Origin of the sequence: Pantoea sp. WEP, assembly GCF_041678305.1 — a bacterium.
GTDB classification, from domain to species: domain Bacteria; phylum Pseudomonadota; class Gammaproteobacteria; order Enterobacterales; family Enterobacteriaceae; genus Pantoea; species Pantoea dispersa.
The window spans coordinates 564074-621744 of record NZ_JBGNXB010000002.1; the positions used below are offsets into that span (position 1 = coordinate 564074).

The following is a 57671-nucleotide window of genomic DNA, read 5'->3' on the forward strand; positions in this document are numbered from 1 at the left end:
ATGGCTATGAGCAACGTCAGGTGAAAGGAATCAAACCGCTTATGGGGAAATATTCGCTGACGTTCATCGGATACGAAGATTCGAAATGTGCCGGGCAAAACGTGGCTAAAGCTGCTGATGCTTTTCTCAGGGCGCGCATGGCGGTTGAGTCGTTCTACTGGACGCCATCTGATACTGGCGTTCAGGGGCTGTATGTATGCCGGTCATGGTCAATGCAGAAAACCGGAAGCGTTTATCAGCTAACAGGGACGTTTGAGCAGGTGCCGCGATGAGAGACATACCAGCAGATCTAATCATCGAAAGCGTGGATGCCGGTGTTGGCGCGATGCTCGACCTGTTTGAAGTCGACCTGCAGTCGTTCGGCGGTGATGTTATTCGCTTCCACGCTGGCACTAACGGCTATTACAACGATGTCATCTGGCAGGGTCGTGCTTACTCGGCTTATCCGATAGCCGTAGAGGGCTTTGAAGTTAAATCTGAGGGGACGTACTCGCGCCCGACGATGAAGGTTGCAAACATTTCCGGTCTTATTACGGGCATCAACCATGACTTTGATGATGCGCTTGGTGCTGTGGTAACGCGCCGGCAGGTGCTGGTTAAGCATCTGGATGCGGTGAACTTCCCGAACGGTAACGCTGATGCAGATCCGACTATGGAGGCAGTATCGCGATACGTCATTGAGGAGATGGCGGAAGAGACGTTTGAGACGGTCACTTACAACCTTGCTACACCGGTAGACTGTGATAACGCCATCATCCCGGCGCGCACCATTCTCGCGGATGTTTGCCAGTGGGTATACCGCGGCGATGGCTGCGGATACTCAGGTGGTCCGGTCGCTGACGAGAAAGATAATCCAACATCAGACCTCTCGCGCGACAAGTGCTCAAAGCATCGCAGCGGTTGCCGCATGCGTTTTCCCAAGCCTAACGCGCTGCCATACGGCGGCTATCCAGGCTCAGCGAAGGTTTCCTGATGATTGAATCCGAATGCCTGATTTATGCCGAATCATCCAGTGATGAGGTGTGTGGGCTGATTATTGATGGCGATCGTTTGTGGCGATGTCGCAACGTGCATCCCGAGCCGGAGCGAAATTTCCGGATTGACGAAAGAGACTGGATTGAAGCTGAAGCGGCGGGAGAAATCACCGCCGTTTTTCATTCACACCCGCAGGCGAAGCTGGTGCTTTCAGCTGCTGACCGCACCGCCCAACTTGCAACCGGCATAGACTGGTGGCTTGCCAGCGCCGGACAGCTGCGAAAGTTTCGTCCGGCCCCACACCTGCTTGGACGCCGGTTTATTCACGGTGAGATGGATTGCTACACGCTCTTCCGCGACGCCTATCATCTCTGCGGCATCGACTTGCCCGACTTCGTGCGGACAAACGGCTGGTGGGTGCGTGGCGAAAACCTCTACCTGAAGAACATGACGGCTAACGGCTTTCATGAGGTAGGTTTCGATGACATCCAGCCGGGTGATGTGATTATCCGCCGCGCGTTTCCTGAGTGCGACCCGTGCCACGCGATGATCTGGCTGGGTGAAAATACAATCCTGCACCACGAAGTGCACGGCCGGCTTAGCCGCCGAGAACCACTTCGCCAGATTCACGTTCCACTCATTCACTCCATCTGGAGGCACGAACAATGCTCATCTTTGGATTTGCAGGGAATTTACGACGACATTTCCGCCAAATCTCTCTGAATGTCGATACACCCGCGCAGGGTTTAAGACTCCTGCTGGCTCAGTGCCCGGCATTCAAACGTGACTTCTACCAGACCCGGTTGCGTATGCGCATCGACGGAAGCGATGTATCTGCTGATAACCTCGAATTCCACATGAACAGGCACGTTAAAGACGGTGCCCGGGTGCTATTCGTTCCCATCGTTGAGGGCTCTATCTCTGCAGTGGCAGCCGTATGGATTATGGTCGCCGTCACGGTGGCCTCAGTAGCGTATTCGCTCTATATGACATCGCACATGAAAACGAAGTCATCAGCGGACCAGGATACCAATTCCATTACCAACAACTCATTCACCAGCGCAGAAAACCGCATCGGGCAGGGTAGGCCGGTGCCGTTATTGCTCGGTGAAATGGAGGTTGGTTCAAACGTAATCAGCCTGGGCATCGATACCACGAACAATCAGGACTGGAATATTTCTATCAGCTAAGGTGACAGCATGGGCTCAGGCGGCGGCGGTGGAAGCACCCCAAAACTTCTTGATGACAACCTCAAATCCAAGCAATTCCTCCGCGTTCTCGACCTTATCAGCGAGGGGCCAATCTACGGACCGGTAGACCAGAGCCACCTTTCTTCGTTCATGTTGAACAAGACGCCTGTTACCGACTCTTCAGGCAATGCGACCATCAACGGTGTCAGCGTGGCATGGCGCCCGGGAACGGCGACGCAAACGCCAATCAATGGCTTCAATACGATCGAAGCAACGACGGTCGTTAACACCGATGTCACGCAAGCTACCCCGCTGGTCCGCACTGTAACGGACACCGATGTTGATCGGATTCGAATGAACATTGGTGTTTCAGCGCTCGTACAGCAGGACAACAAAGCAAACCAGAAAGAAACCTCTGTGACGATGGTTATCGAAACACGGGTGGGTAATGGTGCATGGCAGGTTCAGAAGACGGTCACAATTACCGGAAAGCAGTCTGGTGAGTATCTGGAAGCCCACCTGTTTGACGCGCCTGAAACGAAGCCTTTCGATATTCGCCTGCGCCGCGTTACGCCTGACAGCAACAGCGATCTGCTTAATAACGGCACTGTCTGGAACAGCTTCACCGAAATCACTGACGACAACCTGTCGTATCCCTATGCGGCGGTTGCCGGCTGCGTGGTTGACCGAGACCAGTACACTGACACGCCCACGCGCACATATCATCTGCGCGGCCTGATTGTTGATGTGCCTGATAACTACGAACCGATTGCACGGACTTACTCCGGCATCTGGACCGGTGGATTTAAGTCAGCGTGGACCAATAACCCGGCCTGGCTGTTCCGTGCGCTGGTGAAGAATACCCGTTATGGGCTGGCGAAGCGGGCAGGCTATATCGATGTGGATGATGGCAGCCTGTACGTACTTTCGCAGTTTTGCGATCAGCTTGTCGATGATGGCTATGGCGGCAAAGAGCCACGCTTTACCCTGAATGCTTATATAACGGAACAGAAGAGCGCGCGCGACCTTCTGGACGATATTGCGGGCATGTTCCGCGGTATCGCGCTTTGGGACGGCATCCGCTTCTCTGTAATGCTGGATAACCCTCAGGATCCGGTTGCTTCAATCACTAACGCCAACGTGGTGGATGGTCTGTTTAGCTATAGCTCTATGAAGCGTTCTGAGCGCTTCAACGCTGTAATCGTTTCATGGACAGATCCGAATAATGGCTGGTCTCAGGTGAAGGAGTACGTATCTGACGACGAGATGATTGACCGCTACGGCTACAACGAAACGACACTTGAAGCATTTGGCTGCACATCACGTGGGCAGGCATTCAGAACCGGCAAATGGATGCTGGAGACCTGCAAGCGGGAAACGAAGAAAATCACGTTCAAAATGGCGCGCGAAGCTATCCGCTTCATGCCCGGGGACGTGGTTGAAGTCATGGACAACAACTATGCGGCTACTCGCCTTGGCGGACGCATCATGTCTCATGCCGGCCGGAGCATCACCGTTGACGCTGACGTATCTGAGCTGGTAGGTGGCGGCGACAGCATGTCGCTGATGGGCTCTAACGGGAAATTTGTTAAGTATGAAATAGCCAGCGTAGCCAGCCGCGTTATTACGCTTAAATCCACGCCCTCATGGGTTCGTGACGGCACCGTGTTCGTCATCACAACCGGTGAGGTTGCGCCGCGGCTGTTTCGTATCATGGGCATCTCGGAAGATGAGAACAACTCGGTTTACAGCATATCGGCAACGCTGCACGACCCAAATAAACAGGCAGTAGTGGACGATGGTGCTGTCTTTGAAACGCCAAACGATACGCTGAATGGCTATCGCGTTCCCAATATTGAAAACCTGCGCATCATCAACGTCAACAGCGAAACAGTGCAGGTCAGCGCGGCGTGGGAAACGGCGACGCTGACTAAAAAGATTGTTTTCGAGCTCTACGTATACAGCCTGGACGGCAAGGTTGTAGCGCAGTACGAAACAGATCAGTTCCGCTATGACTTTTACGGGCTGGATGCCGGTAGCTATACGCTTGGGGTTCGCGGACGCAATGAAAACGGCATGAAGGGGGCTGAGACGCAGGTTAGCCTGGTTATCGGCGCACCATCAGCTCCGACCTTCATTCAGTGGACACCTGGTATTTTCTCCGCTGACATCGTGCCGGTGATGAATGTCACCGCTACAACAGACACATCTTTCGAGTTCTGGTACACGGGCGAGGTGCCAGCCAGCAGCATTTCAGCAGTTGAGGATGAGGCTCAGTTTCTCGGCAGGGCATCACAGTGGACGCTGCATGGCCTGAAAGCTGATACGACTTACTACATGTATGTACGTACCAAAAACGCTTTCGGCGTGTCGCAGTTTGTGGAATCTTCGGGCAAAGCGTCGTTCGACATACCCGGCATGATTGACCTGATTGATGAGGCGATTCGGGATTCGGAAGCTTTTGAGAATCTGACAGGCAAAATCGACACCAATATCGAGGGCATCCTGCAGAACGCCCTGGATAACAACTCCACTGTAGATCACCAGTTCGCTATCAATGGTGAGGTTCGCGCTGACATCATCACCATCAAAACGACAGTGGCTACGGTGTCCGAAGCTATGGCTCAGCTGGAAACACAGGTGCAGGCCCAAATTGGTGACCTGAGTGCCGCGGTAAACGAGAAGCTCACCGCTACCGTAACTGACAACGGAACGGCCAAAGCTTCTTATACGCTCCGGGTTGGGATTAACCGCAATGATGTTTATTACGGTGCCGGCATGGCTATCGGCATTGAGCCATCTGGTAGCTCCTACAAATCCACTATCGCGTTCAATGCGGATCAGTTCGGTATCTACACCGGCAGCGATGCAGGAAACTATCAGCTCGCTTTCGCCGCCGTTAATGGTCAGGTGTTCATCAGATCTGCATTCATTCAGGACGGTTCAATCGACAACGCCAAGATTGGTAACTTCATCCAGTCCAGCAACTATGTCGCCGGAACGACAGGATGGAGGCTGGATAAAGGAGGGACATTTGAAAACAACGGTTATGAAGCGGGGAATGGGCGCATGGTGCAGACCAACAACCAGATTTCCGTTTATGACGGCAATGGAGTTCTGCGCGTGAGAATGGGGAAACTCAGCTAATGGCATACGGATTCGGAACATGGGATGCAAACGGTGTCGACAATAACACTGGATTAGTAAAGGTAAATTCTTTGGGTGTTATGTCGATAGATGCTGTGAGTAATTACAACCAGGCTTACTCCGTACCAAGCGGATATTCTCTTGATTATTTGTTCCAGGCAAGCGCAGATCGCTCAGGGAATGGGAGAAAGAGAATTTACATTAGTGGTGCAAGCGTTATCGTTGCGCAGGTAGATCCTTCGGATTATTCAGCGGGAACGTTTCCGAATGTACCCGGCAATATTCTAGTTTTCGCGAGGTAATTCAATTGTGTACGGCGCAATGTTAACTGACGGATCTGGCGTTCCATTTTACATAGCTGATACGATGCCATTAACCTTGATTGAAAAAAGGACTATCAACTCCTCATCAGGACTAATAGACCTTTTTACTGGCGATGGAACTCCGCGATATGTTTTTGTGAACAGCAATGGCGCACAAGGCGGCAGCTTGTCTACATGTGAGGCTCTTGAGATATCAGGAAATGTGTGGAGATTAAGGTATGCTGGAGCCTCTAGGCAGATCAACATATTTATCTTTGGATATCAATTCCAGCCCATTCCATCATGGGGTATACAGATAAATGATGCACAAGGACGGTGCATTCTGACCAATGAAACCAAAGTTCTTCGTGATGTGCAAAATCTTGGAGACTCAACGGTTGATACCTCCTCAGGTTACAAGTTCAGCACAACATTAAGTGGGCAGTGGGCTGTCGCTCCGGTTTACACAGGATACTTCTCTGGAACCATAAATCAAGGCGGCCAGCCAATGCCAGTAGTGGCGCAATTTGCATCAAGCTCCAGATTCAACGGAAACACTTCACAAATTGCAAGTGGGTATATAGGGAATTACGAAGGGGCATCGGCAAATGGTACTTTTTTGAATTACAGAAACCGTCTGACAGCTATAAATGTGGAAAGATATTAAATAATTCGATCTATAAGATCTAATTCATGATTTGAATGGTTAGGAAGTGAGGGTTTATAAATATTACAAACTTCTCTCTGGGCAAAATCATGAAGAAAATTATTTTAATTGCTGCGGTGTCTTTAATATCCGCATGTCAGACAGTGCCACCAACTAAGTGTAATGCCATCGCTAAAATTGGCGGTCAGGATACAACTGTTCCAATCTATGCCGTTCGAAAGCAAGCAAATCAAACCCAGTACTATGCAGGCAATCCCTTTGGCTGGAAATGGGTGTCAGCCAACAATTTTGTAAGCTCAACCTGCGAAAAATAGCCCTAAAAAAACATTATGAACCCGGCCTCCGCGCCGGGTTTTTTATTGCCCGGAGAGAAATATGCCAGCAGGAACTATTGCTTTAACAAACAACTCAGCAACCGTAACTGGAACCGGAACCAGCTTCACTACCGAGCTGAAGGTGAATGATTTTGTGGTATCAACGGTTGGCGGCGTCGCTTATACGCTCGGCGTGAAATCCATAGAATCCAACACCTCGCTGACCCTGATGGAAAACTACACCGGTCCATCAGCATCTGGACAGTCATGGACTCCTGTACCATATGGTACAATGGCGGCTATTACCGCTCAGCTAGCGGCTCAGGTGACATATGCGGTACGTGGTTTCAATCTGGATAAAGTGAACTGGCAGCAGATTTTTACTGGGTCTGGAACGGTCACTGTAATGTTACCAGATGGTACATCTTGGCAAGGGCCTGCGTGGAATGGTATTGGCTCTACCATAACAGGCAAGCTCGACAAATCGCAGAATCTTAATGATCTTTCCGATAAGGGAATAGCGCGAACAAACCTTGGCTTTATTGATGGTGCCCTCCCATTGAATCTTGGAGGAACCGGTAAAAAATTACCTTTTGGAACGGAGGCTAACACCTTCGCCCAGGGTAACGATTCTCGACTCAATACAATCGAAGGCAAGTCTGGCGGTACCTTAACAAAGAGTTCAACAATCAATTTTAATGCCGACCCTGTCGGAACCAGTAACGGCACAGTAAATGAAGTTGCAATGATTAGAGGGGTGCTTAATGGCCGACGTGGTGGAGAAGATAGCGGTGGTGCAGCAGCGCGATTATTCCTGAGAGAAACATCAGGCTCTGACATTCTTGCTCAACTTCGAGTTTCAGGGTTAAACCCTGGTGGCGCCTCAACTGTAGCTGGTTTCAATTTCCTATACACCGGAGTAGGTCAGGCAACTACATGGCAGAATCTTTCAGATGAGCGCTTGAAGGAAAACATTACCACTGTCGATAATGCTCTTGCAGCTGTCCTTTCATGGCGCGGCGTCACATTCGACTATCGTGTGAGTGATGAAGGCTATTCAGGCGGACCTAGCGTTGGCTTAATTGAACAGGATGTTGAAAAGTGGTGCCCGCACGCTGTTTCAGAAATTGGCACGACTTACACTTTTGATGGTGAAGCAGTAACTGATGCTAAAGCATTAAACACATCAGGTGTATCTGCCGCCTATCATACAGAGGCAATAAAGATGCTTTTCAGCCTTGTAGAGCTTGCCCTTTCAGACCCTGACGAAGCCTTGAAGAGCATTGATGCTATTAAAGCCTCAGTTACAACCAGAGATTAAGTTATGCCCCTGAAACGGGGTTAAACCCTGACACATAATTTCCATTTATCGCCTCTCCCATCCTTTGAGAACAAAAAAGCCCCGGCGACGGGGCAGGTGTGTACCGCGCCCATCTTCAGCGGGCTACGGGGTGGGTCCTTAGAGCCAGTGCTTATACCAAGCGAGGCCCACGATAAGCAGTATGATCACCACTATGTTGAGTAATGTCACTGACCTTGGAGAGAGGTTCATAAGCGCCATCTCGATGATTAGATGAGTTATAAAGTGTAGTCAGGTGGTAGATGCATGGCGAAAAAAAAGCCCGAACGGATATTCGGGCGGCATCAGTTCCGAGCCAGACCTCTCTGGTGTTGGCTTAGTCTCGTTGAGCTGCTTAATCCAGCCATACCTGGCTGAGGAATAAAGGGAATCTACTCTCGAACGCAGCAGCATTGCTGTGTTACACGTTCATCATAATCCATGCATGAAAACTTTCCGTTAAGATTGTGTAATTATAGGATTTAAGTATGGGTGAAAGGCGATAAAGCCGGCCGGCCGCCAGAGTCAGGCGAAAAAAGCCTGCGTTACACAGGCATCAATTCGCTCAAAGGGAAGGGTAATCCAGAATGCCAGTCAGGCTGGCTCATCCACACTACAGGGTTGGGGCAGAATAGATACAAATTAACGACGCGTGCGCAAAAATGAGCACGTTATGGGGCCGCAGCCAGTAAAAGCCGGCCGACGAAAGGCGTCAAAACGGTTTGCCGGATATCAGAAGTAAAAAAAGCCCCGGACCCAGCAGGTATCCGGGGGATAGCCAACATTGCCTTAATACGGGTATGACAGAGCATCTGCCTTCACAGATGGTCACAGGCCAATACTAAAACATCCTCAGCAAAATTCCAGGCGTTGAGGCTGCCATCCGCTGCTGGTCAGAGGTCTGACGAAAAAGTTTTCAGGTCAAGGAGGCTGTGGGAGGTGAGTGTCTGTACGGGAACAGGGCTGGCAGGCGCTGATATGTCGCTGAAACAAGGGGAAAGGGAAATCCTGAATGCCAGTCGTGCTGGCTTCGCCACCATGCAGTGTCTGGCGGGGATAGATACTAATGATTATCTTTTGCTCAGGATTAAGCACTTTATGGGTGGGAACAAAAAAACCGGCGCGGTGGCCGGGTTAGTCCTTGTCTTTCTTGCCGGCAGGGAACAAACCTCTGATTACGCCCAGAAATGCGGCGAAAATATTTAACGTGACAGCTGATGTTATGGCAATCATGACGTTATCAGGAAAGATGGTAAACCCAAAAATCTTTGAGAATCCGTAGCAAAACAGAAGAATTGCCCAGCCATACAGAGTCTTGCGAACAACTTTGTATGCTTTATCTCCAAACTTTTCTCGTAGTGCTCTATCAGCCTTTCGATCTTCTACTTCTTCATTAAGAAGCATCAGGTCTTTTTCGCTAGATTTTTCTTCGCGCTTTACTTCACCAGCATTTGTTACTGGTGGCTCTTCGACAGGGGAGTTCCGGGAGTAGTAAGCGCCGCATTTGCTGGCGGCGCTACCTGGCTGAGAATGTCTTGATTGGGAGTTTCTGACATTAAGACATCCAGTCACTAAGCCTGTTGAGCTGGATGAATGTTATTAGCCATCTCATCAAACGTGATGATTGAACCATCACCACCGTGCAGGCTCCATGCTGTACCCTGAGCATGAGTCATTGCGGATAACTGAGTACCCGAAAACTTGCCGTAGACTTCGGTGATTCGGTCAATCAACTCAACAGCTGTTTTGTCATTGGGGTCAACTTCTGGGGTTATCAAACGTAAACCATGCCCATCTGGAGATGGTACAGCTCTTGTCAGTTTGCTGGTTACAGTGTGATATCCATAATTTTTTAGCTCATGATAAAGCGATGTAATAACTGGCCCATGACGCCATCTTGCAAAGCTGTCATCAATGAGTGGTTTACCTCCATACAACTTCAGGAACCAAGACTGAGTGTAAAACAGCAGTTTTTGAACCTTCATAGGAGTTAAATCAGGGATTTTCCCCTGTTTCGCTCTTTCAATGAAGGCATTAGCAACCGCATTTGCAGAGTAAGCCATGACATGCCTCCTTTGGTAAATTTAAGATGAGACAGTACCTCCCCTAAGGTTTTGACCTTAAAAGTGTACTGTATGTGCATACAGTGTTGAGGATACACCATTTGCTCATTTATGAGTAATCATAATTTGTTTATCACCCAACGTCACGTCGAATTACTAACCATGGGATAGCATAAGCATCTAATGATTAAAAAATGACAGCACACTCGACTAATTTCTACCTCCTTTACGTGTTGAGTGTTACACGCCAAACTAAATATCCTTGCCCGCCAAAGGCTTTACAAAAACCCCAACCGCAGCGGCTTGATCAGTTCTATCGATCGATATTACTGTTTATCCATACAGTATTTATCACGGAGGTAAATGACCATGCCACGCGACTACGAAATCATGATTGCTTTCCGGCAGGCGGTGAAACGCGACGCTGCCGGCCGCTACACCATCAGCACGCTCGACTTCATCAGGGAACTTGACCGGCTGAACTGGCATTACACGCTGCGGGCGGCCAATAAGTGGATCGAGATGCACACCACAACGTTCCGCGACATCACCAAAACCGACGGTGAAGAGCGCCTGTTTCAGGTGTTCAATCCCAATGGCGGTGTGTGATGTTTGCCCTGGTCGATGTGAACTCGTTCTATGCGAGTTGCGAGACAGTATTCAGGCCCGATCTGCGGGGAAAGCCGGTAGTGGTGCTCAGCAACAATGACGGATGTGTTATTGCGCGATCGGCAGAGGCTAAGGCGCTGCAAATCCCCATGGGCGCGCCGTACTTCAAGCTGAAGGATGAATTCCACCGTCACAACGTGCAGGTGTTCAGCTCCAACTATGCGCTATACGCCGATATGAGCAACCGCGTGATGAGCACGCTTGAGAGCATGGCGCCGGCCGTGGAAATCTACTCCATCGACGAAGCGTTTATGTGCCTGGACGGCATGCAGCGCAATCACCCGCTTGAGGACTTTGGCCGCGCTGTCCGGGCGCGCATTAAGCAGGAAACGCACCTGACTGTAGGCGTAGGGATAGCGCAGACCAAAACGCTCGCCAAACTGGCTAACCATGCCGCCAAGAAGTGGACGAAGACCGGCGGCGTGCTGGACCTGTCGAATATCGACCGTCAGCGCAAGCTTATGGCGCTGGTACCGGTTGAGGATGTGTGGGGCGTCGGCCGGCGCATCAGCAAGAAGCTGAACGCCATGGGCATCATGACCGCGAAAGACCTGTCAGAGCAAAGCACCTACACCATCCGCAAACACTTCAACGTTGTGCTGGAACGAACCGTCAGAGAGCTGCGCGGTGAGCCATGCCTGCAGCTGGAAGAGTTCGCCCCCACCAAACAGCAGATTGTCTGCTCCCGCTCGTTCGGCAGCCGAATCACCAAATACGACGACATGCGCGAAGCCATATGCACCTTCGCCGCGCGAGCCGCGGGTAAGCTGCGTGGTGAGCGCCAGTATTGCACGCAGATAGCCGTGTTCGTCCGGACCAGCCCTCACGCCGTGGGTGAAGTTTTCTATGGCAACCAGTCGACCGGCAAAGTGCTTACGCCAACCAACGACACGCGCGACATCATCCGGGTAGCCATTGAAGCGCTCGATCGCATCTGGTTAGAGGGACACCGCTACATGAAGGCAGGCGTGATGCTGGGCGATTTCTACAGCGAAGGAGTGTCGCAGCTGAATCTGTTTGATGAAAACAAACCACAGGCCAACAGCGAAGCGCTGATGCGCGTGATGGATGGTCTCAACCTGAGCGGGAAGGGGAATCTATGGTTCGCAGGGCAGGGTATACAGAACACATGGGCGATGAAGCGCGAGATGCTTTCGCCGGCATATACCACAAAAGTTTCCGACCTGCCGGTGGTCCGGTGCTGATCACCTCGCGGCCGTCTGAAACGCTCCACGTTCCGACTTGCGATGGCGTGGCGATCATCGACAGGTCCGTGCGGCCAAAGGTGGGTGACACCATCTACTTTGTGGCTTTCGGCATCTGTCAGCTTGGCATGCTGGGGCGCGACTACATTACCTGCGAGGACGGGGAAACATTTGAGGGAGAGGCGCTGGAAGAGATTACGATCATCGGCGTGCAGACGTGGGGAGTGATATCGGCGCGGGAGGATAACCGGCCGACGATTTAAGTGGGGCATACGTGGGGCAAAAAATTACCGCAAATCGATGTTACTACGTGCTGAGTAGCGAATCGACTTGCGGTAAGACTTTGACAAAAACCGTGATACCAGATTACTTCACACAGCTACCTATTTGTTACCTTCTCTCGTCTGCAGAGCGAAGAGTGGCAGCGAACCGGCGATCTGCTGGGTTCGATTCTGCGCGACAGCGCATCTACGCCGCGTCAGCGCTTGCATCAGCTGACCTGGGCGTTCCTGCACTCGGAGTGTGAAGAGGCGGCGATGCGCACCGCACTGAATGATGCCGCGCCGCTTTACCGGGATGCGCCGGAAGTGCAGGCCGCGCGCGCCAATGGCGAGAATGTGATGTGCGAATTTCTGCAACAGCTGCTGCCGCAGCGGGACGCGGCTGAGGTGGCGCGGGCGGCGGATTTAATCAACAGTACGCTGGGGGACGTCGGCAAGCATTTTTCCGAATCGCCGCGCAGCGCAGCAGAAATTCAGGCTTACGCACGCGATATGGCAGACATGTTCTGTGCCTGGATCAGAGAAAAAGGGGCCGAATTGCAGTAAAAAATGGGCTGGAAATCTCTGAAAGCGGTTAACAAACTCATTATTCACATTCTCATTAATCCACACCGCGAGTAAGCTTGATAAAACCTTGGTAAAGCCGGATGGATTGACGGCACACAGAGACGGGAGAGCATGATGGCAGTAAAAATGATTGCGGTGGATATGGATGGGACATTTCTCGATGACAATAAGCAGTACAACGCGCAGCGTTTTGCGCGCCAGTACGCGCTGCTGAAGGAGAAAGGCATCCGTTTCGTGGTCGCCAGCGGCAATCAGTATTATCAGTTGCAGCACTATTTTCCCGCTATCAAAGATGAGATCGCCTTCGTGGCAGAAAACGGTGCCTGGGTGTCCGACAGCAACGAAGAAATTTTCTGCGGCGAACTGGCGCCGGAACGTGTTCATCAGGTGCTGGATATTCTCGCCAAAGAGCCGGAGATCAGCACCGTGGTGTGCGGTCGCAACGGGGCTTATGTGCACAAGTCAATGCCGGATGAGGTGGTCGCCATGCTGGCCAATCACTATCGCCGGCTGGAGAAGCGCGACAGTCTGTACGATATCGACGATACCATTTTCAAGTTTTCGCTGAATCTGGCACATGAAGGTGTCGAGGCGCTGCTGGCGCGTCTGCACAGCGAACTGAACGCGATTGAAAACATCATGCATCCGGTCTCCAGCGGATTTGGCTTTGTCGATTTAATCATTCCCGGCTGCCATAAGGCGCACGGCATCGCGCTGCTGCAGGAGAAGTGGGGCATTGATGATTGTGAAGTGCTGGCGATTGGCGACAGCGCTAACGACATCGAAATGCTGCGCCAGGCCTGTTACAGCTTTGCCATGGCCAACGCCGCTGCACCGGTGGCAGCCGTGGCGCGTTATCGGACGGAAAGTAATAACGACGAGGGCGCTCTCAACGTCATCGCCCGCCTGCTGGCACGCGAAACGCCGTTTGGTTAACGGGCACCGGATCGATCCACGAACCGCGGCGCTATTTTGTGTGTGATAAATCGCGCCGCGACGGACAGTATGCGACCCGCGCGTGGTTATTCACGGGCGGATGACGCTGCAGGGCGGGCTTTTTCCGCCGGCGTGCCGCCTGCCGCGCGAAGATTAGCTTCCATCTCATCCAGTGCCGCCTGGTTTTCTAATCCCCACTGATACATCTGCTCAATCGGCCGGGCGAAGGTCATGCCCAGCGCGGTCAGCCGGTAATCCACTTTCGGTGGAATCACTTCATAAACCTGACGCGCAATTAAGCCGCGCTGCTCCAGCTCTTTCAGTGTCTGAAACAGCATTTTTTTCGAAATCCCCTGCAGGCTACGCTGCAGTTCACCAGTACGGGCGCGCTGTCCCGGCCAGTGATATAGCGCGTGCAGCACCATTGTGCTCCACTTCACCGAAAACAGATCCATCAGACGGCGCGGTGGCGAATCCGCATAGAAAACCAGTTTGCCATCAACCCAGGCTGGCATCGCACTCTCCTTTATGGTCACCAAAAGGTGACTACTATCAATTCTGCACCGCGTTGATTATAGTCTGCCGCCTTCATTCAGCCCACATCAGAATTTGAGGAAGGCATCATGAAAATTAACGCACTGGTGGCGCAGGATGCAGCGCAACCGCTGGCTGCCGGCCAGATTACTTTGCGTCCGCTGCAGCAGCAGGACGTAAAAATTGAAATTCTTTACTGCGGCGTATGCCATTCTGATTTGCACATGGCACGCAATGAGTGGGCGGTCAGTCGTTATCCGCTGGTGCCGGGCCACGAGATCGTTGGACGCGTGCTGGAGACCGGAACTCAGGTTACGCGCTTCAAAGCCGGTGATATGGTCGGTGTGGGCGTGATGGTGGATTCCTGCCGTGCCTGCCACTTCTGCCAGCAGCAGGAAGAGCAGTACTGCGAAGCGGGCTTCACCGCCACTTACAACGGCATCGATAAATACACCGGCGACAGCACCTGGGGTGGCTACGCGCAGCATGTGGTGGTCGATCAGCATTTTGTCGTGTCGATCCCGCAAAATCTGGCGCTGGCGGGCGTGGCACCGCTGCTGTGTGCGGGCGTAACGGTGTGGTCTCCGCTGCGCCATTTCGGCGTCAAAGCCGGTGATAACGTCGGGGTAGTGGGGCTGGGTGGTTTGGGCCACATGGCGGTAAAACTGGCCAGCGCGCTGGGCGCTGAGGTTACCCTGTTTACTACCTCGCCGGAAAAAGGCGCTGACGCACGTCGTCTTGGTGCGACGCGCGTGGTGGTGTCGCGTGATGCCGCGCAGATGGCGGCATGCCAGACCTCGCTTGATTTCATCATTGACTGCGTGGCGGCACCGCACGATCTCGATCCTTACCTCGCGACGCTGAAGACCAATGGCCGTCTGGTGCTGGTCGGCATTCCTGACCAACCGCATCAGTCGCCGAACGTCACGCCGCTGGTGTTTCGCCGTCTGAGCATCAGCGGTTCATCCATCGGTAGCATCAAAGAGACCCAGGAGATGCTGGATTTCTGCGGCGAGCATAACATTACGGCAGATATTGAGCTGATCACCGGTGAAGAGATCGAAACGGCCTTCGCGCGTATGCTGAAGGGCGAGGTGAAGTACCGTTTCGTCATTGATATGCTGGCAACTCGCTGGTAATTGCCCGGCCATGGCTGGCGATTTCAGGCTGAAATCGCCGGCTTTGCTATCAACAGATTACTCAGGCAATCTGCATTCCGTATCCGCATAGACCTGACTGCCTTCGCGTTTACCCACACCTAATACCATGACAGTGATGGTTTCATCCTGCACAAGGTACACCAGGCGATAGCCTGAAGCTCGTAGCTTTATTTTGTACTGATCTTTTCGTCCGTGAAGTTGTGCTGAGGGGACACGGGGATTTTCCAGCCGTTGTGCCAGCTTTTTCTTAAACTGCTCACGCACCGGATGACCCAGTTTCTTCCACTCCTTTTCAGCGGAAGGAACGAACTTTAATTTATAAGTCATCCAGCGAAATCTCTTTCGCATCCGCTAATTCAGAAATGCGTTCATCAGCGATACGACCCAGTTCTGCATCTTCTGCTAATTCCATCAGATATTGGTAAACAGCCGGTGGAACGCAGTAAAAAGCGGGCTCGTTGCGGTTTAAGATAGCAATGGTTTCCCCTTCCGCTGAACGCACTGTTCCCATGGGATCACGCTTTAAATCGGTAATGCTGGCAGCGGTGTTTGACAGGATCTGAAATGGCATGGTGAGGTATCCGGACTTAGATAATGAAAACAGGTGAAGTATATTAACACTTTATGGTGCTGATATTAGCGCTTTAAGAAGTGCTTTAAAAGAGTATTTTGGCTAAATACTATACCGCTTTTATGACACAGCCCATTTTCGCCCCGCAACAGTAAATAATTCCCGGTACGGTCCGATAACTCCTTCTGCAGACTCAACAAAAACAACAATGACAGGAGCGAGACATGGGACTGGTCTCCCGATTACGGAATGTGCGCATTACGCGCAAGCTGGCGGCAGGCTTCGGCATCGTCCTGCTGCTGGTGGCACTGGCCACAGCGCTCAGCGTGCAACGATTCAATCAGATTCACGACATCTATCAGAAAACCAATCTGATTTATGACATCAACATTGAAGTCTTTCAGGCCAAAATCAATCGTCTTAAATATCTATACGGCGAGGACAAAGCGGGCGGCACCATGACGGATTACGTCACGCACGCTCAGCAACTGACGCAGCAGGCCCAGCAGCTGCCGTGGACGGCGGACGCCAGAGGGTTGCTCAACGATGTCGCCAGCCATCTTGCCCGTTTCCATCACAGCATCACCGCCATGACACAGGCAACCCAACAGCTCAACGATCTGCGCAGCCAGCTGGATGCGCTGAGCCAGCAGGACATGACGTCGCGCTATACCGGGCTAATCCGGACCCCCGTCAGCACACCCGAACTCACCAACCAGATTTATCAGCTGCTGTTTGCCATCAGTAATGTGCGCGAAGAGGCCTGGGCGCTGCGCTTCAACGTCAGCGAGGCACTGCGCAATAAACTGGAACATGATTTTCAGCGCGCCGGGCAGGACATGAACACGCTACTGACTCAGCTGCCAGCGGAGCAGCAGGGCGGATTTAACGCGCTATGGCAGGATACCGAACGTTTTAAAGATCTGAGCCTGCAGGCGGCAGCGATTTACGGCCAGCTGCGCGGCGCGGAAAACACCGTCAAAGTGGCGGGCGATAACAGCAGCGCGGCGATCAAACAGATCATCGCCCTGGTTAAGGCGCGTAACGATGAACTGGCTAACGGGTCAGCGGCGCTCTCGCTACTGATGGGCAGCCTGGCGATAGCGCTGGGTGTGCTGGTGGCCTGGACTATCATCCGGCAGATTACGCGCCCGGTGTTTCACAACCTCGCGCTGGCCGAACGCATTGCCAGCGGCGACCTCAGCTCGCAGTTTGTCACTCATCGCCAGGACGAGCTCGGCCAGCTCACCTCTGCCATGGGACGCATGAATGCGCGGCTGCGCGGCATGATTGGCGAGGTGCTGCACAGCGTCAGCAATGTGTCGCAGGCTGCCAGCACCATACACCAGGGTAACCTGGAGTTGTCGTCGCGCACCGCCCAGCAATCGGCTGCGGTGGTGGAAACCGCCGCCAGCATGGAGCAGCTCACCGCCACGGTAAAAAATAATGCCAGCAATGCGCGTCTCGCCAGCCAGATCGCGGCGGAAGCGACGCATAATGCCAGTCAGGGCGGTATCGCGGTGCACAACGTCGTCAGCACCATGGGCGAGATTTCTGATAGTTCTAAGAAAATTGCCGAGATTACTGCGGTGATCAACAGCATCGCCTTCCAGACCAATATCCTGGCGCTCAACGCGGCGGTTGAAGCCGCCCGCGCCGGCGAGCAGGGGCGCGGCTTTGCCGTGGTCGCCAGCGAAGTGCGTAATCTGGCCCAGCGCAGTGCCGGAGCGGCGAAAGATATTGAACGGCTGATTGGCGAATCGGTAGGGCGTATCAGCAACGGCCATCAGCAGGTGGCGCGCGCGGGTGAAACGATGGAGCAGATTGTCAGTAGCATCGCACGCGTGAATGAAATCATGGCGGAGATCTCGGCTGCTTCTGATGAGCAGAGCCGCGGCATCGAGCAAATCGCGCGCGCAGTAGGTGAGCTGGACGGTACTACCCAGCAAAATGCGTCGCTGGTCAGCGCGTCATCCCATTCCGCACAGGCGCTGGAAGAGCAGGCATTCATGCTGCAGCGGCTGGTCAGCCAGTTCCGTTTGCAAGGCGCTGTAAACTAAAAACACGCGCAGCGGCAGCGAACTGCACCTGCTGGCCGCTGCTGCTATTGGCGGCAAAGCGCTGTTATTTAAGTGTCCGCCAATGTGCAAGGCGAAAATTCTTAAAAAAAGTCGCCGCAGGGCGACTTTTTCCCGATACACTGCCATTTTTGTCGAACTGAATTTTCCCGTGAATGAATTACTACTCGCCTGATGAAAACCATTTGAAGCGCCGGTCAAAACGCTTCGTCCGTCGTATGTTCATCATGCGTCAGCTCGGCACGATCCTCTGTTTCTTTCCGATTCTTTCAGTGTTACTGGAAATGCAGCGCGGACTGGCATTCAGCGCGCTGCTGTTTGTGAACGCCTTTTTCTGGCCCTGGCTGGCGTATCAGCGTGCGCTTCGTGCCGAAGACTCAACCGGTACCGAACGCCAGAATCTGACGCTGGATGCCGCCTTTGGCGGGATCTGGGTGGCGCTGATGGCGCTAAGCCCCATGCCCTCTTTTGTTATCATGGCGGTGCTGGCATCGGATCGCTATGCCGCTGGCGGCGGCGCGCAGCTGATTGCCGCCATACAGGCATTTTTGTGCGGGTTTATTATGGTGTGGCTGCTGGATGGCACCAGCGTACATCTGGCGTTCAGCACGCAAACCGTCTGGCTGACGTTGCCGCTGGCCACCTGTTATATGCTGGTACTCAGCGTGGCTTCCTACAATCTCACCTGGCATTTACGCACCCGCAACCGTGAACTGGAGCGCATCGCGCTGATGGATCCCGGCCTGAAAATCCCTAACCGGCGCCTGTTTGAGCGGCGGCTGGAGAGTGAGTTTCTCAGCACGCGGCGCGGCGATAGCAGCGGCTATCTGCTGTTGCTGGATGTCGATCACTTCAAAGTGGTCAATGATAGCTGGGGCCATGAGGCGGGCGATTTTCTGCTGGCCGAGATCTCGGCGCTGCTGCGCAACTATGTCGGGCTGCAGGACATTCCGGCGCGCTTTGGCGGCGATGAGCTGGGCGTCATCGTGCATCAGGCCAGTGATGAATCGGTGGTTGAACTGGCCGAAAGGCTAAAAGAGAAGATTGCCCAGCTGCGCTTACCGGCCTCGGCAGAGTTTCGCTGCTCGGTCAGTATCGGTATTGCGCCTGCGGTCAGCGCCGAATCGTTAAGCGACTGGCTGCGCCATGCGGATGAAGCGCTGTATGAAGTGAAGCGCGCCGGGCGCAACGGCGTGCGGCTGTGGCAAACGCCGCTGGCCCGCGCATCATAATCAGAAAAATTCAGGATCGCAGTTTACCGGAAAATTCAGCGAGTTGGCGATGAAGCAGGCTTCGTGTGCCTGATGATGCAATGCCCGCGCGCGATCGGCATCCGCTGGGTCGCGCAGTTTGATGCGCGGCTTCAGCGTGATAGCGGTAAAGCGTCCACGCGCCCCCTCGACCATGTTCCCTTCGGCAGCATCTTCATACTCCTCCACCACAATGCCGGCATCGGCGCACAGGTGTAAATACCACAGCTTATGGCAGGCCGCCGCAGACGCCAGCAGCAATTCCTCAGGATTCCAGCGCGTTTTATCCCCACGAAATGCCGGATCGGCACTCAGCAAAATGGGCGGTTTACCGGGTGCCTGTAATTCGCTGTCACGATCGTAAGCGGTATAAGACGCTGTGCCATCGCCGCGATTGCCGCTCCAGCGAAGGTAAATCTGGTAATGGTGCTGCCGTGCTGCCATGGGAAATGTCCTGTTCAGTGAGGTCATCTCAGCGGTTGTTATTCACAACGCTCGCTGCGTTTTGGTGCAAATTAATCAGGTGCGCGTCGATGCGCATCTGAAACAACTTACAGTAAAACATCTACGTAATCAGCGTATCTCATTGACATACATAAAGTGTTCAGTGCTGAAACGGTGATGCGCAAGAATCACCGGCGTGGCGCTTTGATCAAAAGAGACCTCATCGATCACCATCACAGCGTGTGGCAGAGCAAGTTCCAGCAGGCTGGCATCTTCTTCTGTAGCGAGCGTGGCGCTGATCTGCTCGCGCACTGCCGCAACACGCACATCGTACTGCTCAAACAGGTAACGATACAGCAACTGCGGTAGCTGTTCCGCCGGCGGAAAGTCGGGCAGACGCGCGGCGGGGAGCACCAGCGTTTCATGCATGGCCGCAATGCCCTTCACCCGGCGCAGGCGTTTCAGGCGAATCACTGCGTCACCCGCTGCGATCTGCAGCTTATCGGCTTCGTCGGCGCTGGCGCGACTGTGCTGATACTCCAGCAGTCGCGTTTCCGACTGCAGCAAACCGCCCGATTTGTCATGCAGACGAAAATAGTGAAAGAAATGGCTGAGGTTATGCAGCGGCGCCCAGCCGGTCACCACCGTGCCGGTTTTGCGCCGGCGCATCAGCATCCCTTCCGTCGTGAGCGCCGCCAGCGCCTTGCGCACCGTACCGACCGAGACACCGAACTTCGCCGCCAGACTGTTTTCGCTGGGCAAAATGGTGCCCGCCGGCAGTTCGCCCTGCAGGATGGATTCACTGATATAGCGCTTCACTACTTCGTACAGCGGAGCGCCTTCGCCTTCGTTCAGGCGACTGAATTGAGGAACGTCGTGCGCGTCATAGTTTTTTTGCATGTTTCCGATTACCGATTGACCCCAGCTGTTCATTTGCATTATCTATAAACTATATAGAAATACAATAAGTGAACAGTTTATGCAGGAAAATTCATCACTACAGCGCGCTCTGACCCATATCGCCGACGATCAGGCGCAGATTCTTGACGATCTGCAACGCATGCTGGCGGTGGATACCTGCTTCCCGCCCGGACTGGGTTACGCAGCATTCGCCGACCTGCTGAGCACGATGCTGCAGCCAATGCATTTTGATCTGCAGCGCGTTTCGGTGCCCGACGCGCTGTGGCAGACGCCGGACGGCAGCGCGCAGGGCGAGCGGGTGAATCTGCTGGCCGCGCTGGATGCCGGCGCGGCTGAAAACTGCAATCTCTACTTTCACACCGATACGGTTCCGGCCGGCGATGGCTGGCGCTTTCCGCCGCTGGCGCTCAGCGTGGCGGAAAACAAGCTGTTCGGACGCGGCGCCGCGGATATGAAAGGCACCATCGTGGCCGCGCTGGCTGCGGTGCGGGCCGCGCAGCGCTATCAGCTCCACCTGCGCTATAACCCGGTGTTTTTACTCTGTACCGATGAAGAGGGTGGCCTTTATCCCGGTATTCGTTATCTGGCGGAGCAGCAGTTATTCCACGGTCACCTGCTCAGCTTCAACGGCGGCGCGGTGCCGCGTATCTGGGCCGGTTGCTTTGGCAGTATCGATATCAAAATTATCGTCAGCGGCCGCTCGGCGCACTCCGGCGATCCGCTGCAGGGTATCAATGCTATTGAGGCTGCGCTTCCGCTGATGAATGCGCTGTATCAGCTGAAAGGCGAGGTGGAACAGCGGGTTTCGGCAATGCCCGCGCCGCCGCATTATCAGGGCCAGCCGCTCACCGCCTTACTGACGCTGGCCGCCGCGCACGGCGGCAGTAAAGGCTCCACCATTCCGGAACGCTTTGAGCTGCTGGTTAATCGCCGTTATGCGCCGGAAGAGCCGTTTGCCGACGTGTGGCAGGAGCTGACGCAGTGCGTGGATAAGGCGATGCAGGGCAGCGCCGCCAGCGACGTCACGCTGCAGCTCATTGGCCATCTGGCGCCGGTCGCCGATCCCACCGGTCCGCACTGGCCGCGCTGGCAGGCGGCGCTCAGCCAGGGCTTCGGCTTCCCGCCAGCAGAATTCAAAGCCTGGGGATCCGCCACCAGCTCGGATATGGGCTGGGTACAGCAGGCCGGCATTCAGGAAATTCTGCTGGGCGGACTTGCCCGTCCCGATAACCGCATTCATGCCGCCGATGAATACACCACGATGGCAGATGTTATTGCACTTTCGCAGTCGATTCTGGCGTATCTCGCCAATGATTTTCAGCCAACCCAGGGTAATTAATAAACCAACGAGGAACAGAAGATGTGCGCCATGAAAGGGTTAAACCGCAGACAGTTTATCGCCAGTTCAACCGCCCTGACCGGAGCGGCGCTGCTGCCCTGGTCATTCAGTGCCTCGGCTGCCGCCGTTGCCAGCGCGACCCCGGGCGGCACGCCGCGTAAAGGTGGCGTATTGCGCATCAGCGTTGACCAGGCGGTCAGCGTGCTCAATCCCCATCAGGTGCGGGTTAATCCGGAATATCTGGTGGCAGAGCTGTTGTATAGCGGCTTAACCCGCCTGACGCAGGCGATGAAAGCGGAAGGCGATCTGGCGCAGTCCTGGCAGCCGAACGACGACTTAACCCAGTGGACCTTCACGCTGCGGCCCGATCTGCGCTTCAGCGACGGTTCGCCGCTCACCGCAGCGGATGTGGTCGCCAGTCTGCAGGCGCTGCTGGACCCGAAAAACGCCTCACCGGCGTTGCACAACATCGGCCCGATTAAAACGGTAAGCGCTAAAGACAATAACACCATCCTGATTGAGACCGAGGCGCCTTATGCCGATCTGCCGGTGATGCTGGCCTATCCGGATGCCAAAATCATCCCGGCGCATATCGCGCAGGGGCAGTACGACAAGCTGAGTAGCGCCTCGCTGGGGGCCGGGCCGTTCCAGCTGGTGTCTTACGATCCGGAACGCAAAATCGTGGTGAAACGCAACCCGCACTATTACGACGCCACGCGGCCGTATCTGGATGGCGTGGAAGTGGTGGTGTATCCCGACGCTATCGCTGAAAGCTCCGCGCTGATCGCCGGCGATACCGATCTGATGCTGAGTGCGCAGTCGAGCGAGTTTGCCCGCTTAGCCAAATCGGCGGGCGTGCTGCCGCTGCGCGTGGCGTCCGGCCAGTTTCTTAACGTCAACATGGGCTGCGATCAAAAGCCGTTTAATGATGTGCGCGTCCGCCAGGCGCTGGCGTTATGCGTAGACCGCCAGGCATCGGTGGATTTTGTCGCAGACGGTCTGGGATCGCCGGGTAACGACACGCCAATCAACGCCGCTTATCCGTATTACGCGCAGCTGACGCAAAAAGCGCTGGACTACAGCAAAGCCAAAGCGCTGCTGGCGGAGGCCGGTTATCCGAATGGGCTGGATTTAACGCTTATCGCCTCAGACAAGCCGTCAACCCGCACCCAGCTAGGGATTGCCCTGCGGGAGATGGCGAAACCGGGCGGTTTCCGTATCAATGTGCAGACCATGGCGCACAGCACCTATCTCGATCAGGTGTGGAAGAAGGGCAATTTCTACGTCGGCTTTTACAACATGCAGCCGACGCCGGATGCGGTGTTTTCTCTGCTCTATACCTCAACAGCGGCGTGGAACGAAACGCGCTGGAACAATGCGGCTTTCGACGGTGCGGTGATGGCGGCGCGCGAAACCAATGACGAAACGCTGCGCACCCAGCTGTACGGCAAAGCCCAGCAGCTGATGCACGACGAGGTGCCCTCGTTAATCCCGACCTTCTTTGATTTGCTTGCTGCCAGTCGTGAGCACGTGGCGGGCTATCATCTGCATCCGCGCGGGGCGGTATTCCGCCTCGATCATGTCTGGCTGACCGCTAACGCGCCAAAGCGCAGCCTGTAAGGAGCGACCGTGACAGCAAGTTACCTGCTTAAACGCCTGCTGCTGATGATTTACACGCTGCTGGTGGTGTCGCTGCTGGTGTTTGGCATCACTCAGCTGCTGCCCGCCGATGCCGCAGTCACGCTGCTGGGACAAAACGCCACGCCGGAAGCGCTGGCGGCGGTGCGGGCGCGGCTTGGGCTGGATGCGCCCGCTTGGCTGCAATACTGGCACTGGCTGACGCAGGCGTTGCAGGGCAACTTTGGCGTGTCGATGCGCAATGGCCTGGCGGTCGGGCCAACGCTGCTGACCGCGCTGTCGCGCTCGCTGCTGCTGGCGCTGTGCGCCCTGTTACTGATGCTGGTGATCGCCATTCCGCTCGGCATCTGGGCGGCCGTGCGGCGCGGTAAGACCGCCGATGTGCTGGTCAGCGTGATCTCGTATATGGGCATCTCGTTTCCGGAATTCGTCACCGCCACGCTGGTGCTGCTGCTGTTTGCCGATGTCTGGCAGATTCTGCCCGCCACCGGCTACGTGCCGCTCAGCGAAAATTTTATCAGCGGTATTCAGCACCTGATTCTGCCGTCGATCACCGTTGCGCTGATTCTGGTGGCACACGTTTCGCGCATGGTGCGCTCGGAAATGGTTGACGTGCTGCACACCGACTACGTTCGCGCCGCGTGGCTGAAAGGCCTGTCGCGCCGGCGCATCCTGTGGCGCCATGCGCTGCGCAATGGCCTGTTGCCCACCATCACCATTGTGGCGCTCGACGTCGGCTATCTGCTGGGCGGGATTGTGGTGGTGGAGGAGATTTTTGCCATTCCCGGTATTGGCCGGGAGCTGATTGTCGCGGTACAGGCGCGCGATCTGCCCACTATTCAGGCCGGCGTGATGATCCTCGCGGCAACCTATGCCGTGGTGAATTTCCTTGCGGATTTGGCCTACGTCATGCTCGATAAGCGGATTTCCTATGCCTGAAATACTGAAACGATTACTGCGCTCGCCGCAGGGTGCGGCGGGTGTGCTGATTCTGCTGCTGGCGCTGCTGATGGTAGCGGGCGGCGCGCACGTGGCACCGTTTGATCCGGAGTCGATTTCGATTCTGACGCGTTATCGCCCGCCCAGCGCGGAACACTGGTTCGGCACCGATCAGCTGGGGCGCGACATTTTCAGCCGGGTGCTGGTCGGCGCGCGGTCCACCATTTTGCTGTCGCTGCTGGCGACCGCGCTCGCGATGGTTATTGGCTCAGTACTGGGCACCGCCAGCGCCTACCTTGGCGGCAAAGTGGATGAATTCCTGATGCGCACCATGGATGCGGTGATGGCGATTCCCAGCCTGCTGTTTGCGCTGCTGATTGTCAGCACCCTGGGGCAGAGCAGCATGAACGCCGTGCTGGCTATCACTATCGCCTTCGTGCCGGGTATGGTGCGCATTGCGCGCAGCGTGGCGCTGGCGGCGCGTCAGCAGGACTACATCAGCGCCGCCATCGCGCGCGGCGAAGCGGGTTACTACATCATTCTGCGCGAAATGCTGCCGAACATTCTCGCGCCGATCATCGTGGAAGCCACCATTCGCGTGGCATTCGCCATCATGCTGTTTGCCACGCTGAGCTTTCTCGGCCTCGGCGCGCAGCCGCCCGAGCCGGAGTGGGGGCTGATGGTGTCCGAAGCGCGCAGTTATTTCTTTAAAGCACCGTGGATGATGATGATCCCCGGTCTGGCTATCGCGCTGGTGGCGATTGGCTTCAACCTGCTGGGCGATGGCCTGCGTGATGTGTTAAATCCAGGGAGCCACAAATGAAGAGTCCGCACAACCCGGTGCTGTCGGTGGACAATTACAGCCTCGATTATGCGTTAGCGCGCGGCCATTCACTGCCGGTACTGCGCGATATCACCCTGCAGGTGATGCCGGGCGAAGTGTTGGGGCTGGTAGGAGAGTCCGGCTCCGGCAAGACCACCCTCGGCTGGGCGATCATGCGCTGGCTGGCCAGTAACGCACGCGAGCAGGCGGGTGATATCCGGCTGAACGGCGAAAGCCTGCTGCAGCTGCCAGCGCACCAACTGATGGCGCTGCGCGGTAAAAAGCTTGGCATGATTTTTCAGGATCCCAGCGCGTCGCTGAACCCGACACTGACGCTGGGTGAACAGGTCACCGAAGTGCTGCGCCGTCATCGTGGGCTGTCAGCGCGCGAAGCGCAGCAGCTGGGGGAATCGCTGCTGCGCGATGTCGAGCTGAAGCACCCGGCACGCATGATGCAGCGCTATCCGCATCAGGTTTCCGGTGGTGAGAAGCAGCGCATCCTGATCGCTACCGCCTTCGCCTGCCAGCCGGACTGCCTGATTTTTGATGAGCCGACCACGGCGCTGGACGTCATCAGCTCAGCGCAAATCCTCGACCTTTACGAGCGACTGCGCGCCGAGACCGGCGTCGCGTCGCTGTATATCTCACACGATCTGGCGCTGGTGGCGAAAGTGGCCGACCGCGTGTGCGTGCTGGAGCAGGGCCGCATCGTCGAGCAGGCCGCGACGCGCACGCTGTTCAGCGCGCCCGCGCATCCGTATACGCGCAAACTGATTGCCGCGGTGCCGGATCCGCAGCATCGGCTGGTCGCGGATGCGGCCGGCCGTCAGCCGCTGCTCAGCCTGCAGGCGATGACGATTGATTATGGCCAGCACGGCGTGCTCGATCGGCTGTTGAAACGCGAAGCGAACACGACGCGGGCCGCCAATGCGGTTTCGCTGACGGTGCATCAGGGCGAAATTCTCGGCGTGGTCGGCGAGTCCGGTTCGGGTAAATCTTCACTCGGCAAGGCGATAACCGGCCTGGTGCCGTTCAGTGGCAGCATCGACTTCTGCGGCGCGACGTTATATGGCCGCGCGCAGATGGACCCGGCGTATCGCCGCCGCGTGCAGATGATTTTTCAGCATCCGGATGCGTCACTCAATCCGCGCATGACCGTCGGCGAAATTATCGCCCGTCCGCTGCGGCTGTATGGACTGCCACCGGGAGAAAGCGAGGCGCAGGCGGTGGCGCGTCTGCTGCAGGAAGTGCGGCTGCCTGCGGAATTTGCCAGCCGCTATCCGCACGCGCTGTCGGGCGGGCAAAAACAGCGCGTGGCGATTGCACGCGCCTTCGCTAACCCGCCGGACCTGGTGATTTGCGATGAAATCACGGCGGCGCTGGATGTGTCGGTGCAGGCCACCATTATCGAGCTGCTGCTGGAGCTGCGCCGTCGCTACGGCACGGCATATCTGTTCATCACCCACGATCTCAATCTCATCCGCCAGATCGCGCATCGCGTGGCGGTGATGTATCGCGGCGATGTGGTGGAAGTGCTGCCCGGCGAGAACATGCGGGCGCAGGCACAGCATCCTTACACCCGTGCACTGCTTGATGCCGTGCACATCCCTGATCTGACCCAATCCGTGGCATAACGAGAAGCGCATGAACCCTGAAGAGTTAATTCATCACATCGATCGTGAATACTGCCTCGCTTTCCTGGCAAAAATGGTGCAGCACAAAAGTTACAGTGCCACCGAGGGCGAACGCGAATTAGCCCGCTATATGGCAGAACAGATGGCGCAGCTGGGGCTGGAAACCGAGCTGCAGCCGGTGGCTGGCGATCGGCTGAACGCCATTGGGCGGCTGGCCGGTAGCGGGGGCGGCCACAGCCTGCTGTTCAACGGCCATCTTGATACTAACCCGGTCACCGAAGGCTGGACCGTCGATCCCTGGGCGGGAAAAATCGACGAGCAGTTTATTTACGGCATCGGCGTTTCTAACATGAAAGCGGGCGATGCCGCCTATTTCTGCGCGCTGAAGACGTTGATTGATGCCGGCGTGAAGCTCAGGGGCGACGTGATCCTCACTTACGTGGTCGGCGAGTTACAGGGCGGCATCGGTACGCTGGCGGCGATTGAGCAGGGCATACGCGCCGACTATTTCATCAATGCCGAACCAACAGATCTACAGGCGCTGACCATGCATGCCGGCTCGCTGATGTTCACCATTGAACTGACCGGCGATACGCGCCATCTGTCAAAGCGTGAGGAGGCGGTCGACGCGATTGCGGCGGCGGTTGAACTGATTCCACAGATCAATAACATCACCTTCAGCGGAGCGAAAAGCGCAGAACACCGCAAAATTAACCGTGGTCATATTGGCACCGTACACGGTGCGCTGGGGCGTGATTTGCAGGAGTGGCGGCCGCCGCAGGTCGCGGATTTTGTCCGCCTGAAAGGCTCCGCCCGCTTTGCGCCGGGGCAAACGGTAGACGGCGTGCTGGCCGACCTGCAGGCCCTGCTGGATGCACTGTGCCAGCGCTATCCGGGCCTGCAGGCGCAGCTGTTCGATGACGGCCTGCGCGATAAACCCACCATGCTGCCGTTTGAGGTGTCGCTGGAATCGCCAATCGTTAAAGCGGTCAATCGCGGCTGGCAGACTGTGCGCGGCACGCCGCAGCCCACCGGGGTGATCACGCCGCCCGCCTTCTACGGTACCGATGCGGCGCACCTGTATCAGCATGCGGGCATGGAGGGCATCGTGTGCGGGCCCGGCGGCAAGTACAACACCATGCCGGACGAGCGCGTCGAGATCAGTGAGTTTCTCGATATGGTGCGCATCTATTTGCTGGCCATCCTCGACATCTGCCAGCCGGTTGAACCGGCGTCATGATCGCCGACGCGCTGTCACGGCTGCGCAGCGCCATGCGCGCCGCCGATATCGAGGTGATGCTGATCGATCATGGCGAACTGCTGGCATGGTTAACCGGTTATACCGTGTCGGAAACGCGTTATCGTGCCTGTCTGGTGCCGTTGCAGGACGAACCATGGATGGTGCTGCGCCAGCTGGATGCCGCGCCGTGCCGCGCGCAGTCACCGCAGCTGGCGATTGACGCGTACCGTGATGAAGACGATCCGTGGCTGGCGGTGGCGCAAAGCCTGACGCGGCGCGGCTATCAGCGGGCGCGGCTGGGCGCGGATTATGCATCCTACGGCATGACGGTGCATAGCTGGCAGCAGCTGGCGCGCCATCTGCCCGGGGTGCGCTGGTGTGATGTCAGCGGTCTCAGCGACCGGTTGCGCAGCGTTAAATTTCAGGCTGAAATCGCCAGCTTACGCCAGGCCGCCGGCATTGCCGATGCCACGCTGGCCCAGCTGAGTGCGCAGGTGCAGGGCGGCTGGCGCGTGCGTGATGTCGCCGCGCTGGCGGCGGCACAATTTCTGTGGCTTGGCGCTGACAGCGGTGAAACCGGACCGATTGTTATCGCCAGCGGCGACAGCGGATTTTTACATGCCAGCGGCCATGAGCAGCGTCTGCAAGCGGGCGATGTGCTGCACGTTGAGCTGATCCCAAAAGTGCGGCACTACAGCGCGCGCCTGATGCGTCCGCTGATTGTCGGTGAAATCTCTGCGGCGCGCGCGGCGCTGGCACAACAGCTGATCGCCATTCAGGATCGCCAGCTACGGGCGATGAAGCCGGGCATTGCGGCTTGTACGGTGGATGCCGTCGCGCGTGAGGCGGTGCTCAGCGCCGGGCTGCGTGAGGATTACAGCAACATCACCGGTTATGCGCTGGGTCTGTATACGCGCACTCCGCGTCCGAGCGATTTCAGCTGCTGTTTTCATCCTCAGGCGCCGTGGTTACTGGAGGAAAACATGGTGTTTCACATGTATATTTCAGCGCAGGGCCTCGCCTTCAGTGAAACCGTGCGCGTCACGGCACAGGGCGCAGAGCGACTCACCACGCTGCCGCGCCAGCCGTTTACGCTGCCGGCTAACAATTAACAGGATGATGTACAGTGCAGGACGTTGAATTAATCGATTTGGCTGCCACCTTGCCGGGCCTGATATTTGATCTGAAATACGCCACCGCCGATAACATCGCCGGGTATGCCATTTATCGCGACGCGCAGGCGCTGCTGCATCCGGATGCCGCCGCCGCGCTGCGCCGCAGCAGTGACATCGCCCGGCTGGCGGGGTTCCGCCTGCTGGTGCTGGACGCGTATCGTCCGCAGCAGGCGCAGTGGCACTTGTGGGATGCCTGTCCCGACGCGGATTATGTGGTGCCACCGGCGCGGGGCTCGAATCACAGCCGTGGCGTGGCGATCGATGTGACGCTGGTGGATGAGGCGGGCAACATTCTGGAAATGGGGACCGGGTTTGACGACATGTCTGCTGAGTCGCACCCGTTCCATCCCAACGTGCCGCAGCAGGCGCAGCGCCATCGCCTGTTGCTGAACGCCATCATGCTCGGCGGCGGTTTTGTCGGCATGCCCACCGAATGGTGGCACTTTGAACTGCCGGATGCGCAAAACTATCCGCTGCTCAGCGATCGCTTTGCCTGCGTCAGCCGGGCTGATCGCGCTCCTGTGAGTGATATTGCGCGTTAATAATCGCGTTGCTGAAGCGAGGGGGTTCTGCGCCTTCCCGCCTTGACACGCCCCCCGTTCCAACCCCAGAATGCAGCTTGTTCCAAGGGGTGCCCTGTTAGAGGGCTGAGATTCTACCCGCGCGGCTGTCACGGCCGGCAACGTAGTGACCCTCTGAACCTGATCCGGCTAATACCGGCGTAGGGATGTGGAACCGGGGTCACTGCACGCCCTCATTCCCTCTTTGCGCCTTTCTGCGAATCCTGCGCATTTCTCAGGCCCTGGCAGGCCGTTATGCCGCAGTCCAAAGAGGGCACCTTCATGACCGAAGCGTCAATCATCGCCGCGCTGCTGGCGTTTATGCAGCGCCAGGAAACCACGGAAGCGGATTTCAACCAGCTGGCGCTGCAGCTGTTCGCGTGGCAATTCGAACACAATCTTCCCTACGCCCGTTTCGCCCGCCAGCGCGGCCGCACGCCGCTGACGGTCAAACAGTGGCGGCAGATTCCGGCGGTGCCGATTACGGCGTTTAAAGATCTGACGCTGAGCTGCCGTCCGGTGGCGGAGATTCCCCACATCTTTATGACCAGCGGCACCACGGGTACTGGGCGGGGGCGCAGCTATCACCCGACGCTGGTGGTTTACGATCGCTCGATGCTGATCAATTTCCGCCAGCGCTTTATGGCCGGACATCCGCGCCTGCCGATGGCGATCCTGTTTCCGCACAGCAGCGAGCTGCCGCACTCTTCGCTGGCCCATTATCTGACGCTGGCGATGCAAGAATGTGGCACGCCAGACAGCGAAGTGATGGTGGATGCGCAGGGGCTGAAACTGCCGCGTCTGATCGCCGCGCTGGAGCAGGCGCAGGCCAGCGGCCAACCCTATGCCCTGCTGGGTGCCAGCTACAGTTTTGTCCATCTGCTGGACGAACTGGCGCGTCAGCAGCGGCGTTTCAGGCTGCCACCGGGCAGCCGCATCCTCGACACCGGGGGCTTTAAGGGCCAGTCGCGTGAAGTTGCGGCGGAGGCGTTTTATAACGCGCTGCAGCAGACGTTCGGCGTGCCACGTTCGCACTGCATCAATATGTACGGCATGACTGAACTCAGCACCCAGTTTTACGATGCCGGCAATGAAATCTGCCCGCCGGTGAAATCCGGACCGCACTGGATCCGCACGCGCGTGGTCAATCCGCTGACCGGTGCGGACGTGCCGGAAGGGGAGACAGGCGTACTGGTGCATCACGATCTCGCCCATTTCAATTCTGTTTCCGCCATTCTGACCGAAGATGCCGGCGTGATGGTGCCCGGCGGGTTTCAGCTGCTGGGCCGCGTCGCGGGCGCCGATGCCAAAGGCTGCTCGCTGGCGATGGAATCGTTTCTCGCTGCTGCGCAGGCACGGGCATGAAAGTGTATGCCGGCCATCTGCCGGGCATCCGCCACAGCGAGGTGGCGTGGCACAGCCTGCACTTTGGCCAGCAAGGCAGCACGCTGGAAGTGTGCGTGCCGGTGCTGTCCGAGGCGCAGATTGCCACGCTGGCGGCCAGCGTACGCGATAACGCGCGCCGCTACCTGCACACCCTGAGCGTAGCGCGCATCACCGCGTTGATTGATGAAGCCATCGCGCGCCTGCTTGACCGTTCGCACCCGTTGCGCCAGCAGGCGGAGCGGTTGCTGCCGCTGGTTACCGGCTATGACGCCGGGATGCTGCGGCTCGGTTTAACCGGCTATCTCAAAACCTTCCGTGAACCGCAGCTGCGGCGTTTTCTGGCGGAGGATTTCGGCAACGTGCAGATGCTGGACGATTTTCAGCCGCGGCCAAAAGGCGGCTTTGCCCGCGCGTTTGGTCCACAGCTGTTGCTGCAGGTCTGGGCCGGCAATGTGCCGGGTTTGCCACTGTGGAGCCTGATTGCCGGCCTGCTGGTGAAGGCGGGAAGCGTGGGCAAAGTGGCGAGCGCTGAGCCGCTGATGGCGGGCTGGTTCGCCCAGCTGCTGGCGGAGATCGATCCGCAGCTGGGCGACTGTCTGGCCGTTGTATGGTGGCAGGGCGGTGATGAACGCACTGAGCAGCAGTGGTTCCGCGAGGCAGACGTGGTGATGGCTTATGGCGGAGAAGCCGCGCTGACGGCGATGCAGCGGCGTCTGCCGCCAGCCACGCGCTTTCTGCCGCACGGCCACAAAATCAGTTTTGGCATGGTGGCGCGCTCGGCGCTGGACGTGCGGCGCGGTACGGCGCTGGCGCGTCAGGTGGCTTACGATGTGATGCGCTATGACCAGGCTGGCTGTTACTCGCCGCAGGCGCTGTTTATTGAGCGCGGCGGCCGGGTGACGCCGCAGGAGTTTGCTGCTTACCTCGCCCATGAACTTGCCGCGCTGGCACAGCGCTATCCGCGCGCGACGCTGACGCTGGGTGAAAGTCAGGCTGTGGCCGCGTGGCGCAACGCGGAGGAAATGCGTGCGCTGAGCGGTGACCGCACGCTGTACGGTGATGAGCACGATGCCTGGGCGGTGGTGTACGTCGATAAGCCGGAGCCGTTACAACCGGGCGCGCTCGGACGCACGCTGAAGGTGATTGCCGTGGATACGCTGGAGGAGACGGTAAGCTGGGTAGCCGCGCAGCGCGCGTATCTGCAAAGCGTTGGCCTCGCGGCCGCGCCCGAGGTGCTGTTTCGGCTGGCGGCGCAGCTCGGTGCGGCGGGCGTCACGCGCATCACGGCGCTGGGTAACATGACTTCACCGGAGGCGGGCTGGCATCACGATGGCCGTTTTAGCCTGCTGGATCTGGTCACCCTGTGCGAAATCGAACAGGCGGCGGAAACCGCCGCTGAACACTATGCGCCCTATCTTGACTGAGCGGGCGTGGAGAAACGCAATGAAATTCAGCAATCACACCGTGCTGGTGACCGGCGCCAGCCGCGGTATTGGCGCCGCCATTGCCCAGGCCTTTGCCGCCGAAGGCGCGTTTGTCGTGGTGAACTATTTACGTAATCACGACGCCGCTGCGCAGGTGGTGGCGGCCTGTGAAGCACAGGGCGGGGGGGCACTGGCGATTGCCGCCGATGTGACCTGTGCCGCACAGGTAGCCGATATGATGCAGCAGATCGACGCCGCCACCGGCCGACTGGATGTGGTGGTGAACAATGCCTTCGCACCTTATCGCTTCGATCCGGACCAGCGCCAGCGCTTCTGGGAAACGTCCTGGTCCGCTTACCAGACGCAGTTTGATGGCGCAGTGAACGCCTGCTACAACGTGTGTCAGGCGGCCTTGCCGCTGATGCGCCGCCGCGCGCGCGGCAGTATCATCAATCTGGTGAGTGATTTGATCGCCCGGCCAGCGGTGGCTTACCACGACTATATCACCGCAAAAACCGCGCTGACGGGCTTTAGCCGGACGCTGGCGGCCGAACTGGGGGCGCTGGGTATTCGGGTGAACTGCGTGGCGCCGGGACTGGTGTATCCCACCGATGCCAGTCAGCATACGCCAGAAGCGGTCCGCCATACGCTGACGGCGCAAACGCCGCTCGGACGACTGGCGCGCGCTGCGGATATCACCGGGCCGGTGCTGTTTCTGGCATCAGCATGGAGCGAATTTGTCACCGGCCAGACGCTGTATGTCGATGGCGGGTTGGTGATGCAGGATCATTAAGCCAGGTCGCCAGTCACCGCACTGGCGACCTGCCACCGCCCTCCCGGTACCTCAATCCGTTATTCCGCCATGCCCACCGTCATGCAGCTATCTGCGCACTGCAGGCAAATTTCTGCACAGGTCTGACAGTGTGGATGCTGGTGCTTCTGGCACTCCCAACCGGCCAGCTGACAGGCCATCGACGTGATGGTACAGAGCTGCTCGCTCAGTTCACTCTGGGCAGCCAGCAGTTGGGCGGTTACGCGACACAGCGCCGCGCACTGCTGATTCAGGCTAATGCAGACGCTCATCTCACTGGCGTCAGCGTCCAGCAGACAAGCCGCTGCACAGTGGTCGCAGGCGGTCGCGCAGCGATAGCACAGCGCGATACAGTCATTGAGTTCAGCGTTCATGGGTTTCCTTAGCGTCAGGGTAAACGACGCGTGTGTGAGCCTGAAGGGAGAATTTAGCTAAAACAGAGGGGATATCAAGTGGATAGCGGCGGATTAACCCCGGTAAGGTGCATCGCAGATGCAATTATCCCTTTAATAATGCGGAGTTAGCTAATTGTAAGCTTGTGTATATATCAGCGCAGGTTATAAAAACCGCTTAAATAAAAGTGTACAAGTCTGTGTGGCTTGTACAAATATAGCCGCTGCGGATTTGTTAGTTAAATAAGCAATGGTTTAAATTCGTGGTAAATAAACGATGCAATTGAGGAATTATAAGCGAAGCGGTAAATGCTGCCGGATCGCTGAAGATTTGATCGATTAATTGTTTTCCAGCGAGAAAATTACTCTCCTGACAAGGTTTATCACGCATTTAAGCGAAGCGTAAACACAATGTCAGGAGAGTGTGGTGCCAAAGGTTATCGAGGTTAAATCAGTATTAAGAGGGGAAAGTCTTATTTACGACGACTGATCTTTCCTCCCTTCCTGCCGGCTTCAATGGCACGCTGTGGATCGTTCTTAAAGTTACCGCCACTGACCTGACCACCCTTGCGGCCTGCTTCAGCCGCGCGCTCCTTATCGGCTGCGAAGTTGCCTGAACCCCCACGACGTTGCGTCACTTTTTCTTCCTCTTCAGGTTTCTTCTTTGGATCCTTCATTTTTTTCCTCTCAGTTCATACCCGCATGAAGCAAAAATAAATGTAGCGATGTTTTTACCATAATCAAGCCAGGAATAATCTTAACTTTTAATTTACAGCACGTTGGTTGTTTAACTATGAGTCAATTCCAGCTGATTTATTCCGGCAAAACATCTGGGGTGGAATTGTTAACATTTTACTTTCATAAAGGGAAGCATTCTTTTAGCGCCGCTAATGTGATTCGATGAGGTTATGACAATTATCCGCTGTCGCAATTCTTAAAAACCTTTCTTGCACAGCTGCGCTTACTTGCTACGTTTAATTAAGTTGTTCGCCTGGACTTAATTAGCGCTTCGCTTATTTTCAGATAAACAGCCTGAAAGCGATGAGGTAAGAGCGTGCTGCCGGCTCAGTGACGAGCATCCAACGCGGCTGATGTGCCTGGCCGGTGTCACTTTACTTTGGAGCGAAACATGACGAAGGAATCTGTGTATCTGGACTGGCTGCGCGATGCGCATGCTATGGAAAAACACGCGGAAAGCTTGTTGAAAGCGGCGGTGTTACGCCTGACGGAGCATCCCGCATTGCAGACGCGCCTTGAGCAGTATCTTGAGCAAAGTCGTGAACAGCAGCAGCAGGTGAAAACGCTGCTGCGCCAGTATGACAGCAGCTGGTCGGTGCTGAAGGAGTCGTTAGGCCGGATGTCGGCGGTCGGTCAGGCCGCCAGCGACATGCTGCAGGATGAAGAGGGCATCCGTGTGGCCGTCAGCAGCTACGTGTTCTGTAACTATAAAATCGCCACCTACTCAACGTTGCTGGTGGCCGCAGAGCAGGCTGAAGAGGGGGAGGATGTCAGGATCGTGCGGCGCATCCTGCAGCAGGAAAGCCAGATGGCCAGCAGGCTGCTGCAGCTGTTGCCACAGGCGGCAGAAGAAGCCATTGTGCTGCGCACAGAACCTGAGCTTTCCGGCACGGATTAAGTCATTTTGCCGCGCGCCCTAGAGATCAATCACCAGTTCCGCCGATTTGCTGCGCGAGCAGCACAAGGCGATGTACTGCTCCGGGGCGCTTTTTTCGTTGTCAGACTGCACGGTATCGCGATGATCGATCTCTCCGGCGGTGACCCGCGTCAGGCAGGCGCCGCACATGCCCATCGCGCAGGAGAGCGGAACGTCGACGCCATGCTCCAGCAGCACCGTGGCAATGGTTTTGTCAGGTGGAATGGTGCATTGCTGCCCACTGCGTGCCAGCGTCACGGTAAAGCCCTCTTCCGCGCCAGCCGTGCGGACGGCAGGTTTGAACGCTTCAGCGTGAATATTGGCGCTGTCCCAGCCGCGCGCCAGCGCCTGCTGCTGCATGTGCGTCATAAACCCTTCCGGCCCGCACAGGTACAGATGCGTGTCGGCGGCAGCATCAAGCAGTTCCGCCGGTGGATAATCACGGGCGCTGCGGCCTTCGCTGCTGTACCAGATTTCACAAAATCCATGCTGAAAACGCTGCGCCAGTTCGGCGGCAAAAGCTTCATCACCGCGCTGGCGCAAAAAATAATGCAGCACAAAAGGCACGGCGGCGGCCTCCAGCGCCAGCGCCATGGCGTACAGCGGCGTAATGCCAATTCCGGCCGCCAGCAAAATGACTTTAGCGGCCGGTTGCAGAGGAAACAGGTTGCGCGGTGGCGAAATCGCAATCGTCTGGCCGGGGCGCAGCGTGTCGTGCACGTAGCGCGATCCCCCGCGTGATTGCCCGTCGCGGGCAATACAGATTTGATAGCCGCGCGCGTCATCGCAGCGTCCGGTCAGTGAGTACTGACGTATCAGGCCATCACGCAGGTGGACATCAATGTGCGCACCCGGTTGCCAGTCCGGCAGCGGCTGGCCATTTTCCGCCACCAGCGTGACGCTGAGATTGTGACGTCCCTGACGGTACAGGCCATCCACCACCACATTCAGCAGATCACTCATCGTTGCCTCCTTACACCAGGAAAAATTCGCCGAAGCCCATGCGCTTCAGGCCGCGGCGATAAGCAATGGAGCTGCGATCGGCCGGAATATGCGCTTCCAGAGCGAGGTCAAGCGGCAAACGCTCCGGCTGCTGGGTTTCCACCATCAGGCGATCTTCCTCGAACACGCGCTGATTGAAGGCGTGCACCTCTTCGACCGGGATGTGCAGGTCAAAATTACGCGCGATGGGCGCAAACATCCGCGTTTTGCGCGCCGACACCGGCGACGCGGCGTTCATGATCACCAGGCGCGATTCGCCGGGGAAATGAATGGTCAGCGTGGCGGTAAACGGCAGATGCATCTCGAAATGACGCAGCCAGCTAAATCCTTCCGGCGCCTGCTGCGGACTGTCCGCGGCAAAGTTACTCACTGAGCTCCAGTAATCCACGGCAAAGCCGGTCTCGGTTTCGACCGGGTTATAGGCAGGCACTACCTGGTTGTTGGGATCGGCGAAGGTTTCCGTGTGCACCCAGGCGAAGTGCGCCACATCCAGAAAACCTTCCACCTGACGTCCGGCAAAGCCGTTGACGTCAAAACCGGGGCAGTTGATCTGTTGAAAACCGGCATCATCCCAGTGCGGCATGGTGGGCAGCGGCGCGGGCTGGTCAGCATCCGGTGCGAGGCACACCCAAATCAGCCCAAAGCGCTCTTCCACCGCATAGCTGATCAGATTGAGTTTGGCCGGAATCGGCTGATCGGGGCTGGACGGGATGCGATTGCAGCGGCCACCGGCACCGAAGCGCAAGCCGTGATAAGGGCAGACGATACCCTCTTCATCATGAAAACCCAGCGTCAGCGGGACGCCACGATGCGGGCAAACGTCGCGTGCCGCTACCACCTGACCCTGCAGACGATACAGCACCAGCTGCTCGTCAAGCAGCATCGCTTTGGTCGGTGCGCCGGCGATATCACAGGAACGGGCAACCGGATGCCACTGACGCGCCAGACGCAGCCAGTCATCAGGTTCAAACGTGCAGTGTGCGGGAGGCGTAATGTTATTCATGCTGTTGTCCTGTCAGGTGCTCACACAAGGCGAAATAGAAGGCTTCATTTTTGTCAGGACATTGTTAATATGCTTGCCTGTGCAAATCCATCAGCAAGAATGCAGCCAGGTGTTGCAAAAAACCGTACAGGTGAGCAATGAGCCCGTTTTCCCGCTTTGCCGTCTATTTTGCCGAAGTGGCGCGCAGCGGCAGTTTGCGCAAAGCCGCTGAGCAGCTGCACGTTTCCGCTTCCGCCATTAACCGGCAGATTCTGCAGGCGGAAGAGAGTTTTGGTACGCCGCTGTTCGAACGTTTGCCGGAAGGGCTGCGCATGACCACCGCCGGAGAATTGCTGTATGACGATGTGATGCGCTGGCAGCGTGAGTTTCGCGTCACGCGGCAGCGTTTCGATGATATACAGGGACTCAAGCGCGGTAACGTCACGGCCGGGCTGGTGCAGTCGCTGACCAAAGGCAGCGTGGCAGACGCCATTGCCGATATCGCACGCCAGCATCAGTGGCTGCGGCTGGAGCTGACGGTGGACAACAGCCACCGCATCAGCCAGATGATTCGCCAGTCGGAAATCGATTTTGGCCTGATTCTCGATCCCGCCGGGCAGAGCGGACTGGAAGTGCTGGCGTTTGCCGAACTGGAGATGGGCGTGGTGATGGCCGCTGACCATCCGCTTAGCACGAGGCCGCTGCTGTCGCTCAGCGAACTCAGTCATGAGCGGCACATTGTGCCTGGCGCCGCGCTGGTGGTCCACGAACGTGTCGATGCGCTGTACCGCAAGCAGGGCCTGGCGCCGGAAAACATTATCGCCTGTAATGACATCCGCCTGATTCGCAGCCTGATCGCGCAGGGCACCGGCATCAGCGTGCTGAGCCTGCTGGACGTGATGACCGAGGTGCAGGAGAACCAGCTCTGCTTCGTACCGCTCAGGCACAGCGTGATGCGACCGCTGACCCTGGCGCTGTGTACTGCGCCGTCGCGCCAGCTATCGCGGGCGGCGCAGATGGTGATTCAGCGTATGACTGAGGTGATAGAGGCGATGGCCAGTGTCAGGCCCGCAGGCGGGCCGTAATCACGTTCAGTGCCCGGTTTCGGCATGCGGTGCGCGGGTTTTGCTGGCACCGGCACCGCCCGATGGACGGGCGATAATAATACCGAGAATACCGCCGGCAATCAGCGCCATCGCCACAATCAGCAATCCTGAGTGATAACTTTGCGTCGCATCTTTCATTTTTCCCAGCAGCGGCGGTAAACCCAGTCCGACAAAGTTTGCCACCGTATTGATAAAGGCAATCGATGCCGCAGCGGCTACGCCAGCTAATTTTTCTGTGGTCACGGCCCAGAATATTGGCGTCAGGGCAAAGTTAAGCCCGACGGTCAAGACCAGCAAAATATAGGCGAGCAGCAGGCTGCCCGAATAAATCGCGCCGGTTAATGCCAGGCCCGATAAAATTAATGGCAAACCCATATGCCAGGCGCGTTCACCGCTACGATCGGAATGGCGTCCGTTTAAATACATAAATACGCAGGCCATCACAAAGGGCAGGGCGGATAACAGGCTGATAATAAAATTGCTCTGCTCTGCGGCCATGCTTTTAATAATCAACGGCATGAACAGCGTAATGCCGATGGAACCGAACGCCTGTAAAAACCACACCAGACTAAGCAATAACACCGTACGATCTTTTAATGCCTGCAGCCAGGAGTGGTTCTTATTCAGGGTAACACCCAGATTGTCCTGTTCGAGGCGCTGACGCAGCCAGTGTTTTTGCGGTGTAGTTAACCAGACAGCATCGTCGGGCTTATCGGGTAAGCGCCACAGCACCAGACAACCAAGCACCACTGCGGGAATGCCTTCCAGCGCGAAAAGCCAGCGCCAGCCTGCGATATCGGCAATGCCATGCATATTGAGAATGGCACCGGAAATGGGCAGACCAATAATCGACGCGCCCACCGATCCCATATAAAAGAAAGACATTGCCCGTGCGCGGTTACTTTTAGGGAACCAGCAGGAAATATAATAGATAATACCCGGCGCAAAACCGGCTTCGGCCATACCGAGTAAAAAACGCATCACATATAACTGATTGGCGCTATGAACCAGCGCCATGCCGGTACTGACAATACCCCAGGTAATCATAATGCGCGCTATCCAGCGCCGGGCGCCGACTTTGGTCATAATGACATTGCTGGGAATTTCAAACAGAATGTAGGAAATATAGAACATGCCGACACCGAGGCCGTACATGCTGGTGGTAAGCCCGAGATCGGCATTCATTTGCAGCGCAGCGATAGAGATATTGGTTTTATCGAGATTAGCGACAAAATAAGAGATCACGATAAACGGGATGATGCGCTTATTTAATTGACTCAACGTAGAACCAGAAACATCGGAACTTATCATATCCACCTCGTCACGCAGCATTACGCCACTCCGCGCCGGCAGACGGGCGCAAGGGTAGCGATGTCATGAATGATCTGTTTCGCTTGCTAAGCAATAAATGAAGTGCAGCCGAAAAATAAAAATCATTTTATTTCGGTCACGCGGCAGCATTAACTATGCCGATAGTGATGTTGCACATGAGCGATATAAATCGTCATGAGTAAGCAGTGTAGTACAATCTATTTTGATTGTACTACAATAGAGATCACAGATTGGACGATTGGCAGATGTTAAACGATCGCGGCGTAATCACCGGTCCCCTCCGGCCAGGGTGTGAGCAGGTCGAAGCCGGTATCCGTGACGGCAACAGTGTGCTCCCACTGCGCGGACAGGGAGCGATCTTTGGTCACCACCGTCCAGCCATCGGACAGCACGCTGGTGCCCGCTTTACCGGCGTTAATCATGGGCTCAATGGTAAAAATCATGCCAGCCTGCAGCGCCAGCCCCTGGCCCGGCGTGCCGTAATGCAGGATTTGTGGATCGCCGTGGTAGATCTCGCCAACGCCGTGACCGCAATACTCGCGGACCACGGAAAACCCGGCCTTTTCAGCGACCTGCTGAATAGCCGCACCGATATCGCCCAGCGTGGCACCGGGTTTCACCACCCGAATGCCTGCCACCATTGATTCATACGTCACGTCAACCAGGCGCTTAGCGCGTACCGACGGCTGACCGACGAAATACATGCGGCTGGTGTCGCCGTACCAGCCGTCTTTGATGACCGCCACGTCGATATTGACGATGTCGCCGTCTTTGAGCTTTTTCTCGCCCGGAATCCCGTGGCACACCACGTGATTAACCGAGGTGCAAACGGTACGGGTGTAACCCTGATAGCCAATGTTAGCCGGAATGACCTTTAGCTCATTGACAATATAGTCATGACAGCGGCGATCCAGTTCATCGGTGGTAACGCCGGGTTTCACCCAGGGCGCGATCATCTCGAGAACTTTGGCGGCGGCGTGACCGGCGGCGCGCGCCCGTTCAATCTCTTCAGCGGTATGCAGTTTAATACTCATTGCGCGATTCCCTGCGGAATAAAGGAAGGTTGGTCAAGCAGCTGCGCCAGGTCAGCGCCGCCATCACGTTCGACCCGCATCAGCAGGCGCGTCAGTTCCTGATGGCTGAGCTGCGGATAAAGTTCGGCCAGCATGCCGATTTTCATCCAGTGCTCCGCCTGCGCGTTGATCGAACGACTGAGCGCCGTGCTGGCGATGCGCAGGTTCTCATGCATTAAATCCGAAATTTTGACGATACCCATGGCTGGCCTTTATATGAAACGTATATGCTATGTATATAGCATATCCACAACGGCATGATTTGCAAGTTCAGATTTTCGCCTGTCGGTAAATTTGCGAAATTTGTCAGAAAATCAAAAACATTGTTTAGACCACTACGTTCTCGTCTCCACGCGGACCGGGATACTTTTTGGTCATAGAAAGATTTTTATGACCGGGCAGCCGCTGCGATTCTCGTGAAGAGAAATGAGGTGATACGAAAACGGCACGGCTTTTGCTTGACTCACTTTTTGGCATCAAAGGGTGGGGGAGCAATGGATGACGCACTGAGTTGGTTACAGGCCTCAAGGCAAAGCGATATTGCCAGCCTGCAACGCCTTCGCCAGACCGGCAAACTCATTACCACCGTCAGCGAGCTGGTGCATCAGCTTCAGCGCGAGCGGGGGGCGAGCAATCTGTGGATATGTTCAGAAGGCAGGCTTTACGGCGAGCAACGGCTCGCCAGTGAGCAGGATGTGACGCGCTGCCAACGGGATTTTTGCCAGGCCTTACCCAGGGTTGAAGCCCAGCCGGGATACAGCCGCTTCTGCAACCTGATCGCCGCCGCGCTGCAGGCCCTGGCAGGATTACCGGCGTTGCGCCAGCAGATTACGCAACAGCAGATCGCGCACGCGCAGGCCGTTGCGGCGTTCAGTACCATTATCCGTAGCTTACTGAACCTGGTTTTTGAGGCCGCCGACACCGCCAGCCATCCTGACATTACCCGCGCGCTCATTGCGCTGTTCAGCTTTATGCAGGGCAAAGAGCTGACGGGACAGGAACGCGCCCTGGGAGCGGCCGGCTTTGCTGCCGGACAATTCAGCGCGGAGCAGCGCAGCGCCATGGTGGCCTTAATTGAAGCACAGGAACAAAGCTTTTCGACCTTCCAGCAGTTTGCCGATGAGGCGGTTTTACACCACTGGCAGCCGCTGGCGCAGGCCAGTCGTGAAATTGAACGACTGCGACGCATTGCCTGTACCGACGGTCGGCGGGACGACAGTGGCGCGCTGCACTGGTTTTCGCTGCTGTCACAGCGCATCGACCAAATGAAATTGCTGGAGGATCGGCTGTCAGCCACGCTGATGTTGCGCTGCCGCGAGGCGATCGCACTGGCACAGCATCAGGCAGCTGAACCTCTGCATGTGGCGCAGTCGGGCTGCGATTTTACATTATATGTCTCCGGGGTGGACTGGCTGCCCACCGAGTCCGGTGCGCTGAACAGCGACGGGCTGGCACCCCAGCTGGGTCGTTCACTGCTGTCGTTGATCACGGAGCAGTCTCAGCGTTTACAGCATCAGGCCAATGAGCTGGCCACCCTGCGCGCCACGCTGGAAGAGCGCAAACTGCTCGACCAGGCCAAAACCTGGCTGATGCAGCAGCATGGGCTGAGTGAAGAGCACGCCTGGCAACGGCTGCGTAAAAGCGCGATGGATCAGAATAAACGGCTACCGGAAATCGCCCAGGCGATCGTCACGGTGGCAGCCACAATGAAGAGATAACTCTAAAGCGTTAGCTGCACAATGCTTGTGCGTGGTCTGCGTCACAAACGTGCAAAATCGGTTAAAAAACCAGCCCGGCGAAAGCCCTGATCGCCACGCGCAGGGCCGTTTCAAAGCTGGCATGCAGTTTGCTTTACCCTATTAAGTGTATGCATTTGCTTTGCCAACGGCGGTAAAGCGAGTGCTTTTGGATAAAGGCGTCCATCTCCCTGTGAAAGCAGTGGAGAGGACGCCTTTTTTTATTTCCTGAGGGTGGCAAAAAATGAGCAAATCGCCAGTTTCACTGTCTCGACGTCAACTGCTGTTATCCAGCGCCGCCGCTGGCGGGCTGTGGCTGTTGCCGGGATTGCGCAACGCCGTATGGGCGGCGGGTTCCGATGCGCCAGAAAAAGCCACCGTGCGGGTGGGATTTATTCCACTGACCGACTGTGCGCCGGTCGTCATGGCCTCGGTGAAAGGCTTCGACAAAAAATATGGTCTGACGCTACAGCCCAGTAAAGAAGCCAGTTGGGCAGCCGTCCGCGACAAACTGATCTCCGGTGAGCTCGATGCGTCACACGTCCTGTACAGCATGATCTATGGCCTGCAACTGGGCGTTGCCGGCCCTCAGCATGCGATGGCGAACCTGATGACGCTCAATAACAATGGCCAGGCAATCTCCCTGTCGAACCAGCTTAAAGCGCAAAAGGTCACCGATGCCGCCAGCCTGAAAAAGACCATCGACAGCAAGGCCAAAGGCAGTCTCACCTTTGCGCATACCTTTCCGACCAGTACCCACGCGATGTGGCTCTACTACTGGCTGGCGAATGCCGGTATCAATCCATTTGATGACGTGCGCACTGTCGTCGTGCCGCCGCCGCAGATGGTGATGAATATGAAGATTGGCAATATGAGCGGCTTCTGTGTGGGCGAGCCGTGGAATCAGCGCGCTATCAGTGATGATATTGGTTTTACCGTCGCTACCAGTCAGCAGATTTGGCCCGATCACCCCGAAAAAATTCTTGGCACCCGCGCCGCGTGGGTGAAAGAGAACCCCAATACGGCGCGCGCGCTGACGGCGGCTGTCCTGGAGGCGGCACGCTGGATCGATGCCTCCGATGATAACCGCCGCGAAACGGCGCAGGTGCTGGCCGGACGCGCCTGGATCAACACCAAACCTGAGATTCTGCAGGGTCGCATGCTCGGCCAGTACGAAAACGGGCTGGGACAGAAATGGCAGGACCCGCATGCGATGCGCTTCTTCCATGACGGCAGCGTCAGTTTCCCGTATCTGTCCGATGGCATGTGGTTCCTCACCCAGCTTAAGCGCTGGGGAATGCTGACCGAGGATCCGGACTATCTGGGCGTCGCAAAGCAGATCAACCGAATTGATATCTACAAACAGGCAGCGAGCGCCGTCGGCAACATCACGTTGCCCGGCAGTGAGATGCGCAGCAGCACCCTGATCGACGGCAAGGTGTGGGATGGCACGAATCCTGCCGTTTACGCCGCCAGCTTTGCCATTAACCACAAAGAGAGGTCGTGATGAAAAGCCAGACTCGCTCCCTGACGCAGCCTGAGACGCTGCCCACCCGGGCCACGGTGGTGCCCCTTCAGGTCACGCCAAAAAAGATGCGCTCGCCTGCGCGCCTGCGTCCGTTTTTGCAGCGTGCCATTCCCGCGCTGTGCGGTGTGATGCTTCTGCTTCTGATCTGGCAGATCGCGGCCCTTTCCAGCAAAGGCTTTCCCGGCCCGTACGCCACCTGGGAAGCGGCGAAAATCCTGTTCGCCGATCCGTTCTATAACAACGGCCCTAACGATCAGGGCATCGGCTGGAATGTGCTGGCCTCGCTGCAGCGCGTCGCTATCGGCTTTGGCCTGGCCGCGCTGGTGGGGATTCCCGCAGGCTTTCTGCTGGGGCGTTTTGCCTTTGTGGCACGCATGTTCAATCCTGTTATCGCGCTACTGCGTCCGGTCAGCCCGCTGGCCTGGCTGCCTATCGGCCTGCTGCTGTTCCAGCGCGCCGAACCGGCCTCCAGCTGGACCATTTTTATCTGTTCTATCTGGCCGATGATTATTAATACCGCCGAAGGTGTACAGCGCATTCCACAGGATTACCTCAATGTGGCGCGCGTGCTGCAACTGTCGGAATGGACCATCCTGCGCCGCATCCTGTTTCCCGCCGTTCTGCCTGCGGTGCTGACCGGGGTCCGCCTGTCGATTGGTATCGCCTGGCTGGTGATCGTGGCTGCCGAAATGCTGACGGGAGGCCTGGGGATCGGCTTCTGGATCTGGAACGAGTGGAACAACCTCAATGTTGAAAACATCCTGATTGCCATTTTGCTGATTGGCGTCGTCGGCCTGCTACTGGAGCAGGGACTGATGCTGCTGGCGCGTCGCTTTAGCTGGGATAAATAAGGGGAACACTATGCAACCTATCATTCGTGTACAGCAGGTCAGCCAGCGTTTTACCACTTCCGGCGGCGATTTTCTGGCGCTCGATAATGTCAGCTTTGATATTCATCAGGGGGAAACCCTGAGCCTGATCGGCCACTCCGGCTGTGGTAAATCCACGCTGCTCAACCTGATCGCCGGTTTAACCCGACCTACCAGCGGCGTCCTGTTATGCGATAACCGCGAAGTCACCGGCCCCGGCCCTGAGCGCGCCGTTGTGTTTCAAAACCACTCGCTGTTGCCCTGGCTGACGGCGTATCAGAACGTTGAGCTGGCGGTAGAGCAGGTGTTTAAAGGCAAGATGAACAAGGCGGAAATGCGTGACTGGATCGAGCACAACCTGAACCAGGTGCAAATGAGTCATGCCATGCATAAACGCCCCGGCGAGATCTCCGGCGGCATGAAGCAGCGTGTCGGTATCGCCCGCGCGCTGGCAATGAAACCTCGCGTGCTGCTGCTCGACGAACCCTTCGGTGCGCTGGATGCCTTAACGCGCGCGCATCTGCAGGACAGCGTCATGCGCATCCAGCAGGCGCTGAACACCACCATCGTCCTGATTACCCATGATGTGGATGAAGCCGTGTTGCTGTCCGATCGGGTACTGATGATGACCAACGGTCCGGCGGCGCAGGTGGGCGATATCCTGACGATCGACCTGGTCCGGCCGCGTTCACGCGTGGCGCTGGCGGATGACGTGCGTTATCACCAGCTGCGCCAGAAAGTGCTGCATTTTCTCTACGAAAAACAGACTTCGGCGGCATAAGGACGACACCATGAGACAACGGCTGCTGGTTGCGGGTAACGGGATGGCGGGCATGCACATGGTAGAAACTCTGTTGCAGCTGGCGCCGATGCGTTACGACATCACTGTGATTGGCCGTGAGCCGCACGGCAACTATAACCGTGTGCTGTTGTCGCCGCTGCTGGCCGGAGAAACCACCGTTGAGCAAACGCTGATCCACGACCCTGACTGGTATCACCGTCACGGCATAACATTGCGGGTGGGAGAGACGGTGGAACAGGTGAATATTGCTGAGCGGACCTTACGCACCGACCAGCGCCTGCTGCACTGGGACCGCCTGGTACTGGCAACCGGATCGCAGCCCTGCAGGCCGTCTGTTCCAGGCAGCGACCTGCCGCATGTCAGCACGTTTCGCACGCTGCAGGATGTGAACACTTTGCTGGCCGGGCACGGTCCGGTAGTGGTGGTCGGTGGGGGCTATCTGGGTATTGAAGCCGCCGCCGGACTTCAGGCGCAGGGACGTCAGGTCACGCTGATTCATCGTCAGTCACGTTTGCTGGACAGACAGCTGGATATCAGGGCAGGGGAATTACTGCTGGCTCAGCTCCGGGCGCGCGGCATTCGCTGTGAACTGAATGCCAGCCTTGCGGCGATCCGCACGGATAGCGTGATCCTCCACGATGGCCGTGTGCTGGCGGCGCAGCAGGTGGTGATGGCCATTGGTGTCCAGCCGGCGATCGCCCTGGCGCAGGCCGCCGGTATTCCCTGTCAGCGCGGCATTCTGGTGGATCGCCAGTTGCGCACTGCGCACGCCGGAATTTATGCCGTAGGCGAATGTTGTGAAATCAGCGGCGAGACCTTCGGTCTGGTCGCGCCCTGTCTGGCCCAGGCAAAGATTCTGGCGGCGCAACTGGCCGATCGGCCTCAGGGAGATTTCTACAGTGCGGCCACGGGCACCCGTCTCAAAGTCAGCGGCATTTCCCTGTTTAGCGCTGGTGACGTTCGCGAAGCCCCGTCTGTCACCAGTTTTGACCCGATCGCCGGGCACTATCGCCGCCTGTTCCTCAAAGACGGCCGACTGAACGGCGTGCTGCTGTATGGCGACTGCCAGCAAAGTGGCGCGCTGCTGAACCAACTCCATAATGCCGGACCGGTTTCTGTGAATACGCTGTTCGGCCTTGATGAACCTGAAACGCAGCCGCTGGCTGCAGGAAACCCTGTGATGAGCCAAACGAAACCTGTATTAGCCGTGGTGGGTCACGGCATGGTCAGCCACCATTTTCTGGAGCAGCTGGTCGCCCGTAACCTGCATCAGCATTATCACATTGTGGTCTACGGCGAAGAGCGCTATCAGGCTTACGATCGGGTTCACCTTTCTGAGTATTTCACCGGTAAAACGGCAACAGAGTTGTCGCTGGTGAGCGAGGATTTTTTTGCCCGGAACGCAATTGAACTGCGCAGCGGTTGCCGGGTAGAGGCGATCGATCGCCAGCAGCGCAGCCTGCGTGACAGCGCGGGACGTGAGCTGGCCTGGGATAAGCTGGTGTTGGCCACCGGCTCCCGCGCCTTTGTACCACCGGTACCCGGCCATGACGCCGGGCGCTGCTTTGTCTACCGCACGCTGGACGATCTGGATGCCATCGCAGCTTGTGCCCGCCAGAGTCAGCGCGGCGTGGTGATCGGCGGCGGGCTGCTGGGGCTGGAAGCCGCCAATGCGCTGAAGCAGCTGGGGCTGGAGACGCACGTGGTTGAGTTTGCGCCGCGCCTGATGGCCGTGCAACTGGATGACGGCGGGGCGCTGATGCTGCGGCAAAAGATCGACTCGCTGGGCGTGACGGTGCATACCTCGAAGCAGACCGAACAGATTGCCACCCAGCCTGACGGCAGTCTGGTGCTGCACTTTGCCGATGGCGGCGAGCTGGCCACCGATCTGGTGCTGTTCTCTGCCGGTATCCGCCCGCGTGATGAGCTGGCCCGGAGCGCCGACATCAGCGTGGGGCCGCGCGGCGGCATTACCATCAATGATCAATGCCAGACGAGTGACAGCGACATTTATGCTATCGGCGAATGCGCGTTGTGGAACGGGCAGATTTTTGGCCTGGTAGCGCCTGGCTACCAGATGGCGCGTGTGCTGGCCGGGCATCTGGCGGCCGAACCGGCGCAGTTCACCGGTGCCGACATGAGCACTAAACTGAAGCTGCTGGGCGTAGAAGTCGCCTCCTTTGGCGATGCGCACGGCAAAACGCCGGGCAGCCTGAGCTACCACTGGGCCAACGGGCCAAAAGGCATTTACAAGAAGATCGTGGTTAGCGCCGACAATGCACGACTGCTGGGCGGCGTGCTGGTGGGAGACAGCAGCGACTATGCCACGCTCCTGCAAATGATGTTAAACGCCATGCCGCTGCCGACGGCAGCGGAAGCGCTGATTTTGCCTGCGTTGAATGGCGCGCCGGCCAAAGGGTTGGGCGTCGCTGCGCTGCCGGACAGTGCCCAGGTGTGTTCCTGCCACAACGTCAGTAAAGGCGATATCTGCCATGCGGTGCAAAGTGGCTGTGGCGATATGGCCAGTATAAAAAGCTGCACTAAAGCCGCAACAGGCTGTGGCGGCTGCGCCGCGCTGGTAAAACAGGTGATGGAGCTTCAGCTGGAAAACCTGGGCGTCGCTGTTAAAAAAGACATCTGTGAGCACTTCGCCTATTCCCGTCAGGAGCTGTATCACCTGATCCGTATTAATGGCATCAAAACCTTTGACGATCTGCTGGCCAGCCACGGACGGGGTTGTGGTTGCGAGGTATGCAAACCGCTGGTGGGGTCGCTACTGGCCTCGTGCTGGAACGATTACCTGCTGAAACCGGCACATTTACCGTTACAGGACACGAATGACCGTTACTTTGCCAATATCCAGAAAGATGGCACCTATTCGGTCGTACCGCGCGTGCCGGGGGGCGAGATCACGCCACAGGGCCTGATTGCCATCGGCGAAGTGGCCGTGCGTTACGATCTCTATACCAAAATTACCGGCGGCCAGCGTATCGATCTGTTTGGTGCGCGGCTGGACCAGCTGCCTGCTATCTGGGAAACCCTGCTGGAAGCCGGTTTTGAAACCGGTCATGCCTACGGAAAATCCCTGCGTACGGTGAAATCCTGCGTCGGCTCGACCTGGTGCCGTTATGGCGTGCAGGATTCTACCGCCTTCGCCATCGCGCTGGAGAACCGGTATAAGGGTCTGCGCGCACCGCATAAGATCAAGATGGCGGTGTCCGGCTGCACCCGCGAATGTGCGGAAGCACAAAGTAAAGATATCGGGGTCATCGCCACGGAAAACGGCTGGAACCTGTACGTCTGCGGCAATGGCGGCATGAAGCCGCGCCATGCGGAACTGTTTGCCAGCGATCTGGACGATGACACGCTAATCCAGTACGTCGACCGGATTCTGATGTTCTACGTGCGCACGGCGGATCGCCTGCAGCGTACCAGCGTCTGGATGGATAACATGGAGGGCGGGCTGGACTACCTGCGTGAGGTGGTGATTCATGACAGCCTGGGGATCGCCGCCACGCTGGAACAGGAAATGCAACAGGTGGTGGACACCTGGCAATGCGAATGGCAGACCACGCTGGCCGATCCCTCGCGACGTGCGCTGTTTACCGCCACAGTGAACAGCGATCAGCCGGATGAAACGCTGCACTATGCACGCGTGCGCGGACAGCGCCAGCCACACAAGGCCAGTGGTATTCCCCTGATGCATCTGCCCGCCGAACGCTGGAGCGAAATCTGCCCACTGGAGGACATTCCGCCAGAGGCCGGCATCGGAGCCCGTCTTGGCAGCGTCCGTATTGCCTTATTCCGCATGGGTGATGACTGTTATGCGCTGGAGGATCGTGAGCCGGGCAGCGAAGCCAGCGTACTGTCACGCGGTATCCTTGGTGATGTTGCGGGGGAGCCGGTGGTGATCTCGCCGCTTTACAAACAGCGTGTACGCCTGCGTGACGGACAGAGCCTTGATAATCCCCAGCATCAGCTGCGTTGCTGGCCGGTTAAACTGGAGGACGGCCAGGTCTGGGTCGCAAACCGTCCGCTTAACCTGATGGCGCAGGCATCATGAAAACTACCTGCGCTTATTGCGGGGTGGGCTGCGGCGTCGAGGTCACGCAGCCGCAGAGCGCGTCGCCTCAGGTCAGTGGCGATACCCGTCATCCGGCCAATGCCGGGCGGCTATGCGTAAAGGGCGCGGCACTGGGCGAAACCCTGACACAGGCCGGACGGTTGCTGCATCCTCAACTTCATCACCAGCGGGTCAGCATGGAGACGGCACTGGATGCCGCGGCTGATGGTTTGCGCAGGATTATCGATGCGCATGGCCCGGAGGCAGTGGCTTTCTACGGTTCCGGCCAGTTGCTCACGGAAGATTACTATGTGGCGAACAAACTGATGAAAGGCTTTCTCGGCGTCGCCAACATCGATACCAATTCACGCCTGTGTATGGCCTCCGCGGTGACAGGCTATAAACGGGCATTTGGGGCGGATGCCGTACCGTGCTGTTACGAGGATCTGGATGAGGCCGAGGTAGTCATTCTTGTCGGCTCGAACGCCGCCTGGGCCCATCCGGTGCTGTTTCAGCGCCTGAAACAGGCAAAAGTGCAGCGCCCTGAGATGCAGGTTGTGGTTATCGATCCGCGCCGCACGGCCAGTTGTGAATTCGCCGATCTGCATTTACCGCTCCGGCCGGGCAGCGATCCGGCCCTGTTCTCGGGCCTGCTGCACTGGCTGGAACAGCATGACGGCATTGACGTCACGATGCTGCCGCATCTGGACGGTGTAGACACAACCTTACGGGCCGCGCGGCAGTGGGATGGTGCGGCGGTGGCAGCCCATTGTGATATCAGCCATGAAGTGATCGCCGCGTTCTACGGGTTGTTTACCCGGCATGAGCGCGTACTGACCTTATGGTGCATGGGCATTAACCAGTCACAAAGCGGCAGTGACAACAACAATGCTATTCTCAATGCGCACCTGCTGAGCGGCAAGATTGGCCGACCCGGCTGCGGCCCGTTTTCGCTGACCGGACAGCCGAATGCGATGGGCGGGCGGGAAGTAGGGGGGCTGGCCAACCAACTGGCGGCGCATATGAGTTTCACCGCAGAAGATTGCGACCGTTTACAGCGTTTCTGGCGCAGTCCGCGTATGGCGCGTGAGCCCGGCCTGACGGCGGTTGATCTGTTTGACGCCATTGACCGTGGAGCAATCAAAGCTGTGTGGATTATGGGCACCAATCCGGCGGTTTCGATGCCAGAAGGCAATCGCATTGCCCGGGCGCTGGCTGCCTGTCCGCTGGTAATTGTGTCAGACGTGCTGGCGCAAACGGATACCACCGCCTTTGCGCATATTTTGCTACCCGCGCAGGGCTGGGGGGAAAAGAACGGCACCGTGACCAATTCTGAACGCCGGATTTCCCGTCAGCGCGCGTTTATGCCTCCGGCCGGAGAAGCTAAACCGGACTGGTGGTTACTCGCGCAGGTCGCCCAGCGTCTGGGCTTTCATGAAGGCTTTACCTGGACGCATCCGGCAGCCATCTTCCGCGAGCATGCGGCGTTGTCGGGGTTTGAGAACAACGGCCAGCGCGCCTTTGATATCAGCGGTCTGGCCGGTATGAGCGACGCACAGTGGGATGCGATGAAGCCGGTACAGTGGCCAATCAACGCTCGTTATCCCGAGGGCTGCGCCCGGCTGTTTAGCGACCGGCACTTTTACCATCCTGATGGTAAAGCCCGCCTGTTGCCACCGGCCACGCCGCAGCCAGTGGTGTGCGAAACGGCTTACCCGTTATTAATGAACAGCGGACGGATCCGCGATCAGTGGCACACCATGACGCGTACCGGCCTGGTTCCCCGGCTCATGCAGCATTGTGATGAGCCATTTGCAGCCCTGCATCCGCAGGACGCACAACGCTATGGCCTGTGCGCGGGCGCACTGGCACGGGTGCAGTCCGACGCGGGCTGGGTGACGGTGCGTGTGACGCTGGACAGCGGTCTGCGGCGCGGTGAGATCTTTGTCCCTATGCACTGGAACCGACAGTTCAGCCTGCAGGGCACGGTTGGCGGACTGGTGGCTTCAACCCGCTGTCCAGTCTCGGCACAGCCTGCATTTAAACAAACCGCTGTGCGTATCCACCCGCTCAACGCCAGCTGGCAGGGCTGGCTCTGGCAGCGCGACGCAAGCCCGCCTGATGCGCTGCGCTACTGGGCGCGAACACCCTATGAGGGCGTGCAACGCTTTAGCGTGGCTGGAGACGGTTCACCAGAACAGTGGCTCATGGCAACGATCCCGCTGGCCGGGCTGCAACTGCAAACCGCTCATGCGGCGGAACCGTATTACCGCCTGCTGGCCTGGCGTAACGGTGAGCTGCACCTGGTCTTTTATGCAGGCGCGTCTTTACCCGAGATCAATCATGAGTGGGTTGCGCAGGCTTTTCGCCAGGCACCGGTGAATGCGGCGGATCGGCATGCTCTGCTAGCGGGACAATCGGCACAACGTGCCATGGCTGGCCGGACGATCTGTAGCTGCTTTGGCGTCGGGGAAAACACCATCTTACAGGCGATTAAACAGGGCTGTCACAGCACTCAGGCACTGGGTAACGCACTCAACTGTGGTACCAACTGTGGCTCGTGCCTGCCGGAGCTAAAACACCTGTTGCTTTCCGTTGCTGTACCGGAGGAAGAATGATGATTGCGATCAATCCTTTAGATAAACTGCTGGCGCCGGACAACGCGTCCAGCCCTGGCAAAGTCTGGCTGGTAGGGGCCGGACCGGGGGATGTGGAACTACTGACAGTCAAGGCGCTGCGCCTGCTGCAACGTGCGGATGTCGTGGTCTATGATCGCCTGGTCAGCGAAGCGGTGATGGCGGAAGTCGCCAGCAGCGCACTCTGTATCGACGTAGGTAAACAGCCGGGCCATCACGGCCTGAAGCAGGCACAGATTAATCAACTGCTGGTGGACCTGGCTGCCAGCGGGCGCAATGTCGTACGTTTAAAAGGCGGCGATCCCTTTATCTTTGGCCGTGGCGGTGAAGAGATGGTCAGTCTGCAACAGGCGAATATTGTCTGCGAAGTGGTGCCCGGCATTACCGCCGCCGTGGGCTGTGCGGCTGCCAGCGGCATTCCACTGACGCACCGTGACTGTGCCCAGTCATTGCGCTTTATCACCGGACACGGGCGCAGCGGCGAGCCGCAGCTGGATGCGGCGGCGCTGACCGCAACCAATCAGACGCTGGTGTTTTACATGGGGTTAAGCTGGAGCAGCGTGATTAGCGCCCGGTTACGGGAATATGGCCGCAGTGAGGCAACGCCGGTGGCGATCATTGAGAACGGTACGCGTCAGAACCAGCGGGTGCTGATCACCACGCTGGCCGGGTTGCCTGAAACTGTTGAGCAGCAAAAACCGGTGTCGCCGTCGTTACTGATTGTGGGCGATGTGGTGCGCTATTACCGGGCTGATCGAGTCGCAGCGCATGGGGAGGAGTTGGCGTTAAGTGATAGTGCAGTGCAGTGATGCTTAACGTGCCGAAGGAAGGGACACGGTTTTTACGGCTGGGGGATGAGACGGTCGCAAAAGCATTATCGGCGAATATGTTAGTGAGAGCCCCTATCTTAAGCGCCTTTCACATGAAACTGATGCCTGACAGTTACCTCACTCAGACATTTTTCTTAAGATTTTACCCTGAATAAACGCTATCGCTGCATTACACAATCGGCAATCTGTCGGACACTGAGATACGTTTGCATGGTATCCAGAACGCTTCATCACAACCTGACATTGACCACTGCCAGTCGCGCCATACTTTTTTCTTCTCAGTCCAGGTAAACTTTATTCTGGCTGGTATAGGCTGGCCGAAATCTGTCCGAATAGAGGCCGAAAAAATTCTAACTGTCTGATTATAAAGAGATGCTTTGATTAGTATTGCTACCATTCATAAGCTGGTGGTTAGCGCATATCTCTTTGAATTTACTAAATTAAATGTGCGTTTTTTAACAAATATGATACGTATATAGCATATCCACAACGGCATGATTTGCAAGCTCAGATTTTCACCTGTTCGTAAATTTGCGGAATTTGTCCGTAATTGCCTATGCCTCATACCAGTAAGTATTCATCGCCACGGAGGTCGGGATACTTCTGTCACATTGAGAGGTTCTTATGACCCAGTAACCACTGTGCAAATTCCTCACCATTATGCGCTTCATATAACCTTACCGATAAACTGCTGATCTCATGGAAAGTGGGGGGGGGGGCCGCTTCATCCAGACCGCAGCGGGTTCGCGCGCGCGTTAATGCCTGCGTCAGATTTTCCGGGCGTACCGGACCGGGTCTCCGTGAGCACGACTCCGTATATACCAGGCGAACTGGCGTGACACTCTATGTGAGAGGAGTGAAATCATGTTTCCAGTCGGTATCGCTGGGATGTGCTGCTGGCTGACGCTATGCGGGGGGAAAACCGGCTCGAAAAATATCAGTCTACTGACACGCCTGCAGACGTCATCGGTTCATGCATCAGGATGGCGCAGCTGCTCCATGAAGAAGTGAGAAAGATTGAATGGCAGGTTAAAGCGGACATTCAGGCCAGCCCAGACCTGAAACGGGATTGTGCGCTGCTGACGTCGATTAAATCTGTCGGGCCCCACTGGGATGCACATGCTGGTTGTGCTGCGCAGCCATAACGTTGAATCAGCAGATCAGGCTGCGGCTTTTCCAGGCATAGTGCCTCTTGAAAAACGTTCGGGGACGGCCACGCATATCTTAAATCGGCCGCCTCAGCTCAGAGCAAAGCTCTACATGTCTGCCCTATGCGGAAAAATTAACAATAAACGGATGCGTAATATCTACAAGGAAATGTGTCTCAGGGGCAAACCTGAAATGGTAGCCATCGGTGCACTGATGCGAAAACGGGTTCACCGGTGTTATGGCGTACTGAAAACGGCAACAATTTTTTGTGATCTGGAATCAAGAGTTGCACTTAACGACTGATTTATATGAATCTTATTTTTATACCCTATCCAGGGATGCAGGTTTTGTCTTCATCATAAACAGGCTCTGCGCAGGATATTTTTGGTTTCCTGGCAAAGCCTTAGGAGGCACAGCATGTACTCAAAAGAATCTGTCTGTATTCCGGGAAAGGATCTCAGTCGGTTTCGACAATGAACATCCGTGCTTCCTGAGCTTCCCGGCGTTCGGCCTTGATGGGGGCGTATTTTTCAGAGTTGTAGAAGGCTAACGCCTGGTTAAGGGTTGGAAACTCAAATACGCCAGCTAATGGCAGTGGCACCTCATCGCCTTCAAGAACCTCCGAGACGGTGCCAAAATGCAGGATTCGCCCGCCAGCTTCTTTCAGAGCTGCCTGAAACCGGGGAGCCAGTTTAGACTGCCTGTCAGGGTCGATAACACGCAGATTGATATGCACGTATGCAGGCATGATGCTTCTCCAGTTGTTAAATAATGCATATACAGTATTATTCATTAATCGGGATTTCAAGAGGTACCTCATGAGCGGTTTTGATCCAAAGTATTTCAGGGATGTAGCAGCAGAATGTCCGGGATTTCAGGCTCGTGCCACGGCGCGCGCAGTCACGCGCTACTACAATGTCTGTTTCAAATCGCTCGGTCTGACCGCCGAGCAATTTAGCCTGTTGGTCGGAATTGGAGCTTTCGAGGGCGCCACAATAGTTGATCTTGCGGTCAGCGCGGGTGTTGATGCCACAACCCTGAGCCGAAATGTTCAGAACATGGAATTGAGAGGTTTAGTCCGTTCCGAAGGTGGACGCGGCCGCGCAGGAAAGCGGCTAAATCTGACGGATTCCGGATACCAGCTCATGGCAGAAGCCTTGCCTGTATGGAAATCAGCTAAAGATAAGTTGTCCATGAAGATGGGTGATGACCGACTCCGGTCAGCAACACGGGCAATGGAGGAGTTAGCCAGGGCAATAAATATCGACCAGAGCCCTGAAGCAGATCGCAACTCCCACAATAAAAATACGGTAGCTGAATGACAATTCCCCCGTATCAGCACTCCTGATTGAGCATCTTGAAAAAATAGTTTCCTCAATATGAACGATTTTTTACCATATTTTTTAAGGCATGCAGAGCGTTCCGGTGTGAAGGTGAACGGCGCCGTACGGCCGGCGTAGCCGGTTACAGCCGTATAAATCGTGCCATACCCTACCTTTCCCTGTTTATGCCCAGAAAGTGCGGGCATGCTCATATCAATGTCAGCACTGCGCTAAGCAGTTATTCTCAAAAAAACAGGTGCGGAGTATGGGGCTTATAAACACGGGACGAGTGAAGAGTTACATGCTTTCACATACTGACCATGGGGATGTTGGTACTTTGTAAAAATGCATGCTGAATGTTTGTTTTGTGCCAGAAGCTGACATTATGGACATTAAAAACGCACTAGGCCTGAAATTCATTAGCATATAGTTCCTTTGAGAGATACTGACATCGGTATCTGGGTGGTGAGCTTATTTCTCCTATGGTGACAATAAACTGCAAAGCTGAACTGAGCTGAACGTCAGCGGCTGTACGTCTTGAAAATTAGTTATCGATTTAAACTCGACCGCAGGTTACGCATTTGTGCTTTTTTGACGGTTTGAATTACCAGAAAAATTAAGGCATTAATAGCACATTTAAGCAGCCTAAAGGTAAAACTATGGAAATGGATGACTGGTGGTTTGGTTGGAAGGGGTTCACGCCCGAGTGGCCCTGCCCGGGCAAGGTTGTATTAATGGTTGGCGCGGGAATTTCGATTGAGTCACCTACGCAGTTACCCGGAGGATATGATCTAACTGAAGCTCTGCTCGACCATTTATTAGACAACAAAGCGGCTTCCGAAATAAAAACGGTATTTAGCCAATGCAATCAATGGATGGGGCGAAGCCTGCCACGCTTAGAACATGTGCTCGATAAAGCGTTTGAACCTTCAACCATTGAAGGCGCTGAACGTAGTGGTTCCGCGCGGGAACTGCTGCGTATTTTTTCCCACCGTCCTCCGAATGCAAATCATCACCTGATTGCCGATTACCTGATTAAGCACCGTAGCTGGTGTATTACCACCAATTTTGATGATTGTATTGAACAGGCGGGTTGTCATCAAATCCCTGTGCATGTGATCGATCCTGATACCAAAGCTTTTGACATCCTGCATCGAGAATACGGCGAAGACTGGGGTATTATCAAGATACATGGCACCATAGAGCATGGCTGCTCTGGACTTGGTGCAACGCTTGCAGACCTGGAACACGGACTACCGGAGGTAATTAAAACTTTGCTTGAGCAGGTAACCGTTCAGGCAGATTTAATGGTGGTAGCAGGCTACAGCGGTACCGACCATTTTGACGTTAATCACTGGATCCGTGAGCGCTGGAATGGAGATCGTTCGACCCGGTTGGTATGGATTGGCCACAGCTCGGAAGTAAAGCAAGAGTTCTGGCGACCCGACGATCAGGAAAATCGTGAACCGATGGTCTATTGGCAAGGGGCCTTTGGCGGTATGAAGATTCAATACGGGCCAACGGCAGAACTATTGACCTCTTTACTTGGAGTTTCTAGTAGGACTTTGGCCGATACAGGAGAGGGTAATGATTGGTGGCGAATTGCGCTAACT

54 protein-coding genes and 1 riboswitch (2 of these 55 running past the window's edge) are annotated in these 57671 nt (G+C 56.5%); of the genes, 40 read left to right on the top strand and 14 right to left on the bottom strand.

All coding sequences use genetic code 11. From position 1 onward, the window contains the following. The 9 genes from ABVR31_RS21965 to ABVR31_RS22005 all read left to right on the top strand — a co-directional run. A protein-coding gene (locus ABVR31_RS21965) for a phage tail protein (protein ID WP_372774602.1) crosses the window boundary here: on the top strand, positions 1 to 272 show its 3' portion. 82 nt of this gene lie to the left of the window's left edge; the window shows 272 of its 354 coding nt (coding positions 83–354); its start codon lies beyond the left edge, outside the window; the stop codon is at positions 270 to 272. Further along, positions 269 to 973, top strand: coding sequence for a phage minor tail protein L (locus ABVR31_RS21970; RefSeq protein WP_372774604.1), 705 nt, complete (start codon positions 269 to 271; stop codon positions 971 to 973). The genes ABVR31_RS21965 and ABVR31_RS21970 overlap by 4 nt, the downstream gene beginning before the upstream one ends. After that, positions 973 to 1698 carry a C40 family peptidase gene (locus ABVR31_RS21975; RefSeq protein ID WP_372774606.1) on the top strand — a complete coding sequence of 242 codons (726 nt, stop codon included), beginning with the start codon at positions 973 to 975 and terminating at the stop codon, positions 1696 to 1698. The genes ABVR31_RS21970 and ABVR31_RS21975 overlap by 1 nt, the downstream gene beginning before the upstream one ends. Then, positions 1641 to 2165: a tail assembly protein gene (locus ABVR31_RS21980; RefSeq protein ID WP_141495665.1), complete on the top strand. Its 525-nt coding sequence runs from the start codon at positions 1641 to 1643 to the stop codon at positions 2163 to 2165. The genes ABVR31_RS21975 and ABVR31_RS21980 overlap by 58 nt, the downstream gene beginning before the upstream one ends. A 9-nt stretch (positions 2166 to 2174) precedes the next feature. Continuing rightward, the gene (locus ABVR31_RS21985) at positions 2175 to 5312 is read left to right on the top strand and encodes a host specificity protein J (RefSeq protein WP_372774608.1); all 3138 of its coding nucleotides are present in this window, start codon (positions 2175 to 2177) and stop codon (positions 5310 to 5312) included. 321 nt (positions 5313 to 5633) lie between these two features. Further along, entirely contained in the window at positions 5634 to 6281 is a 648-nt protein-coding gene (locus ABVR31_RS21990; protein WP_372774610.1) for a hypothetical protein, read from the top strand. Between the two features lie 89 nt (positions 6282 to 6370). After that, a complete protein-coding gene (locus ABVR31_RS21995) occupies positions 6371 to 6595 on the top strand; it encodes a cor protein (RefSeq protein WP_372774612.1) in 225 nt (74 codons plus the stop codon). Between the two features lie 61 nt (positions 6596 to 6656). Then, on the top strand, positions 6657 to 7916 hold the full coding sequence (locus tag ABVR31_RS22000) for a tail fiber domain-containing protein (protein WP_372774614.1): 1260 nt from the start codon (positions 6657 to 6659) through the stop codon (positions 7914 to 7916). 996 nt (positions 7917 to 8912) lie between these two features. Next, complete coding sequence (locus ABVR31_RS22005; protein WP_372774616.1) at positions 8913 to 9140, top strand: hypothetical protein; 228 nt, start codon at positions 8913 to 8915, stop codon at positions 9138 to 9140. Between the two features lie 365 nt (positions 9141 to 9505). Here ABVR31_RS22005 and ABVR31_RS22010 read toward each other — a convergent pair whose 3' ends face one another. Beyond that, positions 9506 to 9997, bottom strand: coding sequence for a Panacea domain-containing protein (locus ABVR31_RS22010; RefSeq protein ID WP_152390606.1), 492 nt, complete (start codon positions 9995 to 9997; stop codon positions 9506 to 9508). A 369-nt stretch (positions 9998 to 10366) separates the two neighbouring features. Between ABVR31_RS22010 and ABVR31_RS22015 the strand changes: the two genes are divergently transcribed. From ABVR31_RS22015 to ABVR31_RS22035, 5 genes are all read left to right on the top strand, one after another. Beyond that, positions 10367 to 10606, top strand: a complete 240-nt coding sequence (locus tag ABVR31_RS22015; protein ID WP_058771615.1) for a hypothetical protein — start codon at positions 10367 to 10369, stop codon at positions 10604 to 10606. Further along, a complete protein-coding gene (gene umuC / locus ABVR31_RS22020) occupies positions 10606 to 11871 on the top strand; it encodes a translesion error-prone DNA polymerase V subunit UmuC (protein ID WP_372774618.1) in 1266 nt (421 codons plus the stop codon). Before ABVR31_RS22015 ends, umuC begins: the two co-directional genes overlap by 1 nt. Continuing rightward, positions 11865 to 12134: a hypothetical protein gene (locus ABVR31_RS22025; RefSeq protein WP_059011961.1), complete on the top strand. Its 270-nt coding sequence runs from the start codon at positions 11865 to 11867 to the stop codon at positions 12132 to 12134. The genes umuC and ABVR31_RS22025 overlap by 7 nt, the downstream gene beginning before the upstream one ends. A 222-nt stretch (positions 12135 to 12356) precedes the next feature. Continuing rightward, the gene (locus ABVR31_RS22030; RefSeq protein ID WP_220094765.1) at positions 12357 to 12698 is read left to right on the top strand and encodes a TetR family transcriptional regulator; all 342 of its coding nucleotides are present in this window, start codon (positions 12357 to 12359) and stop codon (positions 12696 to 12698) included. A gap of 135 nt (positions 12699 to 12833) precedes the next feature. Then, a complete protein-coding gene (locus ABVR31_RS22035; protein WP_021508741.1) occupies positions 12834 to 13655 on the top strand; it encodes a Cof-type HAD-IIB family hydrolase in 822 nt (273 codons plus the stop codon). Positions 13656 to 13741: 86 nt separating this feature from the next. On the opposite strand, the gene ABVR31_RS22040 is transcribed toward ABVR31_RS22035, so the two are convergent. Next, a complete protein-coding gene (locus ABVR31_RS22040; RefSeq protein ID WP_288422301.1) occupies positions 13742 to 14170 on the bottom strand; it encodes a helix-turn-helix domain-containing protein in 429 nt (142 codons plus the stop codon). Positions 14171 to 14278: 108 nt separating this feature from the next. Between ABVR31_RS22040 and ABVR31_RS22045 the strand changes: the two genes are divergently transcribed. Continuing rightward, positions 14279 to 15328 carry an NAD(P)-dependent alcohol dehydrogenase gene (locus ABVR31_RS22045; RefSeq protein WP_288422303.1) on the top strand — a complete coding sequence of 350 codons (1050 nt, stop codon included), beginning with the start codon at positions 14279 to 14281 and terminating at the stop codon, positions 15326 to 15328. Between the two features lie 57 nt (positions 15329 to 15385). Here ABVR31_RS22045 and ABVR31_RS22050 read toward each other — a convergent pair whose 3' ends face one another. Both ABVR31_RS22050 and ABVR31_RS22055 read right to left on the bottom strand, forming a co-directional pair. Beyond that, positions 15386 to 15676 (bottom strand): type II toxin-antitoxin system RelE/ParE family toxin, encoded by a 291-nt coding sequence (locus tag ABVR31_RS22050; protein WP_088517503.1) that lies wholly within the window; start codon positions 15674 to 15676, stop codon positions 15386 to 15388. Beyond that, on the bottom strand, positions 15666 to 15920 hold the full coding sequence (locus ABVR31_RS22055) for a type II toxin-antitoxin system Phd/YefM family antitoxin (protein ID WP_058758675.1): 255 nt from the start codon (positions 15918 to 15920) through the stop codon (positions 15666 to 15668). Before ABVR31_RS22055 ends, ABVR31_RS22050 begins: the two co-directional genes overlap by 11 nt. A 224-nt stretch (positions 15921 to 16144) precedes the next feature. Between ABVR31_RS22055 and ABVR31_RS22060 the strand changes: the two genes are divergently transcribed. Both ABVR31_RS22060 and ABVR31_RS22065 read left to right on the top strand, forming a co-directional pair. Next, on the top strand, positions 16145 to 17980 hold the full coding sequence (locus tag ABVR31_RS22060; protein ID WP_371221230.1) for a methyl-accepting chemotaxis protein: 1836 nt from the start codon (positions 16145 to 16147) through the stop codon (positions 17978 to 17980). A gap of 173 nt (positions 17981 to 18153) precedes the next feature. Next, positions 18154 to 19230: a diguanylate cyclase gene (locus tag ABVR31_RS22065; RefSeq protein ID WP_021508737.1), complete on the top strand. Its 1077-nt coding sequence runs from the start codon at positions 18154 to 18156 to the stop codon at positions 19228 to 19230. Here ABVR31_RS22065 and ABVR31_RS22070 read toward each other — a convergent pair whose 3' ends face one another. Together ABVR31_RS22070 and ABVR31_RS22075 are read right to left on the bottom strand one after the other, a co-directional pair. After that, positions 19231 to 19692 carry an OsmC family protein gene (locus tag ABVR31_RS22070; protein WP_058758672.1) on the bottom strand — a complete coding sequence of 154 codons (462 nt, stop codon included), beginning with the start codon at positions 19690 to 19692 and terminating at the stop codon, positions 19231 to 19233. 129 nt (positions 19693 to 19821) lie between these two features. Then, positions 19822 to 20592: a GntR family transcriptional regulator gene (locus ABVR31_RS22075; protein WP_058758671.1), complete on the bottom strand. Its 771-nt coding sequence runs from the start codon at positions 20590 to 20592 to the stop codon at positions 19822 to 19824. 79 nt (positions 20593 to 20671) lie between these two features. On the opposite strand from ABVR31_RS22075, the gene ABVR31_RS22080 reads away from it, so the two are divergent. The 11 genes from ABVR31_RS22080 to ABVR31_RS22130 all read left to right on the top strand — a co-directional run bounded on the left by ABVR31_RS22080 (position 20672) and on the right by ABVR31_RS22130 (position 33564). Next, complete coding sequence (locus ABVR31_RS22080; protein ID WP_371221229.1) at positions 20672 to 21952, top strand: M20 family metallopeptidase; 1281 nt, start codon at positions 20672 to 20674, stop codon at positions 21950 to 21952. A 21-nt stretch (positions 21953 to 21973) separates the two neighbouring features. Then, entirely contained in the window at positions 21974 to 23572 is a 1599-nt protein-coding gene (locus ABVR31_RS22085) for an ABC transporter substrate-binding protein (protein WP_288422310.1), read from the top strand. A gap of 9 nt (positions 23573 to 23581) precedes the next feature. Continuing rightward, positions 23582 to 24529, top strand: a complete 948-nt coding sequence (locus ABVR31_RS22090; RefSeq protein WP_021508731.1) for an ABC transporter permease — start codon at positions 23582 to 23584, stop codon at positions 24527 to 24529. Beyond that, positions 24522 to 25352 carry an ABC transporter permease gene (locus tag ABVR31_RS22095; protein WP_021508730.1) on the top strand — a complete coding sequence of 277 codons (831 nt, stop codon included), beginning with the start codon at positions 24522 to 24524 and terminating at the stop codon, positions 25350 to 25352. Before ABVR31_RS22090 ends, ABVR31_RS22095 begins: the two co-directional genes overlap by 8 nt. After that, on the top strand, positions 25349 to 26986 hold the full coding sequence (locus ABVR31_RS22100; protein ID WP_088517510.1) for an ABC transporter ATP-binding protein: 1638 nt from the start codon (positions 25349 to 25351) through the stop codon (positions 26984 to 26986). The genes ABVR31_RS22095 and ABVR31_RS22100 overlap by 4 nt, the downstream gene beginning before the upstream one ends. A gap of 10 nt (positions 26987 to 26996) precedes the next feature. Continuing rightward, entirely contained in the window at positions 26997 to 28226 is a 1230-nt protein-coding gene (locus ABVR31_RS22105) for a M20 family metallopeptidase (protein ID WP_288422312.1), read from the top strand. Continuing rightward, entirely contained in the window at positions 28223 to 29338 is a 1116-nt protein-coding gene (locus ABVR31_RS22110) for a M24 family metallopeptidase (RefSeq protein ID WP_371221228.1), read from the top strand. Before ABVR31_RS22105 ends, ABVR31_RS22110 begins: the two co-directional genes overlap by 4 nt. A 14-nt stretch (positions 29339 to 29352) precedes the next feature. Continuing rightward, complete coding sequence (gene ddpX, locus ABVR31_RS22115) at positions 29353 to 29943, top strand: D-alanyl-D-alanine dipeptidase (RefSeq protein ID WP_346303211.1); 591 nt, start codon at positions 29353 to 29355, stop codon at positions 29941 to 29943. Between the two features lie 75 nt (positions 29944 to 30018). Then, positions 30019 to 30148: riboswitch (TPP riboswitch) on the top strand. Positions 30149 to 30216: 68 nt separating this feature from the next. Continuing rightward, positions 30217 to 31326, top strand: a complete 1110-nt coding sequence (locus ABVR31_RS22120) for a long-chain fatty acid--CoA ligase (RefSeq protein WP_372774624.1) — start codon at positions 30217 to 30219, stop codon at positions 31324 to 31326. Beyond that, positions 31323 to 32771: an acyl-CoA reductase gene (locus ABVR31_RS22125; protein ID WP_372774626.1), complete on the top strand. Its 1449-nt coding sequence runs from the start codon at positions 31323 to 31325 to the stop codon at positions 32769 to 32771. The genes ABVR31_RS22120 and ABVR31_RS22125 overlap by 4 nt, the downstream gene beginning before the upstream one ends. 19 nt (positions 32772 to 32790) lie before the next feature. After that, positions 32791 to 33564: an SDR family oxidoreductase gene (locus tag ABVR31_RS22130; RefSeq protein ID WP_372774628.1), complete on the top strand. Its 774-nt coding sequence runs from the start codon at positions 32791 to 32793 to the stop codon at positions 33562 to 33564. 59 nt (positions 33565 to 33623) lie between these two features. Here ABVR31_RS22130 and ABVR31_RS22135 read toward each other — a convergent pair whose 3' ends face one another. Together ABVR31_RS22135 and ABVR31_RS22140 are read right to left on the bottom strand one after the other, a co-directional pair. Next, positions 33624 to 33956, bottom strand: a complete 333-nt coding sequence (locus ABVR31_RS22135; RefSeq protein ID WP_058758661.1) for a four-helix bundle copper-binding protein — start codon at positions 33954 to 33956, stop codon at positions 33624 to 33626. Between the two features lie 491 nt (positions 33957 to 34447). Further along, positions 34448 to 34612 carry a general stress protein gene (locus tag ABVR31_RS22140; protein WP_010615780.1) on the bottom strand — a complete coding sequence of 55 codons (165 nt, stop codon included), beginning with the start codon at positions 34610 to 34612 and terminating at the stop codon, positions 34448 to 34450. A gap of 491 nt (positions 34613 to 35103) precedes the next feature. Here ABVR31_RS22140 and ABVR31_RS22145 point away from each other — a divergent pair, with 491 nt between their 5' ends. Continuing rightward, entirely contained in the window at positions 35104 to 35610 is a 507-nt protein-coding gene (locus ABVR31_RS22145) for a ferritin-like domain-containing protein (protein ID WP_041387188.1), read from the top strand. Between the two features lie 18 nt (positions 35611 to 35628). Here the strand turns inward: ABVR31_RS22145 and ABVR31_RS22150 are convergent, their stop codons facing one another. Next, on the bottom strand, positions 35629 to 36591 hold the full coding sequence (locus tag ABVR31_RS22150) for a 2Fe-2S iron-sulfur cluster-binding protein (protein WP_372774631.1): 963 nt from the start codon (positions 36589 to 36591) through the stop codon (positions 35629 to 35631). Between the two features lie 10 nt (positions 36592 to 36601). Beyond that, on the bottom strand, positions 36602 to 37633 hold the full coding sequence (gene hpxD / locus ABVR31_RS22155; protein ID WP_372774633.1) for a molybdenum cofactor-independent xanthine hydroxylase subunit HpxD: 1032 nt from the start codon (positions 37631 to 37633) through the stop codon (positions 36602 to 36604). Positions 37634 to 37770: 137 nt separating this feature from the next. Between hpxD and ABVR31_RS22160 the strand changes: the two genes are divergently transcribed. Beyond that, positions 37771 to 38697 carry a LysR family transcriptional regulator gene (locus tag ABVR31_RS22160; protein WP_021508717.1) on the top strand — a complete coding sequence of 309 codons (927 nt, stop codon included), beginning with the start codon at positions 37771 to 37773 and terminating at the stop codon, positions 38695 to 38697. A gap of 6 nt (positions 38698 to 38703) precedes the next feature. On the opposite strand, the gene ABVR31_RS22165 is transcribed toward ABVR31_RS22160, so the two are convergent. From ABVR31_RS22165 to ABVR31_RS22175, 3 genes are all read right to left on the bottom strand, one after another. Then, positions 38704 to 40029 carry an MFS transporter gene (locus tag ABVR31_RS22165; RefSeq protein ID WP_372774635.1) on the bottom strand — a complete coding sequence of 442 codons (1326 nt, stop codon included), beginning with the start codon at positions 40027 to 40029 and terminating at the stop codon, positions 38704 to 38706. A 269-nt stretch (positions 40030 to 40298) separates the two neighbouring features. After that, positions 40299 to 41084: a type I methionyl aminopeptidase gene (gene map, locus ABVR31_RS22170; protein WP_150059739.1), complete on the bottom strand. Its 786-nt coding sequence runs from the start codon at positions 41082 to 41084 to the stop codon at positions 40299 to 40301. Then, entirely contained in the window at positions 41081 to 41326 is a 246-nt protein-coding gene (locus tag ABVR31_RS22175; RefSeq protein WP_288422328.1) for a ParD-like family protein, read from the bottom strand. The genes map and ABVR31_RS22175 overlap by 4 nt, the downstream gene beginning before the upstream one ends. A gap of 291 nt (positions 41327 to 41617) precedes the next feature. Between ABVR31_RS22175 and ABVR31_RS22180 the strand changes: the two genes are divergently transcribed. The 8 genes from ABVR31_RS22180 (at position 41618) to ABVR31_RS22215 (ending at position 55039) form a co-directional block, all read left to right on the top strand. Beyond that, positions 41618 to 42841 (top strand): nitrate regulatory protein, encoded by a 1224-nt coding sequence (locus tag ABVR31_RS22180; RefSeq protein WP_021508714.1) that lies wholly within the window; start codon positions 41618 to 41620, stop codon positions 42839 to 42841. Positions 42842 to 43103: 262 nt separating this feature from the next. Continuing rightward, positions 43104 to 44366, top strand: coding sequence for a CmpA/NrtA family ABC transporter substrate-binding protein (locus tag ABVR31_RS22185; RefSeq protein ID WP_372774638.1), 1263 nt, complete (start codon positions 43104 to 43106; stop codon positions 44364 to 44366). Then, positions 44366 to 45238, top strand: a complete 873-nt coding sequence (ntrB, locus tag ABVR31_RS22190) for a nitrate ABC transporter permease (protein WP_021508712.1) — start codon at positions 44366 to 44368, stop codon at positions 45236 to 45238. The genes ABVR31_RS22185 and ntrB overlap by 1 nt, the downstream gene beginning before the upstream one ends. Positions 45239 to 45248: 10 nt before the next feature. Continuing rightward, the gene (locus ABVR31_RS22195; protein ID WP_021508711.1) at positions 45249 to 46037 is read left to right on the top strand and encodes an ABC transporter ATP-binding protein; all 789 of its coding nucleotides are present in this window, start codon (positions 45249 to 45251) and stop codon (positions 46035 to 46037) included. A gap of 10 nt (positions 46038 to 46047) precedes the next feature. After that, positions 46048 to 50121, top strand: a complete 4074-nt coding sequence (nirB, locus tag ABVR31_RS22200; RefSeq protein WP_372774640.1) for a nitrite reductase large subunit NirB — start codon at positions 46048 to 46050, stop codon at positions 50119 to 50121. After that, positions 50118 to 52739, top strand: a complete 2622-nt coding sequence (locus tag ABVR31_RS22205) for a molybdopterin-dependent oxidoreductase (protein WP_372774642.1) — start codon at positions 50118 to 50120, stop codon at positions 52737 to 52739. The genes nirB and ABVR31_RS22205 overlap by 4 nt, the downstream gene beginning before the upstream one ends. Beyond that, entirely contained in the window at positions 52736 to 53566 is an 831-nt protein-coding gene (cobA, locus tag ABVR31_RS22210; protein WP_104187748.1) for a uroporphyrinogen-III C-methyltransferase, read from the top strand. Before ABVR31_RS22205 ends, cobA begins: the two co-directional genes overlap by 4 nt. 1140 nt (positions 53567 to 54706) lie before the next feature. After that, positions 54707 to 55039, top strand: coding sequence for a transposase (locus ABVR31_RS22215; protein ID WP_233210712.1), 333 nt, complete (start codon positions 54707 to 54709; stop codon positions 55037 to 55039). Between the two features lie 154 nt (positions 55040 to 55193). Here the strand turns inward: ABVR31_RS22215 and ABVR31_RS22220 are convergent, their stop codons facing one another. Beyond that, positions 55194 to 55484, bottom strand: a complete 291-nt coding sequence (locus tag ABVR31_RS22220) for a DUF1330 domain-containing protein (protein WP_088517520.1) — start codon at positions 55482 to 55484, stop codon at positions 55194 to 55196. Positions 55485 to 55554: 70 nt separating this feature from the next. On the opposite strand from ABVR31_RS22220, the gene ABVR31_RS22225 reads away from it, so the two are divergent. Further along, positions 55555 to 56058 carry a MarR family winged helix-turn-helix transcriptional regulator gene (locus ABVR31_RS22225; protein ID WP_372774645.1) on the top strand — a complete coding sequence of 168 codons (504 nt, stop codon included), beginning with the start codon at positions 55555 to 55557 and terminating at the stop codon, positions 56056 to 56058. 659 nt (positions 56059 to 56717) lie between these two features. Continuing rightward, positions 56718 to 57671, top strand: the 5' end (the start) of a protein-coding gene (locus ABVR31_RS22230; protein WP_278707200.1) for an SIR2 family protein. Its footprint extends 1008 nt past the window's final position; the window shows 954 of its 1962 coding nt (coding positions 1–954); the start codon lies at positions 56718 to 56720; its stop codon lies beyond the right edge, outside the window.

Bases quoted from the DNA above. Each gene is read 5' to 3' on its own strand.
- ABVR31_RS21970 (WP_372774604.1), top strand. From the start codon at position 269: ATGAGAGACATACCAGCAGATCTAATCATCGAAAGCGTGGATGCCGGT.
- ABVR31_RS21975 (WP_372774606.1), top strand. From the start codon at position 973: ATGATTGAATCCGAATGCCTGATTTATGCCGAATCATCCAGTGATGAG.
- ABVR31_RS21980 (WP_141495665.1), top strand. From the start codon at position 1,641: ATGCTCATCTTTGGATTTGCAGGGAATTTACGACGACATTTCCGCCAA.
- ABVR31_RS21985 (WP_372774608.1), top strand. From the start codon at position 2,175: ATGGGCTCAGGCGGCGGCGGTGGAAGCACCCCAAAACTTCTTGATGAC.
- ABVR31_RS21990 (WP_372774610.1), top strand. From the start codon at position 5,634: ATGTTAACTGACGGATCTGGCGTTCCATTTTACATAGCTGATACGATG.
- ABVR31_RS21995 (WP_372774612.1), top strand. From the start codon at position 6,371: ATGAAGAAAATTATTTTAATTGCTGCGGTGTCTTTAATATCCGCATGT.
- ABVR31_RS22000 (WP_372774614.1), top strand. From the start codon at position 6,657: ATGCCAGCAGGAACTATTGCTTTAACAAACAACTCAGCAACCGTAACT.
- ABVR31_RS22005 (WP_372774616.1), top strand. From the start codon at position 8,913: ATGTCGCTGAAACAAGGGGAAAGGGAAATCCTGAATGCCAGTCGTGCT.
- ABVR31_RS22010 (WP_152390606.1), bottom strand. From the start codon at position 9,997: ATGGCTTACTCTGCAAATGCGGTTGCTAATGCCTTCATTGAAAGAGCG.
- ABVR31_RS22015 (WP_058771615.1), top strand. From the start codon at position 10,367: ATGCCACGCGACTACGAAATCATGATTGCTTTCCGGCAGGCGGTGAAA.
- umuC (WP_372774618.1), top strand. From the start codon at position 10,606: ATGTTTGCCCTGGTCGATGTGAACTCGTTCTATGCGAGTTGCGAGACA.
- ABVR31_RS22035 (WP_021508741.1), top strand. From the start codon at position 12,834: ATGGCAGTAAAAATGATTGCGGTGGATATGGATGGGACATTTCTCGAT.
- ABVR31_RS22040 (WP_288422301.1), bottom strand. From the start codon at position 14,170: ATGCCAGCCTGGGTTGATGGCAAACTGGTTTTCTATGCGGATTCGCCA.
- ABVR31_RS22045 (WP_288422303.1), top strand. From the start codon at position 14,279: ATGAAAATTAACGCACTGGTGGCGCAGGATGCAGCGCAACCGCTGGCT.
- ABVR31_RS22050 (WP_088517503.1), bottom strand. From the start codon at position 15,676: ATGACTTATAAATTAAAGTTCGTTCCTTCCGCTGAAAAGGAGTGGAAG.
- ABVR31_RS22055 (WP_058758675.1), bottom strand. From the start codon at position 15,920: ATGCCATTTCAGATCCTGTCAAACACCGCTGCCAGCATTACCGATTTA.
- ABVR31_RS22060 (WP_371221230.1), top strand. From the start codon at position 16,145: ATGGGACTGGTCTCCCGATTACGGAATGTGCGCATTACGCGCAAGCTG.
- ABVR31_RS22065 (WP_021508737.1), top strand. From the start codon at position 18,154: ATGAATTACTACTCGCCTGATGAAAACCATTTGAAGCGCCGGTCAAAA.
- ABVR31_RS22070 (WP_058758672.1), bottom strand. From the start codon at position 19,692: ATGGCAGCACGGCAGCACCATTACCAGATTTACCTTCGCTGGAGCGGC.
- ABVR31_RS22075 (WP_058758671.1), bottom strand. From the start codon at position 20,592: ATGCAAAAAAACTATGACGCGCACGACGTTCCTCAATTCAGTCGCCTG.
- ABVR31_RS22080 (WP_371221229.1), top strand. From the start codon at position 20,672: ATGCAGGAAAATTCATCACTACAGCGCGCTCTGACCCATATCGCCGAC.
- ABVR31_RS22085 (WP_288422310.1), top strand. From the start codon at position 21,974: ATGTGCGCCATGAAAGGGTTAAACCGCAGACAGTTTATCGCCAGTTCA.
- ABVR31_RS22095 (WP_021508730.1), top strand. From the start codon at position 24,522: ATGCCTGAAATACTGAAACGATTACTGCGCTCGCCGCAGGGTGCGGCG.
- ABVR31_RS22100 (WP_088517510.1), top strand. From the start codon at position 25,349: ATGAAGAGTCCGCACAACCCGGTGCTGTCGGTGGACAATTACAGCCTC.
- ABVR31_RS22105 (WP_288422312.1), top strand. From the start codon at position 26,997: ATGAACCCTGAAGAGTTAATTCATCACATCGATCGTGAATACTGCCTC.
- ABVR31_RS22110 (WP_371221228.1), top strand. From the start codon at position 28,223: ATGATCGCCGACGCGCTGTCACGGCTGCGCAGCGCCATGCGCGCCGCC.
- ABVR31_RS22120 (WP_372774624.1), top strand. From the start codon at position 30,217: ATGCCGCAGTCCAAAGAGGGCACCTTCATGACCGAAGCGTCAATCATC.
- ABVR31_RS22125 (WP_372774626.1), top strand. From the start codon at position 31,323: ATGAAAGTGTATGCCGGCCATCTGCCGGGCATCCGCCACAGCGAGGTG.
- ABVR31_RS22130 (WP_372774628.1), top strand. From the start codon at position 32,791: ATGAAATTCAGCAATCACACCGTGCTGGTGACCGGCGCCAGCCGCGGT.
- ABVR31_RS22135 (WP_058758661.1), bottom strand. From the start codon at position 33,956: ATGAACGCTGAACTCAATGACTGTATCGCGCTGTGCTATCGCTGCGCG.
- ABVR31_RS22145 (WP_041387188.1), top strand. From the start codon at position 35,104: ATGACGAAGGAATCTGTGTATCTGGACTGGCTGCGCGATGCGCATGCT.
- ABVR31_RS22150 (WP_372774631.1), bottom strand. From the start codon at position 36,591: ATGAGTGATCTGCTGAATGTGGTGGTGGATGGCCTGTACCGTCAGGGA.
- hpxD (WP_372774633.1), bottom strand. From the start codon at position 37,633: ATGAATAACATTACGCCTCCCGCACACTGCACGTTTGAACCTGATGAC.
- ABVR31_RS22160 (WP_021508717.1), top strand. From the start codon at position 37,771: ATGAGCCCGTTTTCCCGCTTTGCCGTCTATTTTGCCGAAGTGGCGCGC.
- ABVR31_RS22165 (WP_372774635.1), bottom strand. From the start codon at position 40,029: ATGATAAGTTCCGATGTTTCTGGTTCTACGTTGAGTCAATTAAATAAG.
- map (WP_150059739.1), bottom strand. From the start codon at position 41,084: ATGAGTATTAAACTGCATACCGCTGAAGAGATTGAACGGGCGCGCGCC.
- ABVR31_RS22175 (WP_288422328.1), bottom strand. From the start codon at position 41,326: ATGGGTATCGTCAAAATTTCGGATTTAATGCATGAGAACCTGCGCATC.
- ABVR31_RS22180 (WP_021508714.1), top strand. From the start codon at position 41,618: ATGGATGACGCACTGAGTTGGTTACAGGCCTCAAGGCAAAGCGATATT.
- ABVR31_RS22185 (WP_372774638.1), top strand. From the start codon at position 43,104: ATGAGCAAATCGCCAGTTTCACTGTCTCGACGTCAACTGCTGTTATCC.
- ntrB (WP_021508712.1), top strand. From the start codon at position 44,366: ATGAAAAGCCAGACTCGCTCCCTGACGCAGCCTGAGACGCTGCCCACC.
- ABVR31_RS22195 (WP_021508711.1), top strand. From the start codon at position 45,249: ATGCAACCTATCATTCGTGTACAGCAGGTCAGCCAGCGTTTTACCACT.
- nirB (WP_372774640.1), top strand. From the start codon at position 46,048: ATGAGACAACGGCTGCTGGTTGCGGGTAACGGGATGGCGGGCATGCAC.
- ABVR31_RS22205 (WP_372774642.1), top strand. From the start codon at position 50,118: ATGAAAACTACCTGCGCTTATTGCGGGGTGGGCTGCGGCGTCGAGGTC.
- cobA (WP_104187748.1), top strand. From the start codon at position 52,736: ATGATGATTGCGATCAATCCTTTAGATAAACTGCTGGCGCCGGACAAC.
- ABVR31_RS22215 (WP_233210712.1), top strand. From the start codon at position 54,707: ATGCTGGTTGTGCTGCGCAGCCATAACGTTGAATCAGCAGATCAGGCT.
- ABVR31_RS22220 (WP_088517520.1), bottom strand. From the start codon at position 55,484: ATGCCTGCATACGTGCATATCAATCTGCGTGTTATCGACCCTGACAGG.
- ABVR31_RS22225 (WP_372774645.1), top strand. From the start codon at position 55,555: ATGAGCGGTTTTGATCCAAAGTATTTCAGGGATGTAGCAGCAGAATGT.